The organism is Agrobacterium vitis, assembly GCF_037039395.1.
In the GTDB taxonomy this organism is placed as follows: domain Bacteria; phylum Pseudomonadota; class Alphaproteobacteria; order Rhizobiales; family Rhizobiaceae; genus Allorhizobium; species Allorhizobium vitis_E.
In genome coordinates, this window is the sequence record NZ_CP146244.1 from 979867 (window position 1) to 1037258 (window position 57392).

The 57392-nt window shown below is 58.2% G+C and carries 52 protein-coding genes, 1 pseudogene and 1 riboswitch (1 of these 54 running past the window's edge); of the genes and pseudogenes, 25 read left to right on the plus strand and 28 right to left on the minus strand.

Going from position 1 to position 57392, the window contains the following annotated elements:
* The 4 genes from V6582_RS25575 to V6582_RS25590 form a co-directional block, all read right to left on the minus strand.
* Window positions 1–188, minus strand: the 5' end (the start) of a protein-coding gene (locus V6582_RS25575; protein WP_156632450.1) for an ABC transporter substrate-binding protein. Its footprint begins 1426 nt before the window's first position; only the first 188 of its 1614 coding nucleotides appear in the window; it begins with the start codon at window positions 186–188; the stop codon falls past the left edge of the window.
* A 117-nt stretch (window positions 189–305) separates the two neighbouring features.
* Complete coding sequence (locus tag V6582_RS25580; RefSeq protein WP_156632449.1) at window positions 306–1022, minus strand: HAD-IA family hydrolase; 717 nt, start codon at window positions 1020–1022, stop codon at window positions 306–308.
* Window positions 1023–1269: 247 nt separating this feature from the next.
* Window positions 1270–2643, minus strand: a complete 1374-nt coding sequence (locus V6582_RS25585; RefSeq protein ID WP_156632448.1) for an aspartate aminotransferase family protein — start codon at window positions 2641–2643, stop codon at window positions 1270–1272.
* Window positions 2644–2659: 16 nt separating this feature from the next.
* Window positions 2660–3505: a GNAT family N-acetyltransferase gene (locus V6582_RS25590; protein WP_156632447.1), complete on the minus strand. Its 846-nt coding sequence runs from the start codon at window positions 3503–3505 to the stop codon at window positions 2660–2662.
* A gap of 315 nt (window positions 3506–3820) precedes the next feature.
* Between V6582_RS25590 and V6582_RS25595 the strand changes: the two genes are divergently transcribed.
* The 3 genes from V6582_RS25595 (at window position 3821) to V6582_RS25605 (ending at window position 6144) form a co-directional block, all read left to right on the plus strand.
* Complete coding sequence (locus tag V6582_RS25595) at window positions 3821–4489, plus strand: haloacid dehalogenase type II (protein WP_156632446.1); 669 nt, start codon at window positions 3821–3823, stop codon at window positions 4487–4489.
* 3 nt (window positions 4490–4492) lie between these two features.
* The gene (locus V6582_RS25600) at window positions 4493–5767 is read left to right on the plus strand and encodes an NAD(P)/FAD-dependent oxidoreductase (RefSeq protein WP_156632445.1); all 1275 of its coding nucleotides are present in this window, start codon (window positions 4493–4495) and stop codon (window positions 5765–5767) included.
* A gap of 185 nt (window positions 5768–5952) precedes the next feature.
* Window positions 5953–6144 carry a hypothetical protein gene (locus tag V6582_RS25605; RefSeq protein WP_156632444.1) on the plus strand — a complete coding sequence of 64 codons (192 nt, stop codon included), beginning with the start codon at window positions 5953–5955 and terminating at the stop codon, window positions 6142–6144.
* 102 nt (window positions 6145–6246) lie between these two features.
* Here V6582_RS25605 and V6582_RS25610 read toward each other — a convergent pair whose 3' ends face one another.
* The 4 genes from V6582_RS25610 to V6582_RS25625 all read right to left on the minus strand — a co-directional run bounded on the left by V6582_RS25610 (window position 6247) and on the right by V6582_RS25625 (window position 10091).
* Window positions 6247–7710 carry an aldehyde dehydrogenase family protein gene (locus V6582_RS25610; protein ID WP_156632443.1) on the minus strand — a complete coding sequence of 488 codons (1464 nt, stop codon included), beginning with the start codon at window positions 7708–7710 and terminating at the stop codon, window positions 6247–6249.
* Between the two features lie 24 nt (window positions 7711–7734).
* A complete protein-coding gene (locus tag V6582_RS25615) occupies window positions 7735–8091 on the minus strand; it encodes a cupin domain-containing protein (protein WP_012654000.1) in 357 nt (118 codons plus the stop codon).
* Window positions 8092–8106: 15 nt separating this feature from the next.
* Complete coding sequence (argE, locus tag V6582_RS25620; RefSeq protein ID WP_156632442.1) at window positions 8107–9237, minus strand: acetylornithine deacetylase; 1131 nt, start codon at window positions 9235–9237, stop codon at window positions 8107–8109.
* 197 nt (window positions 9238–9434) lie between these two features.
* The gene (locus V6582_RS25625) at window positions 9435–10091 is read right to left on the minus strand and encodes a TetR family transcriptional regulator (protein ID WP_156632441.1); all 657 of its coding nucleotides are present in this window, start codon (window positions 10089–10091) and stop codon (window positions 9435–9437) included.
* A gap of 140 nt (window positions 10092–10231) precedes the next feature.
* Between V6582_RS25625 and V6582_RS25630 the strand changes: the two genes are divergently transcribed.
* From V6582_RS25630 to V6582_RS25655, 6 genes are all read left to right on the plus strand, one after another.
* The gene (locus tag V6582_RS25630) at window positions 10232–11389 is read left to right on the plus strand and encodes an efflux RND transporter periplasmic adaptor subunit (RefSeq protein WP_070147589.1); all 1158 of its coding nucleotides are present in this window, start codon (window positions 10232–10234) and stop codon (window positions 11387–11389) included.
* 3 nt (window positions 11390–11392) lie between these two features.
* Window positions 11393–14548, plus strand: a complete 3156-nt coding sequence (locus V6582_RS25635) for an efflux RND transporter permease subunit (RefSeq protein ID WP_156632440.1) — start codon at window positions 11393–11395, stop codon at window positions 14546–14548.
* Window positions 14549–14802: 254 nt separating this feature from the next.
* A complete protein-coding gene (locus V6582_RS25640; RefSeq protein ID WP_156632439.1) occupies window positions 14803–16335 on the plus strand; it encodes an acyl-CoA carboxylase subunit beta in 1533 nt (510 codons plus the stop codon).
* A gap of 79 nt (window positions 16336–16414) precedes the next feature.
* Window positions 16415–16792 (plus strand): hypothetical protein, encoded by a 378-nt coding sequence (locus tag V6582_RS25645; RefSeq protein ID WP_070147586.1) that lies wholly within the window; start codon window positions 16415–16417, stop codon window positions 16790–16792.
* 39 nt (window positions 16793–16831) lie between these two features.
* Window positions 16832–17206 carry a hypothetical protein gene (locus tag V6582_RS25650; protein WP_197434407.1) on the plus strand — a complete coding sequence of 125 codons (375 nt, stop codon included), beginning with the start codon at window positions 16832–16834 and terminating at the stop codon, window positions 17204–17206.
* 2 nt (window positions 17207–17208) lie between these two features.
* A complete protein-coding gene (locus tag V6582_RS25655) occupies window positions 17209–19209 on the plus strand; it encodes an acetyl-CoA carboxylase biotin carboxylase subunit (RefSeq protein ID WP_156632438.1) in 2001 nt (666 codons plus the stop codon).
* Between the two features lie 26 nt (window positions 19210–19235).
* On the opposite strand, the gene V6582_RS25660 is transcribed toward V6582_RS25655, so the two are convergent.
* Together V6582_RS25660 and V6582_RS25665 are read right to left on the minus strand one after the other, a co-directional pair.
* A complete protein-coding gene (locus V6582_RS25660) occupies window positions 19236–19598 on the minus strand; it encodes a type II toxin-antitoxin system RelE/ParE family toxin (protein WP_197434403.1) in 363 nt (120 codons plus the stop codon).
* Window positions 19588–19857 carry a type II toxin-antitoxin system ParD family antitoxin gene (locus tag V6582_RS25665; protein WP_087730169.1) on the minus strand — a complete coding sequence of 90 codons (270 nt, stop codon included), beginning with the start codon at window positions 19855–19857 and terminating at the stop codon, window positions 19588–19590. Before V6582_RS25665 ends, V6582_RS25660 begins: the two co-directional genes overlap by 11 nt.
* A 118-nt stretch (window positions 19858–19975) precedes the next feature.
* Between V6582_RS25665 and scpA the strand changes: the two genes are divergently transcribed.
* The 5 genes from scpA (at window position 19976) to V6582_RS25690 (ending at window position 25853) form a co-directional block, all read left to right on the plus strand.
* Complete coding sequence (gene scpA / locus V6582_RS25670) at window positions 19976–22126, plus strand: methylmalonyl-CoA mutase (protein WP_156632437.1); 2151 nt, start codon at window positions 19976–19978, stop codon at window positions 22124–22126.
* 103 nt (window positions 22127–22229) lie between these two features.
* Window positions 22230–22694 (plus strand): MarR family winged helix-turn-helix transcriptional regulator, encoded by a 465-nt coding sequence (locus V6582_RS25675; RefSeq protein ID WP_156632436.1) that lies wholly within the window; start codon window positions 22230–22232, stop codon window positions 22692–22694.
* Window positions 22695–22699: 5 nt separating this feature from the next.
* Window positions 22700–24760: an FUSC family protein gene (locus V6582_RS25680; RefSeq protein WP_156632435.1), complete on the plus strand. Its 2061-nt coding sequence runs from the start codon at window positions 22700–22702 to the stop codon at window positions 24758–24760.
* Window positions 24761–24765: 5 nt separating this feature from the next.
* Entirely contained in the window at window positions 24766–24975 is a 210-nt protein-coding gene (locus V6582_RS25685; RefSeq protein WP_070147578.1) for a DUF1656 domain-containing protein, read from the plus strand.
* Window positions 24972–25853, plus strand: coding sequence for an efflux RND transporter periplasmic adaptor subunit (locus tag V6582_RS25690; RefSeq protein ID WP_156632434.1), 882 nt, complete (start codon window positions 24972–24974; stop codon window positions 25851–25853). Before V6582_RS25685 ends, V6582_RS25690 begins: the two co-directional genes overlap by 4 nt.
* 163 nt (window positions 25854–26016) lie before the next feature.
* On the opposite strand, the gene V6582_RS25695 is transcribed toward V6582_RS25690, so the two are convergent.
* The 10 genes from V6582_RS25695 to kdgD form a co-directional block, all read right to left on the minus strand.
* Window positions 26017–26859, minus strand: a complete 843-nt coding sequence (locus V6582_RS25695; protein WP_156632433.1) for a fumarylacetoacetate hydrolase family protein — start codon at window positions 26857–26859, stop codon at window positions 26017–26019.
* A gap of 53 nt (window positions 26860–26912) precedes the next feature.
* Window positions 26913–27647 (minus strand): SDR family oxidoreductase, encoded by a 735-nt coding sequence (locus tag V6582_RS25700; RefSeq protein ID WP_156632432.1) that lies wholly within the window; start codon window positions 27645–27647, stop codon window positions 26913–26915.
* Window positions 27648–27860: 213 nt separating this feature from the next.
* Entirely contained in the window at window positions 27861–28997 is a 1137-nt protein-coding gene (locus tag V6582_RS25705; RefSeq protein ID WP_156632431.1) for an alpha/beta fold hydrolase, read from the minus strand.
* Between the two features lie 201 nt (window positions 28998–29198).
* Window positions 29199–29963 (minus strand): NAD-dependent epimerase/dehydratase family protein, encoded by a 765-nt coding sequence (locus V6582_RS25710; RefSeq protein WP_156632430.1) that lies wholly within the window; start codon window positions 29961–29963, stop codon window positions 29199–29201.
* Between the two features lie 33 nt (window positions 29964–29996).
* Entirely contained in the window at window positions 29997–30872 is an 876-nt protein-coding gene (locus tag V6582_RS25715; protein WP_156632429.1) for an SMP-30/gluconolactonase/LRE family protein, read from the minus strand.
* Window positions 30869–32575 carry an ABC transporter ATP-binding protein gene (locus tag V6582_RS25720; protein ID WP_156632428.1) on the minus strand — a complete coding sequence of 569 codons (1707 nt, stop codon included), beginning with the start codon at window positions 32573–32575 and terminating at the stop codon, window positions 30869–30871. The genes V6582_RS25715 and V6582_RS25720 overlap by 4 nt, the downstream gene beginning before the upstream one ends.
* 9 nt (window positions 32576–32584) lie before the next feature.
* The gene (locus V6582_RS25725; protein ID WP_156632427.1) at window positions 32585–33748 is read right to left on the minus strand and encodes an ABC transporter permease; all 1164 of its coding nucleotides are present in this window, start codon (window positions 33746–33748) and stop codon (window positions 32585–32587) included.
* Window positions 33745–34728 (minus strand): ABC transporter permease, encoded by a 984-nt coding sequence (locus V6582_RS25730; RefSeq protein WP_012654022.1) that lies wholly within the window; start codon window positions 34726–34728, stop codon window positions 33745–33747. Before V6582_RS25730 ends, V6582_RS25725 begins: the two co-directional genes overlap by 4 nt.
* 154 nt (window positions 34729–34882) lie before the next feature.
* A complete protein-coding gene (locus V6582_RS25735) occupies window positions 34883–36799 on the minus strand; it encodes an ABC transporter substrate-binding protein (RefSeq protein WP_156632426.1) in 1917 nt (638 codons plus the stop codon).
* 113 nt (window positions 36800–36912) lie between these two features.
* Window positions 36913–37818 carry a 5-dehydro-4-deoxyglucarate dehydratase gene (gene kdgD, locus V6582_RS25740; RefSeq protein ID WP_156632425.1) on the minus strand — a complete coding sequence of 302 codons (906 nt, stop codon included), beginning with the start codon at window positions 37816–37818 and terminating at the stop codon, window positions 36913–36915.
* Between the two features lie 210 nt (window positions 37819–38028).
* Here kdgD and V6582_RS25745 point away from each other — a divergent pair, with 210 nt between their 5' ends.
* The 8 genes and pseudogenes from V6582_RS25745 to V6582_RS25780 all read left to right on the plus strand — a co-directional run bounded on the left by V6582_RS25745 (window position 38029) and on the right by V6582_RS25780 (window position 47417).
* Complete coding sequence (locus V6582_RS25745) at window positions 38029–38769, plus strand: FadR/GntR family transcriptional regulator (RefSeq protein ID WP_156632424.1); 741 nt, start codon at window positions 38029–38031, stop codon at window positions 38767–38769.
* Between the two features lie 82 nt (window positions 38770–38851).
* A pseudogene (locus V6582_RS25750) lies at window positions 38852–40232 on the plus strand (M20 family metallopeptidase).
* Between the two features lie 79 nt (window positions 40233–40311).
* Entirely contained in the window at window positions 40312–41238 is a 927-nt protein-coding gene (locus V6582_RS25755) for an ArsR/SmtB family transcription factor (protein WP_156632422.1), read from the plus strand.
* 209 nt (window positions 41239–41447) lie between these two features.
* Window positions 41448–42959, plus strand: coding sequence for an alpha-N-arabinofuranosidase (locus tag V6582_RS25760; protein WP_156632421.1), 1512 nt, complete (start codon window positions 41448–41450; stop codon window positions 42957–42959).
* Between the two features lie 99 nt (window positions 42960–43058).
* Window positions 43059–44159, plus strand: coding sequence for an ABC transporter ATP-binding protein (locus V6582_RS25765; protein ID WP_156632420.1), 1101 nt, complete (start codon window positions 43059–43061; stop codon window positions 44157–44159).
* Entirely contained in the window at window positions 44152–45087 is a 936-nt protein-coding gene (locus tag V6582_RS25770) for a carbohydrate ABC transporter permease (RefSeq protein WP_156632419.1), read from the plus strand. The genes V6582_RS25765 and V6582_RS25770 overlap by 8 nt, the downstream gene beginning before the upstream one ends.
* On the plus strand, window positions 45084–45926 hold the full coding sequence (locus V6582_RS25775) for a carbohydrate ABC transporter permease (RefSeq protein ID WP_156632418.1): 843 nt from the start codon (window positions 45084–45086) through the stop codon (window positions 45924–45926). Before V6582_RS25770 ends, V6582_RS25775 begins: the two co-directional genes overlap by 4 nt.
* Window positions 45927–46070: 144 nt before the next feature.
* Complete coding sequence (locus V6582_RS25780; protein WP_156632417.1) at window positions 46071–47417, plus strand: extracellular solute-binding protein; 1347 nt, start codon at window positions 46071–46073, stop codon at window positions 47415–47417.
* Between the two features lie 51 nt (window positions 47418–47468).
* Here the strand turns inward: V6582_RS25780 and V6582_RS25785 are convergent, their stop codons facing one another.
* Entirely contained in the window at window positions 47469–47945 is a 477-nt protein-coding gene (locus V6582_RS25785) for a 6,7-dimethyl-8-ribityllumazine synthase (RefSeq protein WP_156632416.1), read from the minus strand.
* A gap of 126 nt (window positions 47946–48071) precedes the next feature.
* Window positions 48072–48217: riboswitch (FMN riboswitch) on the minus strand.
* A 58-nt stretch (window positions 48218–48275) separates the two neighbouring features.
* Entirely contained in the window at window positions 48276–49175 is a 900-nt protein-coding gene (locus V6582_RS25790; protein ID WP_071584416.1) for a LysR family transcriptional regulator, read from the minus strand.
* A gap of 216 nt (window positions 49176–49391) precedes the next feature.
* Between V6582_RS25790 and V6582_RS25795 the strand changes: the two genes are divergently transcribed.
* Both V6582_RS25795 and amaB read left to right on the plus strand, forming a co-directional pair.
* Complete coding sequence (locus V6582_RS25795) at window positions 49392–50675, plus strand: NAD(P)/FAD-dependent oxidoreductase (RefSeq protein WP_156632415.1); 1284 nt, start codon at window positions 49392–49394, stop codon at window positions 50673–50675.
* A gap of 59 nt (window positions 50676–50734) precedes the next feature.
* On the plus strand, window positions 50735–52270 hold the full coding sequence (amaB, locus tag V6582_RS25800) for an L-piperidine-6-carboxylate dehydrogenase (protein WP_156632414.1): 1536 nt from the start codon (window positions 50735–50737) through the stop codon (window positions 52268–52270).
* Between the two features lie 55 nt (window positions 52271–52325).
* On the opposite strand, the gene V6582_RS25805 is transcribed toward amaB, so the two are convergent.
* On the minus strand, window positions 52326–53192 hold the full coding sequence (locus tag V6582_RS25805; RefSeq protein ID WP_156632413.1) for an NAD(P)-dependent oxidoreductase: 867 nt from the start codon (window positions 53190–53192) through the stop codon (window positions 52326–52328).
* Window positions 53189–53611, minus strand: a complete 423-nt coding sequence (locus V6582_RS25810; protein ID WP_156632412.1) for a GlcG/HbpS family heme-binding protein — start codon at window positions 53609–53611, stop codon at window positions 53189–53191. Before V6582_RS25810 ends, V6582_RS25805 begins: the two co-directional genes overlap by 4 nt.
* 163 nt (window positions 53612–53774) lie before the next feature.
* On the opposite strand from V6582_RS25810, the gene V6582_RS25815 reads away from it, so the two are divergent.
* The gene (locus tag V6582_RS25815) at window positions 53775–54665 is read left to right on the plus strand and encodes an SMP-30/gluconolactonase/LRE family protein (protein ID WP_156632411.1); all 891 of its coding nucleotides are present in this window, start codon (window positions 53775–53777) and stop codon (window positions 54663–54665) included.
* A gap of 165 nt (window positions 54666–54830) precedes the next feature.
* Here the strand turns inward: V6582_RS25815 and V6582_RS25820 are convergent, their stop codons facing one another.
* From V6582_RS25820 to V6582_RS25835, 4 genes are all read right to left on the minus strand, one after another.
* Window positions 54831–55253 (minus strand): glycosyltransferase, encoded by a 423-nt coding sequence (locus V6582_RS25820; RefSeq protein ID WP_349508987.1) that lies wholly within the window; start codon window positions 55251–55253, stop codon window positions 54831–54833.
* Window positions 55210–56109 carry a glycosyltransferase gene (locus V6582_RS25825; RefSeq protein WP_349508988.1) on the minus strand — a complete coding sequence of 300 codons (900 nt, stop codon included), beginning with the start codon at window positions 56107–56109 and terminating at the stop codon, window positions 55210–55212. Before V6582_RS25825 ends, V6582_RS25820 begins: the two co-directional genes overlap by 44 nt.
* Before the next feature lie 242 nt (window positions 56110–56351).
* Window positions 56352–56930, minus strand: coding sequence for a helix-turn-helix transcriptional regulator (locus V6582_RS25830; protein ID WP_349508989.1), 579 nt, complete (start codon window positions 56928–56930; stop codon window positions 56352–56354).
* Window positions 56857–57174 carry an autoinducer binding domain-containing protein gene (locus tag V6582_RS25835; protein ID WP_349508990.1) on the minus strand — a complete coding sequence of 106 codons (318 nt, stop codon included), beginning with the start codon at window positions 57172–57174 and terminating at the stop codon, window positions 56857–56859. Before V6582_RS25835 ends, V6582_RS25830 begins: the two co-directional genes overlap by 74 nt.
* Window positions 57175–57392 lie beyond the last annotated feature (218 nt).

The following is a 57392-nucleotide window of genomic DNA, read 5'->3' on the forward strand; positions in this document are numbered from 1 at the left end:
CCGCCCTTGACCGGCGTTGCGGCGAGCGCGCTTGAGGCGCGACCCATGATGGAGCCGGCGGCGGTGAGGGCAACGCCACCTGCCAGCATCATCTGCATCAGTTCGCGGCGGGTGGCGCCACGGCGAATGGCATTTTCCACCATGGCATCATCAGCGCCGGTCCAGTTTGTTGTCTGCTTGTCTGTCATGACATTCCCCTTATTGTTGTTGACTGTGTTGCGTGCTTTTTTGTTTTCGTATGTCAGGGAAAACCGGGTTCCCCTTTTCCCTGACAAACGTGAGTGGCACGTCATTACGTATTTCCTTCAGGCCGCGCGGTTCTGCTCGACAGCGTCGGCAAGAGCGGCCATGGAGGTGAAGTGAAAATCGGGTTTCACAAAGGCTTCAGGCTCGATCGTGCCGCCATAGCCTTTTTGGGCATGGCGCCGCTCGATCCAGCAATTGGTCAAGCCAAGCTGCCGTGAAATGCCGATGTCGTGATACTGGCTTTGCGCCACATGCAGAATATCCGCCCGGCTGCTGCCTTCCGATTCCACGAACGCGAAAACCGTTTCGAAAAACGCTGGATCGGGCTTTTCGGTGCTGGTGTCGTCGGTGGTGAAGGCTGCATGAAAGGGCTGGCCCAAAGCCTCATCGAAATATGTAAAGGCCCAGCGCTGCGCATTGGTCATGGCGATCAGCCGGTAGCGGGTTTTCAACTGTGCCAGCGCTGCGACGCTATCAGCAAAGGGCTTCCAATCGGTGACGGAGCCGCGCAGGCGCTCACCGAGGGCCGTCTCTACCGGCAGGCCCAGTTCGGGAGCGATTTTCAAATAGACCCGGGCGAGATCATCGGGAAAAAGCAGGGCCGCATCGTCATAGCGGGCGGCACGGTAGAGCGACAGGGCCTGTTCGCCATCCACGGTCACGCCAACATCTGCGGCAATCTCAGTGAGGCAATCGGTAATGCCGCGCTCAAAGTCAATCAGCGTGCCGACCACGTCAAAGGTGAGATATTTCAAATCCGTGAAGGCTTTTGCCATCATTGCATCCTCTGGCTTGCACATCTTCATGCATCAGGCCCGGCAAATGCCGTTCCTGTCACTCACGATCCCTTGGTTCCTCGCTTAGCTTTTGTTTTTATCTTGAATGCGCCCTGGCATCTTCTACTGGGGCGCATTCGAAGTATTGCAGGAGATATGGGCTGTTTCTTCCCGAATGCCGATCTTTAGACGGCAGAAAATTCTGAATCTGATCGTTCGGCAGTATTTCGCCCGACCCGCTCCTGTCTCATGCCATGGCGGCGCGAACGTCCGGGTCGGCCAGGGTCTGATCCAGCGTCTTTCTGGTCCGCTCAACAATGGCGTCGATTTCGCTTTCCGTGCAGCACAGCGGCGGCGCATAGCCCAGAATGCCATTGGCAAAGGCGCGGATGACAAGGCCATTGTCCCAGGCGCGCTCAAACACTCTTGTGGCAGGTGCGGCAGCGGCGGGCAGCGGCGTTTTCTTATCCTTGTCCACCACCATTTCAATGGCGGCCAGCATGCCGCGACCACGCACATCGCCCACCAGCGGATGGTCCTTCAGGCTTTCCAAGCCGGCAATCAGGCGCGCACCCATTTTGCGACCGTTTTCCAGCAAGCCGTCTTCGTAAAGCTTCAAAACAGCCAGACCAACAGCGGCACTGACCGGATGGGCCGAATAGGTATAGCCATGACCAATGGCGGCCGATCCAGCACCATCGGCAATGGTGTTGTAGATTTTATCAGACAGGAACACCGCGCCCATCGGCACATAGCCAGAGGTGAGGCCTTTGGCGGTGGTCATCAGATCCGGCACCACGCCGTCGTCGGCACAGGCAAACAACGGACCGGTGCGGCCAAAGCCGGTGATGACTTCATCGGCCACAAACAGAATATCCAACTCAGAGCAGACATCGCGCATGGCTTTCAGCCAGCCATCGGGCGGAACAATTACGCCGCCGGAACCTTGAATCGGCTCCACATAAAACGCGGCCACACGCTCAGAACCCAGTTCCTCAACCTTTGCCCGCAAGGCGGCAACGGAGGAAGCAATAATGGCTGCCGGATCATTGCCCACCGGGTTGCGATAGGCATAGTGCGACGGAATTTTATGCTGCCAATCGAATGGCAGGCCGAATCCGGCGTGGAACAGTGGCAGGGCGGTCAGGCCAGCGCCGACCGTGGACGAGCCATGATAGCCCTGTTCCACCGAGATAAACTGGTCCTTCTGCGGTGTGCCTTTGCAATGGTAATAATAGCGGATGAAGCGGATGGTACTATCGATGGCATCCGAGCCGCCAAGGGTGAAATAAACGTGGTTGAGATCGCCCGGTGCGCGGTCTGCCAGTTCGGCTGCCAGCCGGATGGCGGGTTCTGAGCCGAGGCTGAAATAGCCGGTGGCGTAAGGCAGTTCACGCAATTGCTTGGTGGCGGCTTCAATAATGCTTTCCTGACCATAGCCAGCATTGACGCACCACAGACCGGCAAAACCATCCAGCAATTGATGGCCGTTGGCGTCAGTCACGGTGGCACCCTTTGCGGATTTCAACACGCGCACGCCAGCTTTTTCATGGCCGCGATAGGAGGCAACCGGATGCACCAGATGGGCGCGGTCCAGTTCAATCAGGGAATTGCTCAACATTGTTTGATCTCCAAATTCAGCCCAGCGCTTGGCTGGCGAGTGCATGGGTTTTTACAGAAGCGGATTCATACGGACCTGTCTGTGCCGCATTGCGTCGCATGGTCACGCCGCCACCAACGTGAAGCAGGCCGTGGTCTGTCAGCCACGGTGCAAGGCCGGTTGCGACGGTCGTATCGACGCGCAGAAATGATCCTGCTCTTGCCGCAAACACAAAGGACAACAGCGCTTTTGCATCGTCCTCATTGGTGGCCACCACAGGCCCCGCCACTTCGCCGCGACCAAAGGGGCGCAGGGCGATATAGCCGGAGATGCGACCAGCATTTTGAAGAACAGCGAATTTGCCCGTTTCCGCGAGTGTGCAAAGGAGGTTTCGCCGATCTGCGCCAAAGGCTGCCGCATCAAGGGCCGCCAATTCCTGCACCACGTCTTGATCAGCCCAAGAGACAGGAGAATTGACAACCGCCCCAGCTTGGGCGAGGCCCTGATGCTGGATAATCTCACCGGAGGCAACAAAGCCAAGCTTTTCATACAGCGGCAGGCCATCTTGTGTTGCCACCAGACGGCATTCGCGGCCTTCCGCAGCCTGTAAGGCCATATCCATCAGTTTACGGCCAAGTCCGCGACCGCGCATGGAGGCATCGACAATGACCATGTTGATGGTGGCGCAGGTGTCTCCATACAGCGTCGCCAAGGCGGTTCCCACCACGCGATCCCCTTCGAGCGCCACAAAGCCCTTGCTCAAGGACAGCACAAAGGCCCAATCTTCCCGGCGGTGCGGCCACTCAGCCTGCTGGGACAGCAAAAATGCACCGTCGATGTGTTCCGGACCAAAGGAAATAATGTCGATCTGGCTTGCCTGCATGCCGCGCTGTCCTGAAATCTGTTTTCTGCTTCTCAGTGATAAACCCGGGCGCAAAGAAGATCATCCTGACGATGGCGCGTCCTTGGTATGTTTGGCCGTTCCGACCGATCACCACCGCATCTTATGCCGTGAGCGTGCATGTCTGCCGGGTTTGAGGGCAGGGGCTATCGGGCTTTTGCAAAACTCTCTGCCAAATCCTCCACTGCATACGCAACATTGTGCTTTGATATGTGGCAATTGCGGTGAATGGCTGGGCTTGGCTCTGCCTATGATGGGAAAACCCGAACGATATGCTTTGCAAGGATCGAGAAACCCATGGCTCCCTTCCGCCCGAAATACATCACCTTCGATTGCTACGGCACGCTCATCAATTTCCAGATGGCGGAAGCAGCCCGCGATATTTACAGCGCCCAGCTGGATGCCGCCCATATGGACGAGTTTGTCAAAAACTTCTCGGCCTATCGTCTGGATGAAGTTCTGGGCGACTGGAAGCCCTATGCCGACGTGGTGCACAACGCCATTGAGCGCACCTGCAAGAGAAACGGCGTAACCTTCCGCGAGGAGAACGCCAAGATCGTGTATGAGCGTGTACCCACCTGGGGGCCACACGCGGATGTGCCTGCTGGCCTTGCCAAAGTGGCCAAGGAAATTCCGTTGGTTATTCTCTCCAACGCCATGAATTCGCAGATCATGTCGAATGTCGAAAAGCTTGGTGCGCCCTTCCATGCGGTCTATACGGCAGAGCAGGCGCAGTCCTACAAGCCGCGCATGAAGGGCTTTGAATATATGTTCGACATGCTCGGCTGCGGCCCTGATGACATTACCCATGTGTCCTCTTCCTTCCGCTATGATCTGATGACCGCCCATGATCTGGGCATCAAGAACAAGGTCTGGGTCAACCGTGGTCATGAGCCAGCCAATCCCTATTATGGCTATCAGGAAATCGCAGACATTTCCGGTCTGCCCGGTGTGTTTGGTCTTTAAGCGATGAAATATCTCTCCTATTGGCACGACACCGCCCCGCAATTTCCCGGTGGCATCACCGGCGCAATTGAAGGCGATTTTGATGTCGCCGTGATTGGCGGCGGCTTTACAGGCCTCGCTGCCGCCCGCCAACTGGCGCGCGCCGGGGCAAAGGTGATCGTGCTGGAGGGGCAGCGCATCGGCTGGGGCGCTTCTGGGCGCAATGGCGGGCACCTCAACAATGGCTTGGCCCACAGCTATCTGGGGGCCAAGGCTGAGCTTGGCAAAGAGCGGGCGATTGCGCTTTACCAGGCGCTCGACAGTTCCATCGACACCATCGAGGCGCTGATTGCCGAGGAAGGAATCGATTGCAATTTCCGCCGCGCGGGAAAGCTGAAACTGGCCTCCAAGCCCCAGCATTTCGAAGGGCTTGCCCGCAATTTCGAAGCCCTGCATGAAGAGGTCGATCCTGACACGGCCCTGTTGTCGGGATCGGATTTGAAAAGTGAGATCGGCTCACCTTTTTTTGGTGCCATGCTGTCCAAAAAGAGCGCGATGATGCATATGGGCCGCTATGTGGTGGGTCTTGCGAACGCCGCCCACCGCCACGGCGCAGTGGTTGCTGAGCAGGCCTTAGTCACCTCTGTTGAAAAGCACGGCGACCGTCACCGCCTGACCACTGCGCGCGGCCATGTGACGGCCAAGGATGTGCTGGTGGCCACCGGGGCCTATACCACGCCTAATTTCAACTTTTTCCGTCGCCGTATCATTCCGGTTGGCAGTTTTCTGATTGCCACACGTCCGTTATCAGAAACAGAAGTGGCTGCCGTGATGCCGGGCAACCGCACCTGCGTGAACACCATGAACATCGGCAATTATTGGCGACTGTCACCCGACAATCGCTTGATCTTCGGCGGTCGCGCCCGTTTCTCCGCCACATCGGATCAGCAATCGGACGCCAAAAGCGGCGAAATCCTGCGCCAGTCCCTTGCCGCGATTTTCCCACAGCTTGCCAAGGTCGAGATCGATTATTGCTGGGGCGGTCTGGTGGATATGACGAAGGACCGCTACCCCCGCGCAGGCTATCAGGACGGTGTGTGGTATGCCATGGGCTATTCCGGCCACGGTGCCCAACTTTCCACCCACCTCGGCATGATCATGGCCGATACCATCATGGGCAAGCCTGACGCCAATCCGCTGAAAGGTCTGGATTGGCCCGCCGTGCCGGGACATTTTGGCAAGCCATGGTTTCTGCCGTTGGTCGGGATGTATTATAAAATTCTCGATAGATTTCAGTGAGAAGGGCAGCCTGCAATCGTGCAGGATCATTGGATTTGCGGATGCATGAAAGCCTTGCGCGTCTGCTCGCCATGCTCTCCCAAGCCGTCGTCTGGCGTCGCGCTTGCGACAAAACGCACATGTCATGTGTGGCTGTATTATTCTATGGGAGACCGCATTGATGAATCTCTGAAAGGAAATGGCCAATGACGAGCGACTGGGTGGACTGGTTCCCTATCGTCTTCTTTCCGGCAAAGATTATCGTGTTGGGCACGGCCATGTTCTTCGCCATAAAATGGCATCACGATCAGGATAAAGCAGAGAAGAAGAAAGCCGAAACCAGCGAAGCGGACGCGCCCGCCGAAAAGACCGTTGACGCCTCAAATGAGAGCCTGTGAGGTTCAGATTGAACCGGACAGATTCTCGATTTTCTTGTTTTCGTTTGTCTTTTCTGGAAAACGAGCGTCCAATTTTCCCTGACGAAATTCTAGGTGGCAGGTCTAAAGACCGATCAACACACTCTTGCTTTTACGGTTGGCATGGTACGCTTCCCGGCCGAGATCCTTGCCGATGCCCGATTGTTTGTAGCCGCCGGTCGGCAGGATGTGGTCACGTGAGCGGCCATAGCGGTTCACCCAGACCGTGCCGGCCTGAAGTGCTCTGGTCAGCCGCAAGGCCCGCGACAGATCACGGGTGAAGAGACCTGCGCAAAGGCCATAGGTGGGGTGATCGGCCAGTGCGAGAGCCTCTTCCTCGGTATCGAAAGCCTGCATGGTCAGGACGGGGCCGAAAATCTCCTGCGTTACGGCGGGTGAGGTCTCATCGACATGGGCAAGCAGGGTCGGGGTGTAGAAATAGCCGGCACCCTTCATGACATCGCCGCCGGTCAGGCAGGCCGCACCTGCCGCGATGCTGGCCTTGACGATGCTGTCGATCCGGCCGCGCTGGCGTTCGGAAATGATCGGCGAATAATGGCTGGCCTCATCCCAGGTCGGGCCAACTTTCACGGCTTTCATTTTGGCGATGATCGTCTGCGCAAGCGGTTCCATCACGCTACGCTCGACAATCAGGCGTGAACCGGCGACACAGGCTTGGCCTGCGTTGGAGAGAATGCTTTGGGCAATGGCAGCGGCGGCCTTGTCCAGATCGGCATCGGCAAACACCAGCTGCGGGCTTTTGCCGCCCAGTTCCAGTGTCATGGGTTTCACCCCGGTGCGGGCAATATTGCCCATGATGGCCTGACCCGCTCCGGTAGAGCCGGTAAAGCTGACCTTGGCAGTATCCGGGTGGCCAGTGATGGCATTGCCGGTCACAGCGCCATCGCCCAGTACGATATTGATCAGCCCCGCCGGAATCCCGGCTTGAACTGCCAATTGCGCTAGATAAATGCTGGAAAACGGTGTCATTTCCGAGGGTTTCAGCACTACGGCATTGCCCGCAGCAAGCGCTGGCCCAAGCTTCCAGCCTGCCATTGAAACCGGGAAATTCCATGGCGTGATGGCTCCTACCACGCCATAAGGCTCGCTTATGATCATGCCGAGATTTTCACCATCCGTCGGCACCAGCGCATCGCCTTCCTTATCTGCCATTTCGGCAAAAAAGCGGATCTGCTCGGCGGTGACGGCAATGTCACCGGCAATCAGATGACCAACAGGGCGGGTGGAGGACAGAGCCTCCAGCTTTGCCAATGTTTCGGCCTCGCGCTCAATAAGGTCCGCCCAGCGTTGGAGCACAACGGTGCGTTCACGCGGACGCACGCTGCCCCATTTGCTGGTTTTCAGTGCTTGTTTTGCGGTTTGGACGGCCCGATCCACCATGTCCTCATTGGCAATCGGACACCCGGCATAGGCCTTGCCATCTGACGGGCGGTACATTTCGAGTGCGCCATTGGCAACCACCAACGTTTCGCCAATGAAATGGCCGATAGGCAGGGCGATGGTGTCTGGATCGAAGCTGAGGGTCATGGTGTTTCCTTGGGCAAGCTTGGCTTATGCCATGATGGTGACGTAGATTTTCTTCACCGTTTCAATGGTCTTCCACACCCCAACAAAGCCAGGCTTCATGATGAAATGATCGCCCGCCTTGTAAATCACCGGCTCGCCGCCTTCAGGGGTGATTTCGACTACGCCCGACAGGATGTGGCAGTATTCGAAGCTCTCGCCCTTGATGGATTTGGTCTCGCCGGGGGTGGCTTCCCACACGCCGGTGTGGATCATTTCGCCACGGCAGACATCCTGCGGCCAGGTCTTGAAGGCCGGATCACCAGAGATCAACCGTTCCGGCAGGGCCTTGGATTCCTTCGGCGTAAAGGTTGGGTTGGTATCGATGGTTTTCAAAAGAGACATGGATTAGTCCTCGGTTCACAGTTGGCAGCAGTGGTCTGCGAGAGCGGTGATCATGGTCTGGCAAGTGGCCAGTTCATCCATCAGGATATATTCGTTGGGCTTGTGGGCGCGGCTGATGTCGCCGGGGCCGCAGATGATGGCATCGACACCCGCTTGCTGGAAAAGCCCGGCTTCGGTGCCGTAGCTCACCGCAGCCAAAGGCTCGGTGCCTGTCAGTCGGTGCAGCAGCGCGGCAAGTTGTGCGTTTTGGGGGAGTGAAAGTGCTGGATAGGCACTCATCTCAGCCCATTCCACGCCAAAGCCTTTGTCCGTGAGTGCTTCCGCCGCCAGACGAACAGGCTGTAAAAGCGTTGTTGGATCAATGCCGGAGATGGCGCGGGCTTCAAACTCTGCCTCACAGGTATCAGGAATGATATTGACGGCTTGTCCACCACGCACGGTTCCCACTTGTAGCGAGGAATAGGGCGGCTCAAACACTGCTTCAAACGGGCCATTTGTCAAAGTTTCTGCGGCATCGCGGGCAGCAAGCAGAACCTCACTCATGGCATGAATGGCATTCAGCCCCAGATCGGGCCGCGATGAATGGCCGGAGCGCCCGGTAATAGTGACGCGGGCGGCAGCCTTGCCCTTATGGGCGCGGATGGCACGCATGCCGCTGGGCTCGCCTATGATGGCACCAAGCGGGCTTTCACAAAGGCTCGGCAGTTGCGTCAGCAGATGCGGCACGCCCCGGCACCCGGCTTCCTCATCATAGGAAAAAGCGAGGTGAATGGGACGGGCCAGCGGCATGGCGGCAAGAGTTGGAACGCAGGCCAAAGCGCAAGCCAGAAACCCCTTCATGTCGCTGGTGCCAAGGCCAAAAAGCCTGTCACCGTCGCGCCTCAACTGAAATGGATCGCTCACCCAGCCGCTTTCGCCTGCTGGCACAACATCCATATGGCCAGACAGAATATAGCCGGGCACATGCCGAGGGCCGATGGTGGCAAACAGATTGCTGCGGTCGCCCTCAGGTCCGGGAAGCACGCAGACCGCCGCGCCGTGGTTTTGCAGATAGTCACTGATGAAGCTGACAATCTCGCCATTGGCGGTGCCGACAACGGAAGGGAAGGCCACGAGGCGTTCGAGAATATCCAAGGGTCGCTCCATCGATCCGGTCTCGCAATGCGGTGCAATGCTGCTGCTAAGACGCAAAGCTCAATGCCTTTAAAAAGCCGAGTGCGTCGGATCTGGAATCTACAAGCCAAGCGGTATTTTTCCTGCTGAAAGCAGGGGTTATTTGGTGGAATCTTCGGTTCCGGACGCCGAGGGGAGCGGATTATACCGATGCCATTGAGGCTGGAGGATCAGGCCTTCCCTGTCTCTCTATGGCCAGGCTCTCTATGAATTTTAGAACAGTCCCGGCTTTGCATGCCGAAACCCACCAGCGCGATCCGGACGAATTGCTGCGCATACGGCACGAGTTGGAAATTATCCCGGCCAAAGGCCCATTCGCCGATCAGGCCGGATACGGTCGCGCTCAGGGTCATGGCGGCGGAGGCGGGGCTCCAGGGTGCGGTCAGTTGGCCCCTGTCGGCGGCAACCTGGAAAAGGGGCAGTAGCTTGCCCTTGAGCGTGCTCAGAATGCCATCCGAGTCGGTTTCCTTTATCGTAAGATCCAGATGCAGGCTGACCCGGATCACACCGCGGCGCCGCTCGTCGGCCTGAAGATGCGCCAGCATGTCGAACAATATCTGTTCAAGGGCGGCAAACACATCGACGGAACTGTCTGCCGGAAGCCGCGCCGCCAATTGCTCGAAAGGCTTGAACGCCTGGTTGCGCAGGGCTTCGAGAATGCCGCGCTTGTTCTTGAAATGCCAATGGACAGCGCCGCGCGTCACGCCCACCGCCTGGGCAATCTCGTCCAATGATGTCTCGTCAAAGCCTTTGGTGAGGAAAAGTTGCTCGGCAGCTTTCAGGAGCTGCATGTGGGTTTCCGCTGCTTCTTCCTTGGTTCTCCGCAATGGGTCCTCCTGGGCGAAATTGTTGGGCACGATACGTCGTTCTCTGATTCATCACATATTTACTCACTGCGATCAATCCTGTTTACAAACGGTATGTATGTATATATATCGGAGAGGCTACCGTTGGAGTGTTCCTAGCCATGCAAAAAACAAAGCGATTTCTTGTTGCGGGTTGCGCTATTGCAGCCCTTTCCTTTTCCACCCCATCATTTGCGCAGATGCCAAATGCTGGACCGCCGGCCGTCGGCGTAACGATTGCCAAACTGAAGCCGATCAATGACACGACCGAGGTCAATGGCCGGGTCGAGGCGAAGGATTCCGTCAATCTCGTCGCCCGTGTGACCGGCTTCCTGGAAGAACAGCTTTTCAAGGAAGGCTCTGAGGTCAAGAAGGGCCAGGTCCTGTTCCGCATCGAGCGGCAGTCCTATGAGGCCGATCTGGATTCCAAGAAGGCCACTCTGGCCGAAAACCAGGCCACCCTTGAAAATTCGAATATATCCCTTGCTCGTAACGAACAGCTTCGAGCAGGCGGCAGCGGCAGCCAGAGCAATCTGGACGACGCACGTGCCACGCAGCGGACTTCGATTGCCAAGGTCGCGGAATCGGAAGCCGATGTGCGCACCTCGCAGATCAATCTCGGCTATACCGATATCATCGCGCCTATCGATGGTCGTATCGGCCTTGCTTCGGTCACGGTCGGCAATGTCGTATCCTCTTCGTCGGGAACCTTGGCCACAGTGGTCAGTCAGGACCCGATGTATGTGAAATTCCCGATATCGGTGCGCCGTCTCATCGAATTGAGACAGCGGTTCGACAAGGATGGCGGTCTGGAAAAGAGCGTGAAGCTCAAGATCCGCTTGCCCGATGGCAGACTATACGCCCAGGAAGGCACGCTCGATTTCTACGACATCAGCGTTTCCGAAAATACCGATTCCATCACCCTGCGCGGCACGATCCCCAATCCGCTGCTGCCGACGGGACATCGGGAACTGGTGAATGACGAATTCGTCCGCGTGATCCTCGAAACCGTCGAGCCGACCGATTACCTCACCATTCCGCGTGCCTCGGTCATGGTCGATCAGCAGGGCTCCTACGTCTATGTGGTTGATGACAAGAGCATTGCGCAGGTGCGCCGTGTGACGCTTGGGCAATCCACGCCGGAAATGGCTGTTGTCACCAATGGCCTCAAGGAAGGCGACAAGGTGATTACAGACGGAATCCAGCGTGTTCGGCCAAATACACCGGTCAATGCACAGCCGGCCGACCAGGCTCCACCCGCCGCACCAAAGCAGGGCTAAGCGATGTTTTCCAATATTTTCATTGATCGTCCACGCATGGCAATCGTCATTGCCATCGTGCTGACGATTGCCGGTGGCCTGGCACTGACCAGAATACCGGTCTCACAACTTCCCGATATCGTGCCGCCACAGGTCCAGGTGACGGCCACCTATCCCGGCGCTTCCGCCGAAGTGCTGGAGCAGACCGTTGCGCAACCGCTCGAATCCAAGGTGATTGGGGTCGACAAAGCTCTCTACATGAAAAGCACCAGCGGTAATGATGGCAGCTACTCGCTGACCGTCAGTTTCGCACTGGGCAGCGATGCCGACATTAACACCGTTAACGTCAACAACCGCGTGCAGACGGCTCTGTCCTCGCTGCCCAGCGACGTTCAAAATCTTGGTGTCTCGGTCAGCAAGAAATCCTCGTCCATTCTGCAATTCATCATGGTGCAGAGCGAGAAGGGCAAGTTCGATCCGCTGTTCATGACCAACTATGCAACGATCAACGTCCTGGACGAGATCTCGCGTATTCCAGGTGTCGGTTCTGCATCGCTCTTCAGCAACATGAAGTATTCGATGAGGATCTGGTTCGACGTTGACCGCCTGTCCAGCCTTGGCCTGGTGCCTTCGGATGTGACAAGCGCGATTTCAGCACAGAACGTCCAGGCACCTGTTGGCCGTATCGGTGCACGTCCGGTGCCGGATGACCAGGCATTTCAATACAACGTCCAGACCCAGGGCCGTCTCGAAACGCCGGAGGAATTCGGCAATATCGTGCTGCGCGCCAATAAGGACGGCTCTGTCCTGAAAGTGAAGGATGTTGCCCGCGTCGAACTGGGCGCACAGAACGATGACACGGTCTCTCGCCGCGAAGGCGATCCGGGCGTTGCCATGGGCATTTATATGTCTCCCGGTGCCAACGCGCTGAACACGGCTGCGGCCGTCAGCGCCAAGATCGCACAATTGAACAGCCGGATGCCGGAAGGCATGCGCGCCAATGTCATGTACGACTCGACCACCTTCGTTGAAGACACGATTGAATCCGTCATTCATACGCTGATCGAAGCTTTCGTGCTGGTGGCTGTGGTTGTCTTCCTGTTTCTCGGCAACGTCCGGGCAACGGTCATTCCGATCATCGCGGTGCCGGTCAGCGTTATCGCCACATTCGCGGTGCTGCTGGCGCTTGGCTATTCCGCCAATACGGTCTCGCTTCTCGCCCTTGTCCTTGCCATCGGCATCGTCGTCGACGACGCGATTGTCGTCGTGGAAAATGTCGAGCGCGTGATGGAGGAGGAGCCGGAGCTGACACCGGTTGCCGCCACCAAGAAGGCCATGGGCCAGATCACCGGTCCGATTGTTGCGATCACCCTTGTCCTGCTCTCGGTTTTCGTTCCCATCGGCTTCATCTCCGGCATATCAGGCGAATTGTTCCGGCAGTTCTCGGTCACCATCAGCGTTGCCATGCTGATCTCGGCCATTAACGCGCTGACGCTGTCACCTGCTCTCTGCGCCGTCTTCCTGCGCCACACTGGCGAAAAACGCGGCATCATGGGCTGGATCAGCCGGCGTATCGACAATACCCGCGACGGCTATGCCTGGGCGGTTCAGAAAATGGTCCGCATGGCGGTCCTGTCCCTGTTGATCATCGGGGTCGGCGGTGCAGGCATCTATGGGCTGTCGAAGATTACCCCCAGTGGCTTCCTTCCGGAAGAAGACCAGGGCACGTTCTTCATCGCGGTGCAATTGCCCGATGGCGCTTCGGTGGCGCGGACAAGCGGTGCCGTTGCGCAGGTGGAAGATCTGCTGAAGGCTATTCCGCAAATCGAAAATGTCTCTTCGGTTATCGGTTATTCCTTCCTCGACAGCTATTCGGCCAGCAATTCCGCCTTCATGATCGTGAAGCTGAAACCCTTCGCGGATCGCCCGGCGGCCTTGGACAAGGTACAAGTGGTTATTGGCCGGACGTTCGGCATGGTCCAGCAGGTCAAGGCCGCGACTGTTCTGCCCTTCAACCTTCCGCCCGTTCTGGGTCTTTCCACCAGTGGCGGTTTTGAAGCGATGATCGAATCGCTTGAGGGTGCCGATCCGGCCACCATGGCCAATGTGGCCTATGGAGTGGTCGGTGCTGCCAATCAGAACCCGAAACTGGCACGTGTCTTCACCACCTATGGTGCCAATGCGCCGTCGATCTATCTCGATATCGATCGTGAAAAAGCACAGGCGCTCGGTATCAGCATCAGCGATATCTTCAACGCCCTGCAGGCAACGCTCGGTGGCTCCTATGTCAACGACTTCAACGAGTTCGGACGTACCTGGCAGGTCAAGGTCCAGGGCGATGCCGCCAATCGCCGCGATACATCGGCGCTTTGGAACATCTATGTCCGCAACTCCAATAGCGACATGGTGCCTCTCCAGTCGATTGCCGAGGTGAAGACAATCGTCGGCCCGCCTGTCATCACCCGCTATAATAACTATCGCGCCGTGACGATCAATGGCTCAGCTGCTCCCGGCACGTCTTCCGGGGACGCCATGGAGGCTTTCAAGCAGGTGGTCGCCAATACCCTGCCATCCGGCTTTGCGCTGGAATGGACGGGAACGGCCTATCAGGAACAGCAGGCCTCTGGCCAGACCGGTATCATCCTGGCACTGGCCCTGCTGTTTGCCTACCTGTTCCTGGTGGCGCTTTACGAAAGCTGGACCATTCCCGTACCGGTTCTGCTTTCCGTCATCGTGGGTGTATTCGGGGCCTTTGCCGGCATGGTGCTGATGCATATGACGATGGATCTCTACGCACAGATCGGTCTCGTGGTGCTGATCGCCCTTGCCGCCAAAAACGGCATCCTGATCGTCGAGTTCGCCAAGGAACACCGCGAACAGGGCATGCCGATTGCCGAAGCGGCGGTGCTGGGGGCAAAGCTGCGCTTCCGCGCCGTGATGATGACGTCGATTGCCTTCATCCTTGGCCTCGTGCCGCTGGTTTGGGCAAATGGCGCCTCGATGATGGCACGGCAGAATGTCAGTACGCCTGTCTTCATCGGCATGTTGACGGCCAGTACACTCGGTCTGTTCGTCATTCCGATGCTCTACATCACCTTCCAGACCGTGCGTGAAAAACTGAAGTCCTGGCTTGGCTTGGGTAAGCCACCCGAACATCATGCGCCGCATAGCGACCATTAAGTCGGGCGCCTAGGCGCATCGTCTGAAAAGACCGGATCGGAGATTGCATCGCAGTTTCCGATCCGGTCAATTTACGTGATATTCCGGCCATTTTTACACTTTAAAGCCGCAATTGCACTCGGTTGCCATTGCGGCTTTTCTCGTTGGGCATCACGGTCCCGCCCCATAAAATGTCTTTTCGATATGATACCTAAAGCCGATTCCGGTTTAAGCTTTTATGCTTTAAGGTCTGCGCGAAAGAGGATGAGGATCACATGCCGACAATATTGGATCAGCTGGAAAACCGCCGCGCCGAGGCCCGTCTTGGCGGTGGGGAAAAGCGGATTGACGCGCAGCACGCCAAGGGGAAGCTGACGGCGCGCGAACGGATCGAGATATTGCTGGATGAGGGGTCGTTTGAAGAATATGACATGTATGTCACCCACCGCTGCACGGATTTTGGGATGGACGGGCAGAAAGTGGCGGGTGATGGGGTCGTCACCGGTTGGGGCACGATCAATGGGCGGCAGGTCTATGTGTTTGCCCAGGATTTTACCGTGCTTGGCGGTTCGCTGTCGGAAACCCATGCGCAGAAGATTTGCAAGATCATGGATATGGCGGTCCGGGTTGGGGCGCCGGTGATCGGCATCAACGATTCGGGCGGGGCGCGGATCCAGGAAGGCGTGGCGTCGCTTGCCGGTTATGCGGAGGTGTTTCGCCGCAATGCCGAGGTGTCGGGGGTCATTCCGCAGATCTCGGTGATTATGGGGCCCTGCGCGGGCGGGGCGGTGTATTCGCCTGCCATGACCGACTTCATCTTCATGGTGCGTGACACGTCCTACATGTTCGTCACCGGCCCTGACGTGGTGAAGACGGTGACCAACGAAATCGTCACGGCGGAAGAGCTGGGCGGGGCAGGCACCCACACGAAGAAATCCTCGGTGGCTGACGGTGCTTTTGAGAACGATGTCGAGGCGCTGGAACAGGTACGGCTGCTGTTTGACTTTCTGCCGCTGAACAACCGAGAAAAGCCGCCGAGCAGGCCGTTTTATGACGATCCGGCCCGGCTTGAAATGCGGCTGGATACGCTGATCCCCGACAGTTCCGCCAAGCCTTACGACATGAAGGAACTGATCCATGCGCTGGCCGACGAAGGCGATTTCTTCGAGTTACAAGAAGCTTTTGCCAGGAACATCATCACCGGCTTCATCCGGCTGGAAGGCCAGACGGTTGGCGTTGTCGCCAACCAGCCGATGGTGCTGGCCGGCTGCCTGGATATTGATAGCTCGCGCAAGGCGGCCCGTTTCGTGCGGTTTTGCGATGCCTTTTCCATTCCGATCCTGACGCTGGTGGATGTGCCGGGCTTTCTGCCTGGCGTGGCGCAGGAATATGGCGGGGTCATCAAGCACGGCGCAAAACTGCTGTTTGCCTATTCTGAGGCGACCGTGCCGATGGTGACGCTGATCACCCGCAAGGCCTATGGCGGCGCCTATGACGTTATGGCCTCCAAGCATATTGGCGCTGACGTGAACTATGCCTGGCCGACGGCGGAAATCGCTGTCATGGGTGCCAAGGGTGCGACGGAAATTCTTTATCGTTCCGAACTGGGCGACCCCGAGAAGATCGCGGCGCGCACCAGGGAATATGAGGAGCGCTTCGCCAATCCGTTCGTGGCGGCCGAGCGCGGCTTTATCGATGAGGTGATCATGCCGCATTCGTCACGCAAACGCATCGCCCGGGCCTTTGCCTCGCTGCGGGGCAAGCAGATGACGACCCATTGGAAGAAACACGACACCATTCCGCTTTAAAAACTGGCCCACTTTGATAGCGGGTTCACTTCAACAACAAGATCGGACCTGTTCCGGCAGACAAGAAAGGGCGGCATGGATGTCCAAAGCCCCTGATATGACCAAGCACCGTGGATTTCCCTCCGGCATGCCCGGAACAGGTGTACAGTTCACCATTCGCCGGGCCAATCCCCGGGGCGTCACCCCCATCAAGGCCATGCCGCGCAAGGCCTATCCCGGCACCAAGGAACACCGCATCGATGCGGCTTTCCTGCACGCGCTCTGGCATCACTTCGGCGCGGAGCCTTTTGAGCGCGGCAATCTGGATGCGGCCCGGCTCAACCTGCTGTTTGGCCGCGAAGTGGTGGCGGTGGAAAAGGATTTCGATCCGCTGTCCTATGAAGCGCTGCTGCGCATCGATGAGCGCGTGGCGCGCCACAGCTTTCCGGAATCCTTCGACGATGTGTTTGAGGTGTGATGCGATGGTTCCTCTCCTGTTTCAACCGGATGTTGCATGATGGTCAAAGTGTCTGAGATGCCGAAGCATCGCGGCTTTCCGGCGGGCCTTCTTGGCACGCAATGGCAGTTCACGCTGCGGCGCGCCAATTCCAACGTGACAAAGCTCACCTCCACGCCGCGTCACCGCACCATGGACCAGACCGTGGCCTTGGCGGATATCGGTTTTGTGCGGGCGCTTTGGGAGTATTTTGGCGCAGAGCCTTTCGAGCGCGGCAATCTGGATGGCGAGCGGCTGTGCCGTCTGTTTGGCCGGGAGCTTCTGGCCGCGGAGCGGGGTTTTGACCCGGCCTCCTATACGGCCAAACTGAAACTCAACGAAAAGCTTGCCCGGAAGAATTTTCCGCAGGCCTTTGACGACACGGCAGGGGTGTAACCATGGCAATTTCCAAAATCCTGATCGCCAACCGTGGCGAAATCGCCTGCCGGGTGATCAAGACCGCCAAGCGGATGGGCATTGCCACTGTCGCTGTGTATTCCGATGCCGATGCCAATGCGCTGCATGTCAAGCTGGCGGATGAGGCGGTGCATATCGGCCCGTCGCCGTCCAACCAGTCCTATATTGTTATCGACAAGATCCTCGAGGCGATCAGGCAGACCGGCGCGGATGCGGTGCATCCGGGTTATGGGTTCTTGTCGGAAAATGCCGCCTTTGCCGAGGCGCTGGACAAGGCGGGCGTTGCCTTCATCGGCCCGCCGGTCGGCGCCATTCAGGCGATGGGCGATAAGATCACCTCTAAAAAACTGGCGGCAGAGGCTGACGTGTCCACCGTGCCCGGCCATATGGGGCTGATTGCCGATGCCGAGGAAGCGGTCAAAATCGCCGCTCAGATCGGCTATCCCGTGATGATCAAGGCATCTGCCGGTGGCGGTGGCAAGGGCATGCGCATCGCCTGGAACGATGCCGAGGCGCGCGAGGGGTTCCAATCCTCCAAGAACGAGGCGATGAACTCGTTTGGCGATGACCGGATCTTTATCGAGAAATTCGTTGACCAACCGCGCCATATCGAAATCCAGGTGCTGGGCGACTCGCATGGCAATGTGCTCTATCTCGGCGAGCGCGAATGCTCGATCCAGCGGCGAAACCAGAAGGTGATCGAGGAAGCGCCATCGCCGTTTCTGGATGCGGAGACCCGCAAGGCGATGGGCGAACAGGCCGTGGCGCTGGCCAAGGCGGTTGGATATTATTCCGCTGGCACGGTGGAATTTATCGTCGATGGCAATCGCAATTTCTATTTCCTGGAAATGAACACGCGCTTGCAGGTGGAGCATCCGGTGACGGAACTGATCACCGGGCTTGATCTGGTCGAGCATATGATCCGGGTGGCGTCGGGCGAAACGCTGGCTTTTGCGCAAGGGGATGTGACGCTGACGGGCTGGGCGGTCGAAAGCCGGCTCTATGCCGAAGACCCCTATCGCAATTTCCTGCCGTCGATCGGCAGGCTGTCACGCTACCGCCCGCCCAGCGAAGGCCAGCAAGCCGATGGCACGGTGGTCCGCAACGATACCGGGGTGTTCGAGGGCGGGGAAATCTCGATGTATTACGACCCGATGGTTGCCAAGCTCTGTACATGGGGGCCTGACCGGATCACGGCCATCGACGCGATGAGTGCGGCGCTGGACCGGTTCGAAGTCGAGGGCATTGGCCATAATCTGCCGTTTCTGTCGGCGGTCATGCAGCATCCGCGCTTTCGCTCCGGCAAGATCACCACGGCCTTCATCGCCGAGGAGTTTCCAGAGGGCTTTTCCGGGGTCGAGCCGGATGAGGCATCGGGTCGGACGCTTGCCGCCATTGCAGCCCATATCCACCAGCGACGCGAGGCCCGTGCCGCGCAGGTCTCCGGCACCATGGGCAATCACGCCCGCAGCATCGGCCGTGACTGGGTCGTGGAACTGGCTGACCGGCGTTATCCGCTGACGCTTTCGGCTGATCCCGGCAGTCTGACATTTGCCGATGGCGGTGTGGTCGCGGTCGATGGTGTGTGGCAGCCTGGGCAGACGCTGGCAATCTTTACCGTCGATGGCCAAAACATCGGGCTTAAAATTGATCTCAAGGGGCCCGCCATCCGCCTGCGCTGGCGCGGCATGGATGTCGTGGCGCATGTTCGCACTCCGCGCGTCGCCGAGCTTGCCCGGCTTATGCCCCGGAAATTACCGCCCGACACGTCAAAAATGCTGCTCTGCCCGATGCCGGGCGTGGTGACCGGCATTGCGGTTGCCGAAGGCGACGCCGTGGAGGCCGGTCAGGCGCTGGCGACCGTGGAGGCGATGAAGATGGAAAACATCCTCAAGGCTGAGCGACGCGGCGTGGTCAAAAAACTGGTTGCGAAAGCGGGCCAAAGCCTCGCCGTGGACGAACTGATCATGGAATTCGAGTGATGGGCAAATGTGCTTTTGGCCAAAGATCAGACATCATCGCCCTGCCGCTCACCCAGTCGCGCCAGCATATGCCTCTGATGGTCCTGTCCGCCGAAAAAGATGGCCAGGATCTGGACTTGGTTTTTAACCTCATCGACTTTGAAATAAATGATGGCACGATTTTTAGTCACATGGCGCAAGTCCGGCCCGATGCTTGGCAACAGTGTTCCCTGAAAGGGCGCATGGTCCAGCGCCTTCAAATCATCGTCGATCGCTTGGAGGCGCGCCGAGGCGCGATCAAACGCTTCCTGTATCGCATCTCCGAAAGACAAATAGGCTTCGACAAGGTGATCAAAGATCAGGTCAAGATCTCGATTGCTGGCGGTAGACCGCACCAAATCAAAGGCCATAGAAAGACTTTTTCGCAGCGATCATCTGCTGGATTGTCCGGCTGCTTTCCTCGGCGTTCAGGAACGGACCTTTGCTGCGCTCATCAATCAGCGCGCGCAATGCCTGAACTTCGGCTTCCTTCATCTCTGTTTCTTCCCGCAGCAGCTCAAGACCTCGCTGCACCACGGCGCTCAGGCTTGAATACCGCCCATCTTCCACAAGCTTGCGGGCAAACTTGTCTTGCTGGTCGGAGATGGAAACCGAGGCTTTCACGGACATGGGGACAGGCTCCTCAGGAGTTAGCTGTCAAAAATACTACTCAGTCGCATTAAAATCAAGCTGAACGGACAGGCGCTTTTATGCCGTCTTTCGTCTGCAAGGGTGGAGGGATTAATCGATGTCGAAGAAGACGGTTGCAGATTGGCGGGCCTTGGCCGAAAAAGAGCTGAAAGCCAGTCCGGATAGCCTGACCTGGCAAACGCCGGAAGGCATTGCGGTCAAGCCGCTTTATACGGCAGACGATCTTGCCGGCATGGATCATCTCGATAGCTTGCCTGGCTTTGCGCCCTTCACCCGTGGGCCTCGCGCGACGATGTATGCCGGGCGGCCCTGGACGATCCGCCAATATGCCGGGTTTTCCACGGCGGAAGCCTCCAATGCTTTTTACAAGCGCAATCTGGCGGCTGGACAGAAGGGACTATCCGTCGCCTTCGATCTCGCCACCCATCGCGGTTATGACAGCGACCATCCGCGTGTCGAAGGCGATGTCGGCAAGGCGGGCGTGGCGATCGACAGTGTCGAGGATATGAAAATCCTGTTTGACGGCATTCCGCTCGATCAGATGTCGGTGTCGATGACGATGAATGGCGCGGTCATTCCGATCCTGGCGAGCTTCATTGTAGCGGGTGAAGAACAAGGCGTTTCGCGGGATAAATTGTCGGGCACCATTCAGAACGATATTCTGAAGGAGTTCATGGTCCGCAACACCTATATCTATCCGCCGGAACCTTCGATGCGGATTGTCGCTGATATTATCGACTATACCGCCCGGGAGATGCCGAAGTTCAACTCCATCTCGATCTCCGGCTATCATATGCAGGAGGCGGGCGCGACGCTGGTGCAGGAATTGGCCTTCACCCTTGCCGATGGCCGTGAATATGTGCGGGCAGCGCTGGCCAAGGGCCTGGATGTCGATGCATTCGCAGGCCGCCTGTCGTTCTTCTTTGCCATTGGCATGAATTTTTTTATGGAAGCGGCAAAACTGCGGGCCGCCCGGCTGCTGTGGACCCGGATCATGCAGGAGTTCAACCCCAAAAACCCGGGCTCGCTGATGTTGCGCACCCATTGTCAGACATCAGGTGTGTCGCTGGCCGAGCAGGACCCGTATAACAACATTGTCCGTACGGCGTTTGAGGCGATGTCGGCGGTGCTGGGTGGCACGCAATCGCTGCATACCAATTCCTTCGATGAAGCCATTGCGCTTCCCACCGAGTTCTCCGCGCGCATTGCCCGCAATACCCAGCTGATTTTGCAGCATGAAACCGGCGTGACCAAGGTGGTCGATCCCCTGGCTGGTTCTTACTATGTCGAAAGCCTGACCAAGGAACTGGCGGACGCGGCCTGGGCGCTGATCGAAGAGGTGGAAAGCCTGGGTGGCATGACCAAGGCAGTGGCTGACGGCCTGCCCAAACGCCTGATCGAGGAAGCCGCCACCCGTCGCCAGGCGGCTGTGGACCGCCGCGAGGAGGTGATCGTTGGCGTCAATAAATACCGGCTGGAAACCGAAGACGAGATCGACATTCTCGATATCGACAATGCCACTGTTCGCCTTGGCCAGATCAAGCGCCTTGAAGACACCAAGCGGCGTCGGGATGCAAAAGCGGTGGAGGCGAGCCTGTTGGAACTGACCCGCATTGCCAAAACCGGTGCCAAAACCGGAGAGGGCAATCTTTTGGCCGCCGCCGTCGATGCCGCCCGCGCCCGCGCCACCGTGGGGGAAATATCCGATGCCATGCGGTCGGTGTTTGGCGATCACACCGCCGTGCCTAAAGTGGTGTCCAAGGTCTACGGCGACCGCTATCACGACGATCCCGAATACCAGACGCTTGTCGGCCAGTTGTCGGACTTTGCCACGGTACTGGGGGGCAAGCCGAAGATCATGGTGGCCAAGCTTGGTCAGGATGGCCATGACCGGGGTGCCAAAGTCATTTCCTCGGCGTTTGGCGATATCGGCTTTGACGTCATCGCCGGTCCATTGTTCCAGACCCCGCAAGAGGCCGCCGATCTGGCCATCGGCCACAAGGTGCAGGTCGTCGGCATGTCGTCGCTGGCCGCCGGCCATAAAACGCTTGCGCCACAATTGGTGGACGCACTCAAGGCCAAAGGTGCAGAAAACATCATCGTCGTGGTGGGCGGCGTCATCCCAAGGCAGGATTATCAATTCCTCCTCGACCACGGCGTCTCAGCCGTCTTTGGCCCAGGAACAAACGTCCTAGAAGCCGCAAGAGCCGTCATTGACCTCATGCAGGGACGATTGCGAAACCAATAAGGCTCGCCTGACGGCTCGGAGTTTTTGGAAAGCATATTGGGTACAGATATTATTTTTATCAAAATAGTTTGAATACTAATTATATCTGTGCTACCTAGAGATCATGAACAATGATCTCGACACGCGCAGACGTTTGACCAGTCAGCTTTTTTCCGCCGCGCGCCTGTGGCGCCGGACGATCGATGTGGCTCTTGCCGAGCATGGAATTTCCGAGGCCTGTGCTTCGCCTCTGGTGTGGATCGGCCGGTTAGGGGGCGGTATTCGCCAGATCACTCTTGCCGAACATGTCGGCATCGAAGGGCCTTCGCTGGTGCGGCTGCTCGATCAGCTTGAAGCCTCGGGAATGGTCATACGCAAGGACGATCCCACCGACAGACGAGCCAAGGGCCTGTGGCTGACGCCGCAAGGCACGCGCATGGCGGCGCGGATAGAGGCTGTGCTGGACGACGAACGGGCAGGGGCCTTTGAGGGGATTTCCCAGGCGGATCTTGAAACGACCCTGCGCGTTTTAATGGAGTTTCAGCAACGCTGCGTCGATCTGCGGGCGAGCCGGGACAAGAAGGACTAGGGGCAATGGTCGCACCAACCTGGAGAGATTGGGTGTTTTCCGGCAAGGCTTTCGCGGCTGCCGTGCTGGCCCTTTATCTTGCTCTGATGTTTGATCTCTCGCGGCCCTATTGGGCTGTTTCGGCAGTCTATATCGTTTCCAATCCCTTTGCGGGCGCCACCAAATCCAAGGCGCTGTACCGTGTGCTTGGCACATTGCTGGGTGCAAGTGCTGCGGTTTTGTTTGTGCCGGTCTTCGTCAATGCGCCGGAGCTTTTATCCCTGGTCGTGGCGCTCTGGACCGGAACACTGTTGTTTTTGTCGATGCTGGACCGTTCGGCGCGTGCCTATGTTTTCATGCTGGCCGGTTACACGCTGCCGCTGATCGCTCTACCCAGTGTCAGTGACCCCGGTGGCGTCTTCGATATGGCGTTGGCGCGGTCGGAGGAAATCACGCTCGGCATTCTCTGCGCCACGCTCGTTAATCAGGTGGTGTTTCCCTCCAGTATCGGGCGACTGTTCAGTGATCGGATTAATGTCTGGCTGGCCGATGCTGGTGCCTGGGCAGAAGATATCTTGCGCGGCGAAGGTGCAATACCGTCCACCCCGCTGAAACGCCAGCAATTGGCCTCTGACGTGTCCAGTCTTGACCTGATGATCAGTCAGCTGAGTTACGATCCGGGAACCAAGGATGTGGTTGGTCAGGCGCGGGAGCTTCGCGGTCGGCTTTTGATGCTGCTGCCGGTGTTTTCGTCGCTGGCAGACCGGTTGCATGCTGTCAAACAGCAATCCGGTCTGGATGACACCCTCATCGCCCTTCTCAATGATATCGCCGATTGGTTCAAACTGGGTGGTGGCGTCGAGACGGAAAAGGCTGGCGCCAGCCTGCTGGCTCGGATCGATGCCCTGCAGAAGCAGGATAAGCCGCATGGCTGGGACGATCTCGTTCTGTCGAGCCTGCTGACCCGGCTGAAGGATGTCGTCGAACTCTGGCAGGATTGCCTGACGCTGCGTGATCACATCGCCAGCGGCGGCCATGCGGCGGAGACTTTGCCGCTCCTGCACACCAGACGTATCCTGACAGGCTCCCGGCATTTCGACCATGCACTGCTGGCCATGAAAGTGGCCGTCGTGGTGGTGGGCATTCTGTTGGCCTGCGCATTCTGGATTGCCAGCGGCTGGAGCCAGGGCGCGAGTTTCGTTTCCATGGTCGCGGTGTCCTGTTCGTTTTTTGCCGCCCAGGACCGGCCAGCGCCGATGATCCGCAAAATGCTGATCTGGACGGCGCTGTCGATTGTCGTGGCTTTCGTCTATCTCTTTGCCATTCTCCCGGCTGTGACCTCTTTTGAAATGCTGGTGCTGTCGCTGGCACCGATGTTCCTGTTCATCGGCTTGAAGATGAGCAACCCGCAAATGGGCATGTTTTTCATGCTGCTGGCGGTCAACAGCGCCACGCTGATCGCCATTCAGGATCAGTATTCCGCCGATCTGACCAGCTTTGCCAATGGCGGACTGGCAACCCTGCTCGGCATCGGTTTTGCCCAACTCTGGGTCACCGTCGCCCAGCCTTTCGGGGCTGAACTGGCGGCCCGGCGGTTGATGAAGTCGGGATGGCGGGATCTTGCCGATACGGCTTCCGGATCGCGATCGGGAGATGTCGACCGCCTTTCCAGCCGCAGTCTCGACCGGCTTGGGCAGCTTGTCCCCCGGTTGGCGGCGTTGAATGTGCGCGATCTCGGTGATGTCGATGGCTTTGCCGATGTCCGGCTTGGCTTCAATGTCGTGACGCTACAACAGCAGCGGCCATCGCTTGGGCGTGAAAGCGGCAGGCTCATCTCGGATGTGCTGGCTGGCATTGCAGACCACTACCGGCGTCGGCTGAAGCGGGGTGGTTCAGGGCCGGCGCAGCCACAATTGCAGGACACTATCGACCGGGCGCTCGAGACGGTCATGCGCAACGAGGGTGATGGCGGGCGTCGGGTCACCGACGCGCTGGTTGGCCTCAGGCGCGTGCTGTTTGGTCAATCGCCACCGCCAGGCCTGTCCACACCGTCCGAGCCCCGCCAACTTTCTTTCGCAGCAGAGTAACGTCAATGCCGACTGAATTCGATATTTATGGCGTCTATATCCCGCGCCTTTTCGTGGTGATGCTGATCGCCTTGCTGATCAGCATGGTGATCCGCAAGCTGCTGGCCTGGATGGGTGCCTATGGGCTCATCTGGCATCGTGGCCTTTTCGATGTTGCGCTCTTTGTCCTGCTGACGGCAGGTCTTTCCTTTCTAACACGCTGGTTTGTCTCATGACGATGTTGAAGTCTCTTGGTAGGGTCACTGTCACCCTGGTTGTCGTTGTTGCCGCGCTTTTTGCCGGCTATCACCTTTGGGTCTATTATATGGAAGAGCCATGGACGCGCGACGGGCGGGTTCGGGCCGATGTCGCCCAGATTGCCCCTGATGTCACCGGCCCCGTCAGCGACGTGCTGGCGAAGGACAACCAAACAGTCCGTAAGGGTGATGTTCTGTTCCGGGTCGATGCGAAACGGTTCGAACTGGCGCTGGAGCAGGCCCAGGCCGATCTCGATCAGGCGAAATCCTCGCTGGATGAGGCTGTCCGCGAAAGCCAACGTGAAGAGCGGCTTGGCGATTCCGCTTCGGCCCAGGCGCGCGACAAGGCGGTGTCTGCTCAGGAGCAGGCCCAGGCTTCCTATAACAAAGCCCTTGCCAGCCGCGACGTTGCCAAGCTGGATCTGGATCGCACTGAAGTCAAATCCACGGTGAACGGCACGGTGAGCAATTTCTCTCTTCAGGTCGGCGATTTCGTCAATAGGGGCACGGCCACGGTGGCTGTCGTCAACACCGATACCTTGCGGGTCGAGGCCTATTTCGAGGAAAGCAAATTGCAGCGCATTCATGAAGGCGACCGGGCGTCGGTGCGGATCATGGGACAGAAAACCGTGCTGACTGGCCGGGTAGAAAGCATGGCGACCGGCATCCAGGATCGCGAGCGCGATTCAAGCTCCGGCCTTCTGGTCAATATCACCCCGACATTCAACTGGGTCCGGCTGGCGCAGCGCGTGCCGGTGCGCATTCATCTCGAAAATGTCCCTGATGGTACAAGGCTGATCTCGGGCCTGACGGCGACAGTGGACATCCAACCGGAAGCGCAGGCTGAACGGAAGTAAAGATCCTGCATAATTCCTTCAACCGATTCCGGTTTACGTAAGTATGCAGTAAGCCACAGCGATCCCTGATATCTCAGGCCCCGGCATGTATTGCCGGGGCTGATATGCTAATGACGGCAAGCCTGATGCTTGCCTGTCGTGATGCTAACTGAACCACAAAACCTTAGATATCGGCGATGAATGCCTGTTTCTGGGTGCCGAGACCTTCAATGCCCAGTTCAACCACATCGCCAGCTTTCAGGAAGCGTGGTGGTTTCATGCCCAGGCCGACGCCCGGTGGCGTGCCGGTGGAAATCACATCGCCGGGATGCAGGCTCATGAATTGGCTGAGATAGGACACGAGAAAGGCGACGCCGTAGACCATGGTCTTGGAGGAGCCGTCCTGCATGGTCTCACCATTGACGGTCAGCCACATTTTCAGGTTCTGCGGATCGGCGATCTCGTCCTTGGTGACCAGCCAAGGACCGATCGGGCCGAATGTGTCGCAGGATTTGCCCTTGGTCCATTGACCGGCTCGTTCGGTCTGGAAGGCGCGCTCTGAGACGTCATGGGAAACGCAGTAACCAGCGACATAGTCCATGGCCTCTGCCTCGGACACATATTTTGCCGTCTTGCCGATGACGACGCCAAGTTCGACTTCCCAATCGGTTTTTTCCGAGCCGCGCGGGATCAATACCTCGTCATTGGGACCGCAAATCGCTGAGGTCGCCTTCATGAAGATGACCGGTTCGGGCGGGACGGTTGCCCCGGTTTCTGCGGCATGGTCGGAATAGTTGAGGCCAATGCAGATGAACTTGCCAGTGCCGGAGACGCAGGCGCCGATCCGGCTGGGCGCAAGTTCCGGCAGCGTCGCGGGATTAAGCGCTGCCAGTTGCGACAGTCCTTCCGGCGAAATCGCCGCACCGCCGATATCGGTTACATGGGCGGAGAGATCGCGGATCTTGCCATTGCTATCGAGAAGGGCTGGCTTTTCCTGGCCAATCGGGCCAACGCGCATCAGTTTCATCGGGTATTTCCTTTCATATTTCTAGGCACTTAGGCTGAAATTTAAGGCAAACTCTAAATCGACCAGCCGCCATCGATGGCATAGGCCTGTCCAGTCGTATAAGTGGCGCCGGCCAGATAGACGGCAAGATCGGCGATCTCTTCCGGGGTGCCGATCCGTCCGATGGGCTGGCGGGCGATGAAGGCGGCGCGGGCCGCTTCATAATCGCCTTGCGCCTTCAGCCTGTCCTGAAGCGAAGGGCTTTCCACCGTGCCGGGGCAAATCGCATTGCAGCGGATGCCCTGGGCGACATATTCGGCGGAGACGGATTTGGTCAGGCCGATCACGGCGGCCTTGGTGATGGAATAGGCGCAGCGGTTGGCGACACCTTTCACGCTGGAGGCGACCGAAGACATGTTGATGATCGCGCCATCGCCTTTTTCGATCATCGCAGGCAGCACGGCGCGGATGGTGCGCACCATCGCATGCACATTGAGGTCGAAGGCAAAGTCCAGTTCCTCGTCCTTCATATCGAGGACCGAGCCGGCATGGACGAAACCGGCGCAGTTGAACAGCACGTCGAAGGAGCCGGTTTCGGCAATCACCGCCTTGACCTCGTCGTCCTTCAACACGTTCAACCGGCGTGTAGTGATGCCGGCCTCCGCTTCCAGGCTGGCCAGCGCCTGCTCATTGATGTCAGTGGCGACGACCGTGGCGCCAGCGCGGGCAAAGGCCAGCGCGCTGGCCCTGCCTATGCCCTGGCCAGCGGCTGTTATCAGCACTTTTTTATGAGCAAGAGACGACGACATTGGGTTTTCCTCCTGATTTGGGCAGCCGTTCTGCAGCCGACGCGATGGGGATTTTGACGGGTGAATCGCTCGTCTTCCTCTCGACGCCGCTGGATTATTACACAATTTCCGTCCTGGACCTCTTTTGTTTCAAGGAGAAATTGTGGTGTATATATAATGCATTACGGGGAGCGTGCGATGAACTATAGGTCGCTGGCCGGTGTACGGTCAAGCTTACTTGGTGAGCGGATCTGACGGACATCTGAGGCATTCGTTCAGCCGCTGATCCAGGTCGCGGGCGAGTGTTTCGGCGTTGCGGCCAATCACAATGCTCTGGTGATTGCCGCGCATGTCGATCCACTCCGCTCCCGGCAGAAAGGCCTCCCATATGCTCTTCGGATCGCAATCGATCGGTGATCCGCCAAGTGCCCGATAGAATGTCAAAGGCCCAGTATAAAGTTTTGGTCGGTAGAGTCCCTTCATTCTCAGAAGCTGACGAGCCATTCGATCATAGCCGGGAGGGTAATTGCCGATCCATTGCGGCGCCATTGTCGGATAGTCGGGGTCGCGGGGATCGTGGAAGCGAAACAGAAACGGGCGGAAATAGGTGGCGATGCCAGCGGCGCGGGCGGTCATTTCTCTCCACTGATTTCTGATGGAGAGACCTCCTTCATTTCCGGTTTGCCGGGGTGGCGGTATGGCGGTCGGGTCAAGCCGGGGCTTTGCGGTCTTCAGCCGCCGCGTCAAGCGTTTCAGCATGAATCGCAACCAGATGGATAGAGGCCAGTTATACTCACTTTGGGGTGTGTCGATCAGGCCCAGAAAGGCAACCTCCTCGCCAGTATTTTTTATGGCTCTCGCCAGTTCAAGCGCCAAAACCCCGCCGAAGGAATAGCCCATCAAGCAATAGGGACCGGGAATGCCAGCATCTTTCAGGGCGGTGAGACAGGTGCGAATTTCATCCTCGACCACAGCCGGGTCACGACTGCTATTATCGAAGGGCGTCAGGGACATGCCGAGAATTCGGCCCGGAAAGTGCAAGCGCTGAATGAAGTCCTGTATTTCCAGAAAACAGCTCAAGCCTCCAGCAAAGACGATCAATGTCTTGTCTGCGCAACCCTTCCTGATTTCGATGATTTTTGGCAGGCTCAAATAGGAGCCATTTTCGATGGCACGGGCAAGCGCCTGCGGGCTTGGCCAGAGATAGAAACTGTTGACATCCAGCTCTATCGAGGTCTCCCGCCAGAAACGGTCAATGATGCGCAAGGCCCTGTTGATGGTCAGACCGTCTTCCAGCAGATTGTCGTCGGGCGACACGGCACGTTTCAATTCCTGGCGACAGAGATCAACCAGCAATGCCGTGAGATTCATACGAACAGCCCGTTGCTGGCCCAAATCGTCTTCATTTACGATCCCCGCAGACATGATCTCCATATCCATCGCCCTTAGGTGGAGAGGATAGTGAGGACAATCACGACGAAGCCAAGAGGCCTCATCATGGTCTATCTACGACATTATGCCGTTAATGAGAACGGATTTCACCAAAAAAGTCAGGCGACGTGGTGTGGTGGTTTAATTTTGCGGCAGGGGGGCCTCGGCGAATGGTCCGCCCAGCAGTGGACCAATGATCTCGCTTTCGCGGCCCTGGTCCATTGGCGCGTCCTGTGAGCGGTCCTGTGCTTTCCAGCCGAGTTTGTCGGCATCGCTGCTCACCATGCAGCCGCGATCGTTATCGGAGACGCCGTAAACCATCAGACAGCCGAGCGTTTCGACCTTGAAGGCGCGGTCGACCAGACGGGTCAGATCATCGGCACTGATCCAAGTGGTGAGCATGCGGGGGCTGCGAACGGTGTCGAAGCAGGAGCCGATGCGCACTGAGACCGATTGAATGCCGCATTTGTCGTGATAGGTGCGGGCCAGCAGCTCACCATAGGCCTTGGACAGGCCGTAGAAACTGTCGGGCAGCATTGGCGCGGTCTCATCGATTGGCGCGCCGAACGGGTGCAAGCCGACGACATGGTAGGAACTGGCCAGCACCACGCGCGGGACGCCAAGGCGCCTTGCGGCTTCGAATATGTGATAGGTGCCGCGAATATTGGCATTGAGCACGGTTTCGAACGATGCCTCATTGGCCATGCCGCCGAGATGGATGACGCCATCAACACCTTGCATGACACCGCAGATCGCATCGAAATTGCCGAGATCGGCACCTTTGATGCCCCGGGCCGCATCGTCATGCAGGTCGCTCAACACCAGCTCATAGCCAAGTGCAGCAAGGCGGGGCGCAAGCGTGGTGCCGATATTGCCGGCGGCGCCGGTGATCAGAAGACGGGTCATAAAATACTCCTTGCCTAGAGCATGTCTCAGGCCTCAAGCGATATAGCGGTCCGGTTTGCGCCCGGCCACCGGCAGATCGACGGCAAAGATCCGGCCTGCGAACTCATTGCCCTTACCGCCCGGTTTCAGGCTGGTGATGAAAGCCGTCCTGAAATCTGGACCGCCAAAGGTGATGTTGGTGGGATTGGTGGTCGGCACATGGATGACCATATCGGGACGGCCTTTGGGATCGAGCCGCAAGACCCGGCCACTGTCGGAGGCGGCGATCCAGTAGCCGTCATCCTCATCCACCGTTGCACCGTCCGGGCGTCCCCCAAACTCGGAAAGATTGGCGAAAAGCTGCGGTTTTTCCATGGGCATGCCATCGGCGTCGAGCGTCATCGTCCAGACTTTGGCGACACTCGGATGGCTGTCGGAGACATAGAGTCGCCTGCCGTCAGATGAGAAAGCAAGGCCGTTCAGAGTACGAAAGCCGTCGCGCACCACCCGGATCTGGCCTTTGTCGAGGCAAAACAGCCTGCCAAGCTGCGGACTATTCGGCTCGATACTGCCGCACCAGAAACGGCCTGACGGATCGGCAATGCCATCATTCATACGAGTTCCGGGCATGTGTGTGCCGGGTGAGGCCGTGAAAGGGGCATGCAGCAAGTCCCGCTTCAGCCGGTCGCCATCCAGTGACAGATATTCGAACCCAAGCGAAGTTCCGGCAATGAAGCCGCTATCCGTTGGCGCGATGGAGGCGAGCGCGCCGTCCAGTGTCCAGCGTTTCAGGCTCGCATCTTGCGGATTAAAGCGCAGCAGGCCGCCGGCCTCGATATCGCAATACCAAAGCGCATCCTCATGCCATTGCGGGCTTTCCGCGACGGTAACGGCGGGAATTTCGAGCGGTTCAGCCGTAAATTCCTTCATTGCAACTCCAGCGCCTGCGGCATGATTAAAGGCTTGCGTCGTCTCGACATGTCGGGCTGCGGCACCGAGGCGATCAGCTTTTGGGTATAGGGATGCTGTGGCCGCAGGCAGATGTCATCGGCATCGCCCATTTCGACGATCTTGCCCTTTTGCATCACCGCCACCCGATCGCAGAAATATCGCACCACGGTAATGTCATGGCTGATGAAGATGAAGCTGATGCCAAGCTCGGCGCGCAATTCCGCCAGCAAATCAAGCACCTGATGGCGCAGCGATACATCCAGCGCCGAGGTCGGCTCATCGGCGATGATCAGCCGTGGATTGGGCGCGATGGCGCGGGCGATGGAAATGCGCTGACGCTGGCCACCGGAAAAGGCATGCGGATAGCGGTTGATGGCATTGGTTGGCAAGCCAACGCGGTCGAGCAGATATTCCACCCGCTCACGCATCTGGGTGGTGGTCAGGCCCATCATCCGCATCGGCTCGGCGATGGTTTCAAACACCGTCATGCGTGGATTGAGCGAAGAATGTGGGTCCTGAAACACCATGCGCATTTCCGTATAGAGATGACGCATGGTGTTGCGCGATGCTTTGGCGATGTCAACATCTTGACCCTTGGCATCGGCATAATGCACATGGCCAGCCGTGGGCTTGTAGATTTGCAGCATGGTGCGGCCAAGCGTGGTCTTGCCCGATCCGCTTTCCCCGACGATTCCAAGCGTTTCGCCGGGCGCCAGCGTCAGGCTGACCCCGTCGATGGCCTTGACGCCGAATGTCTGCTTCACCCCCCAGCGGCGGCGCGAGCCGAATTGCAGTTCGAGATCGGAAACCTCCATCAGTGGCTTGGCGGCGGCGGGAAGCGTGCGGCGCGGCAAAGGTGTTTCCAGCTTCAGCACGGCACCCAGAAGCGCTGCGGTATAGGCGGCGGCGGGACGGCGCAGAACCTGTTCGGCCAGGCCTTCCTCGACCTTTTCTCCCCGATACATCACCATCACCCGGTCAGCGATCTCAGCCACCACGCCGATGTCGTGGGTAATGAACAGCACGGCCATGCCGCGCTCGCGCTGAAGCGAGACGATCAGGTCGAGAATTTCGGCCTGGGTGGTAACGTCGAGCGCCGTTGTCGGCTCATCGGCAATCAACAGGCGCGGATTGCAGGACAGAGCCATGGCGATCATGGCGCGTTGGCGCATGCCGCCGGAATATTCGAAAGGATAGCGGTCGATGGCCGTTTCCGGATCGGGAATCCGCACCTGGCGCAACAGATCGATGGCACGGGCGCGCGCCTGCGCCTTGTCCATTTTTTCATGCAGCAGGATCGCTTCGATGATCTGCTCGCCAATCCGATGCACCGGTGACAGCGACGTCATCGGCTCCTGGAAGATCATCGCGATCTGGCCACCCCGGATCGATTGCATGTCCGGGCTGGAAGATTTGAGCTTGGCGATGTCGCGGTCGGCCTTGCCGTTTTCGCCCGCAAGCAGGATCTCACCGGATGTCAGCCGACCGGGATCGGCCAGCAGCTTCAGGATGGCGCGGGCTGTGACGCTTTTGCCCGAGCCGCTTTCGCCCAACACGCAAAGGGTTTCACCTTCATAGACATCGAAGGAAACATTGCGGACAGCCTGGATCACCTGGCGATGCACGGGAAATTCGACGCTGAGGTTCTTGACCTGCAAGAGGGGCTTTACGTTCGATGTCATGGAGTTACCTCACGCATAGGGATCGGCTGCATCGCGCAGGCCGTCGCCAAGGAAGTTCAGGCTGAGCACCGCGATCACCACAGCCACGCCGGGCGCGAGCAGCCAGGGGGCCTGGGTCAGCGCCCGCAGGTTCTGGGCATCCTGAAGCAGCACGCCCCAGCTGACGATGGGCGGTTGCAGGCCAAGGCCGAGGAAGCTCAGCGATGTCTCGGCAAGGATCATTGTCGGGATTGCCAGTGTGACGGCGGCGATAATGTGGCTGGTGAAGGAGGGCATCATATGACGTCCGATCACTCGCATTTCACTGGCACCATCCAGCCTTGCGGCGGTAACGAAATCCTCGGTGCGCAAGGACAGGAAGCGGCCACGCACCACACGGGCCATTTCGGTCCAGCCGATCAGCGAGAGAATGACCAGGATAACGAAATAGACCTTGAGCGACGACCAATCCTTCGGCATGGCGGCGGCAAGGCCTAGCCACAGCGGAATGGTCGGGATAGAGCGGATAAACTCGATGGTGCGCTGGATGACACTATCGATGATGCCGCCGAAATAGCCGGATATGCCGCCTAGGATCAGACCGATCACCAGGCTGAGAAACACACCGATCAGGCCGATCGACATGGAAATCCGCGTGCCATAAATGACGCGCGACAGGAGATCACGGCCAAGCCGGTCGGCACCCAGAATATAGAAAGGCTTGGTGTGATCGAGCGGGCCGATGAAGTGCAGATTGGTGGTGAACAGGCCCCACATGTCATAGCTTTCGCCGCGGGCAAAAAACTCGATGGGGATGATCGCATTGTCATCCACCTGGAAAACCCGGGTGAAGGATTTCGGATCGACGACATTCTTATAGCCCTTCACATGCGGCAGGAATTTGTCATCGTGAAACAGGCTGATCGGCTGTGGTGGTGCGAATGTATATTGCGGCTTGAAGGTCGTCGGCAGGGTTGGCGACAGGAATTCTGCAAAAATCGCCAGGAAATAGATTGCCGCCGTGGCGATCAGGCCTATCATCGCCAGCTTGTGGCGGCGGAACTTGAACCACATCAACGCCCATTGCGAGGAGACCACCATGCGGTCGCCGGTCGTCTGGTTGTCGAGCAGGGGTTCGTTCGGGGCGCCAGTCCCCGGTGCGGCGTGGGGCAGGGGAGAAGATGTCACGGTCATGTCAGACGAATCCTTGGATCGACGATGGCAAGCAGGATGTCGGACAGCAGCGTGCCGACCAGGACCAGGCCACCGGTCATCAGCAGGAAGGCACCAGCCAGGTACATGTCCTGGGATTTCAGCGCCTGCAAAAGAAGAGGTCCGGCGGTGGGCAGGTTCATCACGGTGGACACGATCAACTCGCCGGAAATCAGGGTCGGCAATACCCAGCCGACGGTGGAAATGAACGGATTGATGGCAACGCGCACCGGATACCGCAGGATCGCCCGCCGTTCCGGCAATCCCTTGGCAAGGGCCGCTTCCACATAGGGCTTGCGCAATTCGTCAAGCAGATTGGCGCGCATGACGCGGATCAGCGCAGCCGTGCCGCTGGCGCCCAGGATGATCACCGGAATCCAGACATGCTTGAGAAAATCCCCGATCCGGGCCAACGACCAGGGAGCATTGGCGAATTCCGGCGAGAACAGCCCGCCGACACTCTGGCCGAAGTGAATGGTCGCCACATACATCAAGAGGATGGCCAGCAGAAAATTCGGGATCGCCATGCCGATAAAGCCCAGCAGGGTGAAGAGGTAGTCGCCCGGAGAATATTTGCGCACGGCGGAATAGATGCCGATGGGCAGGGCCGTCAGCCAGACGAACATCAGGGTGATGAAAGCGACCAGCGCCGTCATCCCCATCCGCTGCATCACCAATTGGCTGACAGGCTGGTTCCACTCGAAGGAATAGCCGAAATCGCCATGCATCACGCCGCCGATCCAGTGGACATATTGCAGCACGACCGGCTCGCCGATGCCATAGCGCTGGCGCAGGGTCTCCAACTGGGCAGGAGACATGGTGTCGCCGGTCTCAGCCGCCTGCGCGGCCAGCGTCGAGACGAAATCGCCAGGCGGCAACTGGATCACCACGAAGGTCAGAAGCGAAATGGCAAACATCGCGGGGATCATACCCAGCACGCGCAATGTGATGAACCGTAACATCGACGATCCTTTCCGGGGTCTTAAATTCCTGTCCATGGACGTGGGCAGGGAGGATAAGGGGTGACCAAAAGCGGGGTCTTCGGGGCGCCGGACGAGGGACGCAAGGTTGGGCAAGCGCCACGCGGACGGCGCCCCGAAGTCGGGAGGAGCTCTCTTAGTTCTGGATGAACCATTGCTCGGTATTGCTGGGCGCCGGGCTTGGATAGACCCAGGAGGTCGGCGCATTGTTCATTACGTTGTGCAGGTTCTTGGCCTTGACGGCGAAGCCCGCCGGCGGTGTCGAAATTGCAATCGTGTAGAACTGGTCGGCGGCAATATCGAGAATCTGCTGGAACAGCGCCGTCTGCTTGGTCTGGTCGGTGGTGGACTTGATCTGGTTATAGAGATCCCACTGTTTCTTGACCGGCTCCGGTGGCTCTTCTCCGCCTTGCATCTTCAGATAAGCCTTGCCCCAGGCGACGGCATAGTTGGATTCAATCGAGACCGGCATATAGAGGCGCGGATCAAGCAGGGCATCGACGCCATATCCTTCGCCGGTCCACAGTGCCACGTCATGGTCGTTGTTGTTCTTGACCTCGTAGAACCGCGTGCGGTCCATCGACTGGAAGCGCGCATCGACGCCAACGGCCTGCCAGTAGCGAATAACCAGTTCGGCAACATCGCCCCAGTTGGACAGCGCCGCAGGCGTGATGACGGTAAAGGTCAGGCGCTTGCCGTCAGGACGAAGCCGGAAGCCATCGGCATCCTTCTTGTCGAGGCCAATACTGTCGAGCAGCTTGTTGGCCTTGTCAGGGTCGTAATCGAGATATTGATGCGCCAGCCGGTCATTGGCGTAGAGCGTGTTTTCGTTTGGCGCTACCTGTTTGGGCTGCGTCAGGCCCAGATAGATCGCATCGATGACCGATTTGCGGTCAATGGCGATGCTCATCGCCACCCGGAAATCCTTGTTGCCGAAGATCTTGCGCATCTCCGGGTCCTTGTGGGTCATGTTGAAGGCAAAGGAGGTATCCGCGCCCTGACCGGTAATCCGGTCGATCAACTCGTAACCACCCTTGTCCGCGCCTTCGTTCAACACCGGACGGTTCTGGTTCACGCCGATATGGCGTTCCTGATAGTTGATCTTGCCGGCAATCGCCGCCAGAAGCACGGTCTGCACATCCGAATTGACGCTGTAGCGGGCGCCATCGAGATAAGGCAGCTGATTGCCCGCAGGGTCGACCTTCCAGTAATAGGGATTGCGCTCAAACGTCACCTGGGTGGCACCGGACACATAGGGGTCCTTGATCTTCCAGGGGCCGAGCACGGGCATGTCAGGATTGCGCCAGCGCTGGACCTGCTCGATTTCCAATCCGCATTTGTTGGTCAGATGTTCGATCCAGCTGGCGTCGCCGGCATCCTTCGCCAGCTTTTCGGCATCTGGATTGAACTTCGGCATGAACTGGCCGCAATATTGCTTCGACATCAGCGTCAATTGCGTGCCGAACACGCCCGCGACATTCATGAGGAACAGGCCGTTCGGGCCGGAGAATTTGATGGTGACGCTGGTCGGGCTGTTGACGGTCGCTACCGGCAGTTTGCCACCCACCAGCATCCAGGCGGGTTTAGCCGGAAACAGCTTGTCGTCGGGAAGCACGTCATTGACCATGAAGGCGATGTCTTCAGCGGTGAAATCCATGCCGTTCGACCATTTCATGCCCTTGCGCAATTCGAAGGTGAAGGTCGTGGCATCATCGCTGGCTTTGTAGGAGGTCGCGACATTGGGAATGATTTTGCCTGACCATTCCCGGTCCCAGGCCATCAGCGGTTCGTAGCCGGTTAGCTTGGCCAGCGCGTTGCGGTCATTGCCGCCCACCAATCCGCCGGTCTGGTAGCCGCCATAGACGCCGACCCGGTCCACCATGTCCTCGACGCGCGGATTTTCCGGCAGGCGTTTTTCGACCGGTGGCAATTTGCCGTCCTTGACCAGCGCATCAAGCTGCGGCGCCTGATGGTAGTCCTGGGCAATCGCCATGACCGGCATGCCCACCAATGCGGCAAGCGCCACTGTGGCAAGCAGTTTTCTGGTCTTCATCGTGTTTTTCCTCCCGAAAAGATAGATTTTATGATGGGCAGAAGTCGCTTTGCTGCATTCGCCAGCCGAAAAGAACAGACGCTCCCGGGTCTATTCTTTTCGTCCGTTGTTTCTCACTGCTTCCAGGGCTCGATCAGCCCGGCCAGAATATCCACTTCTTGTGAGGTCAAATCCGTCAGGGGCGGGCGCACCGAACCGGCGGCAAAGCCCTGAAGGCGAACGCCAGCCTTGATGGCCGCGACCGCATAGCCCTTCTGGCGGCTGCGCAAGTCCATGAAGGGGAAGAAGAACCGATTGAGGATGCTTTCGCAGGTCGCCCGGTCGCCAGCGCGCAGTCCCTTATAAAAATCGCAGGCCAGTTGCGGCACAAAATTGAAGACGGCTGACGAATAGGTGGAGAAACCGGCGCCCAGATAGGCCTCGGCAAACAATTCCGCCGTTGGCATGCCGCCGATATAGGTGAGGCGGTCGCCCAGCGTCGCGGTTATGCGGCGCACCAGGCCGAGTTCCCCTGTGCCATCCTTGAAGCCGATCAGATTGGGGCAATCGTCGGCCAGGCGCTGGATGGTTTCAGTTTGAAGCACGCAATTGTCGCGGTTGTAGACGGTGACACCAAAGCCAACCGCATCGCAGACGGCCTTGACATGGGCATAGAGGCCTGCCTGCGGCGCATCGATCAGATATTGTGGCAGCAGAAGAATGCCATCGCCGCCGGCTTTTTCGATGCCCTTGGCAATTTCGACGGCAACCCTTGTGCCACCGCCGCAGCCGCCGACGATAGGCACGCCATTCGATGCCGCCTTGGCGGTGGCAACGATGCCAGGAATCTCATCCGGCGACAGCGAGAACATTTCGCCGGTGCCGCCAGCGGCAAACAGCACCGTCGCGTCATAGCCAGACAGCCAGTCGATATGCGCGCCATAGACATCCGGGTTGAACTCGCCCTTGTCATCGAAAGGGGTGACGGGAAAGGACAGCAAGCCTGCGCCCAGTGCACGTTTCAGTTCATTCGGTTCCATGGTCCGCCTCTCCTGCGTTCAACTGCTCCGTGCCACACGATCTTCTTCGCGAAAGACTTGAACGGGCACCTATCCTCGTGCTTTATAATGACTGCAACCGAGTCATATCATGATTTCCAGCGAAGTCATATTATGATTTAAAATACCTGTCCAGTCGAATTCCGTTCAATATCTGCCCAAAACCCGAATTGTCCCTTTATGGAGATTTCCATGGCCAAAGCCCCATCGCCGAGTGAAGCACAGCGCAAGCCAAGGCTGGCCGAAAGCGTCATCGAAGCCTTGCGTGCCGATATTGTTGGCGGACGGCTGGCGCTTGGCACGCAATTGCCGACCGAACCGGGGCTGATCGAGCGCTTCGGGGTCAGCCGCACGGTGATCCGCGAGGCCTTGGCCGAGCTTCGGGCTGCTGGCCTTGTCGATGCCCGCCAGGGCAAGGGCGTGTTTGTCGTCGATGACCTGCCAGGACAGGAAATGCGCCTCAGTACGGAGGAGCAGCGCAGCATTCCGAGAACCCTGGAAATGCTGGAATTCAGGGTGGCAATCGAGACGGAAGCCGCTGCGCTGGCCGCCGTGCGCCGCTCTTCGGCACAAGAATATGAGATCCGGGCGGCCAATGAGGTGATGGCGGATCTTGTCGCCGAAAAAGCGCCGACCTCCAAGGCGGATTTCGATTTTCATCTGGCCATCGCCCGGGCCACCAATAACAGCTATTATCTGAGCGCCATGCAAAGCTTTGGCCCGCAGGCCATTCCACGCTCCAACCTGCCCAACCTCGCATCTTCACGCAGCGAAACCTATCTTTCGCAAGTGGTGGAGGAACATGGCCGGATTGCCGACGCCATTTCCGGTCAGGACCCGCAGGGTGCGCGCGCCGCCATGCGCGAGCATATCGAGAAATCCCAGGAGCGGCATCGGGCGCTGGCCCGGAATCTGCGCAAGGAGGGTGGCTGAGGCGCATTGATGTTTGCGCTTCTCCTTTCCCATCCTCTATTGTCTTGGCATTGCGTCGCAAAATAATCAAAAGGCAGGTTTTATGACCAGAGAGATACTCATCCGCAATGCGTCCGATTATGCGCTTGGCGGCAAGCTGACGGATGATCTGGCCCGACTTATCGCGCGCCGCTCGGTCAGCCAGTCGGAAGGCAAGCCGGAGGATCTGCAAGCCTATCTGGTGGAGGATATTCAGCCGCTGCTGTCGTCCCTGGGCTTTGCCACGGAGATTTTCGCCAATCCGCGAGAGAATGGCGCACCGCTTTTGATCGCCAGCCTGATTGAGGACGCCAGCCTGCCGACCGTGCTGATTTATGGGCATGGCGATGTCTGTAATGGCGAGGCGCATCGCTGGCGCGACGGGCTCGAACCCTTCGTGCTGCATCAGGAGGGGGATAAGCTTTACGGGCGCGGCACGGCGGATAACAAGATCCAGCATCTCATCAATATCAAGGCGCTGGAACTGATTTTGAAAGAGAAGGGTAAGCTCGGCTTCAACGTCAAGATCATCCTGGAAATGGCCGAGGAAACCGGCTCCTACGGTTTGCGTGAGTTTTTCCAAGCCAAGCGCGAAGCGCTTGCCGCCGATGTGCTGATCGCATCCGATGGGCCGCGATTGGCTGCCGATACGCCGACCATGTTCATGGGTTCACGCGGCGGCTTTGCCTTCAACCTCAACGTTACCTTGCGCGACGGTGATCACCATTCCGGCAATTTCGGCGGCTTGCTGGCCGATCCGGCGATCATTCTGGCCCATGCCATTGCCACGATTGTCGATAGGCGCGGCCAGATCCAGATCCCGGAATGGCTGCCGACCAGCCTTACCCCGGAAATTCGCGCAGCTCTCAAGGACCTGCCGCCTCGCAAGCATGACGCGAACTGGGGCCAGGCGGATCTGACGCCGTCCGAGCGGGTCTTCGGCTGGAATTCCATGGCGGTTCTGGCCATATCCTCGGGCAATATCAACGCACCGCAAAATGCCATTGCCGGATCGGCACGTGCCACCTGCCAGTCTGCGTTTCGTGGTGGGAACGGATATGGAGGGCATTCTGCCCGCTTTACGACGACATCTCGATGCCCATGGGTTTCCCATGGTGGCCGTGGAGCCAGCCCGAGGCGAGGCTTTCCGCGCCACCCGGTTTTCCCCCGATCATCCTTGGGTGCGGTTTGTCGAGCAATCCATAGCCCGCACCAGCGGCAAGCCGGTGCATGTCCTGCCCAATCTGGCGGGCTCGCTGCCCAATGACGCCTTTACCGACATTCTCGGCCTGCCGACCATCTGGATTCCCCATTCCCATGCCGAATGCGGCCAGCACGGACCGAACGAGCACGCTCTTCTGTCGATTGCCGAAGAGGGCATGCGGGTGATGACCGGTCTATTTCTGGATATTGGCGAACAGGGTGCCTCGCTGAAAGCCATTTGAGACTTTGGCATCTGTTGATTGCATCAGGAATTCTGATATTCATTCGTGAAACACCTTGTTTTCGGATGAATATCAGCCAATGAGCAGAAATTTCCTTGTGATCGACCCCGAAGACGGCATGGCAGTTCTGAAAGGGCTGGCTTCGCCATTGCGGATCGGAATGCTCAAGCTGTTGCATGAAAAAGGCGCGATGAATGTCAATGACATCGCCGCCGAACTGTCACTGCCACAATCCACCGTCTCCACCAATCTTCAGGTTCTGGAGGATGCGGGGCTGATCCGCACGGAGAGCCAGAAGGCCCGCAAGGGCAGCCAGAAAATCTGTTATCCGACCGCCGAAGAGGTGCTGGTCGTCTTCAAGAGCGAGCGGCGCAAGATCGATGCCCATGCCATCGAAGTCGCGATGCCGATCGGGCTTTATACCAGCTATGAGGTGACGGCACCCTGCGGTCTCTGTTCGCCCGAAGGCATCATCGGCTTGCTTGATGTGCCCAATACCTTTCTTGATCCGGAACGGATGAAAGCCGGGCTGATCTGGTTCACCAGAGGCTATGTTGAATATCAATTCCCCAACAATGCCAAGCTATCCGGCAGCGCGATCCGCGAAATCGAGATTGCCATGGAGCTGAGCTCTGAAGTACCCGGAACCAGTGCCGATTGGCCATCCGACATCACCTTGTCGATCAATGGTACGGATGTCGGCACATGGACCTCTCCCGGCGATTTCGGTGACAAACGCGGTGTTTATACGCCCGACTGGTGGAAGCTGAAGGGCTCGCAATATGGCAAGCTGAAGAATTGGCGAATTTCGTCAGAGGGCACGTTCGTTGATGGTGTCAAGATTTCGGCCATCGATCTCAATGCTATCGATCTGCTGGCACACCACTCTATCCGGGTGCGGATCGGTGTGCGCGACGATGCGCGGCATCCCGGTGGGATCAACATTTTCGGACGCGGATTTGGCAATTACGATCAGGATATCGTGCTCCGTATCCGGACCGAATGAATATCAGCTTTGGTGATTGATAGGTTCCGGGCGCGACTGCCGTCCGTCATGCCCTTGTCACATTGTTGTCATTGAGGATTTGCTGTGTTGCAGCATTGATTTCCACGTCTATCGGGTCGTTTTTCAGCTTGACGCCTTCCTAAAATCGCTATTTTATATCCAACAAGATGGTGTAAATCATCATATTGGATATATATAGGGAGGATGACATGAAGGCGACCGTTCTGGCGCATGCCGATTATAGCATTGCGGAGATTGATCCACGGCTCTACGGCTCCTTCATAGAGCATCTGGGCCGGGCGGTTTACACCGGTATTTATGAGCCCGAGCACCCAAGCGCCGATGAAAACGGCATGCGCCGCGATGTCATCGATCTGGTGCGGGAGTTGAATGTACCGATCGTGCGCTATCCCGGCGGCAATTTCGTTTCCGCCTATAATTGGGAAGACGGCATTGGCCCTAGGGATCAGCGCCCGGTTCGCCTCGATCTCGCCTGGCACACGTCCGAAAGCAACGAGGTTGGTCTTCACGAGTTTGCCGATTGGTGCGACTCCGTCGGCACGGAGATGATGCTGGCCGTCAATCTCGGATCGCGCGGGCTGGATGAAGCGCGCAATTTCCTGGAATACGCCAATCATGCCGGCGGCAGCTATTGGAGCGATCTGCGTATCAGCAATGGCAGGCCGCAGCCTTTCGATGTGAAGCTCTGGTGCCTGGGCAATGAGATGGATGGGCCTTGGCAGATCGGCCACAAATCCGCAGATGAATATGGTCGCCTTGCCCATGAAACCGCCAAGGCCATGCGGGCTTTTGACAAATCGCTGGAACTGGTGGTCTGCGGCTCGTCCAATGCCAAAATGCCGACCTATCCGCAGTGGGAAGCAACCGTTCTCGATCATACCTATAATGAGGTCGATTACATTTCCTTGCATATGTATTTCGACAACAAGGCGGGCGATACGCCCAATTATCTGGCCCAGAACAAGAAGCTCGATGATTATATCGTCTCGGTGGCTGGGGTTATCGATTTCATAAAGGCCAAGAAACGGTCTTCCAAGGACGTCTATATTTCTTTCGATGAGTGGAATGTCTGGTATCATTCCAACGAGCAGGACAAGGCAATTCTCCAGGGTAATGACGGCTGGCCCTTTGCGCCGCCATTGCTGGAGGACATCTATAATTTCGAAGATGTGTTGCAGGTCGGGTTGATCATCAACACCTTCATCCGCCGCTCCAATGTGGTGCGCATCGCCTGCCTGGCGCAATTGGTCAATGTGATCGCGCCAATCATGACGGCGCCGGGCGGTCCGGCCTGGCGACAGACGATTTTCTATCCGTTCCTGTTCGCCTCGGTGCATGGCCGTGGCACGGCGCTGGATCTGCGGGTAAAAAGCCCGACCTATACGGCGTCTGCGGTTGGTGAGGTCGACAGTCTCGACATTGCCGCCGTGCATGACACGGCGGATGGCTCGATTGCTTTCTTCATCGTCAATCGCTCAGAGGCGGCCATCGAAACCACATTTGATTTGCAGGGGTTTGGCACGGCGCCGTCTATCGCCGATTATCAGGTGATGACCCATGCCGATTTGAAGGCGGTCAATACGCAGGAGCGGATGACGGAGGTGGTGCCACGTCCCGGCGAGGGGCTGGTTATCGATGGCACAAGCCTGACGGCGTCGTTTCCGGCGCTGTCCTACCAGATGATCCGGGTGAAGGTTTGAAGCATTTCCAGCCAAAGTCTATCGCGGCTTTGGCGGAGGGAAATGCTCTGGCGGAACGGAATAATTCCTGACCTTGCGACGCCTTGGAGGAGGATAGCGATGACGGCACAGATCGAAATCAGCAATGTCAGCAAGACCTACGGTGCCATGACCGTGCTGGATGGCTTGTCGCTGTCCATTCCGGCCCACGAATTCGTGGTCTTCCTTGGCCCGTCCGGCTGCGGAAAATCGACTTTGCTGCGGATGATCGCCGGGCTTGAAAGCGTTGATGAAGGCGAAATCAGCATCAATGGCGAGCGGATTGACGGACTGCCCCCCGGTCAACGTGACGTGGCCATGGTGTTTCAATCCTATGCGCTTTATCCGCACATGACCGTGCGCCAGAATATGGCCTTCGGGCTTGAGAATATTCAGGTCTCCAAGTCGGTCATCGATGCGCGCATTGCCGAAGCGGCGCGGATGCTGGAAATCGATCACCTGCTGGAGCGAAAGCCGGGGCAGCTTTCCGGCGGACAGCGCCAGCGCGTGGCGATTGGCCGGGCAGTGGTAAAGGAGCCCAAAGCCTTTCTATTCGATGAGCCACTGTCCAATCTGGATGCGGCGTTGCGCACCCGGACCCGTATCGAGTTGGCGCAATTGCATCAGCGGTTGCGCTCGACGATGATTTTCGTCACCCACGATCAGACCGAAGCCATGACGCTGGCCGACAGGATCGTGGTGATGAACAACCGCCGCATCGAGCAGATTGGCACGCCGATGCAGATCTATGAGCGCCCGGCAACCCGCTTTGTGGCGGGCTTCGTCGGAGCACCGGCGATGAATTTTCTCGATGTCACCGGTTTTGCTCCCGGCAGATCCGGGATGGTCGCCACCTGCGGCCAGAGCCTGCGCATCGAAACCCATATCGATCCGGCAAATGCCGCGTCGGCTGTGACGCTCGGTATTCGCGCCGAGGCGGTTCACGTTACGCCGCCTGAGGATGGCGATGTCGATGGCACTATCGATGTGCTGGAGCGTCTGGGTGATCGAACGCTGATCTATACACGATTGGCGGACGGGCAGAGTGTGGTGGCCGCAACGGCGGGTCAGACGCGCCTGAAAATCGGCGATCGCATTGGCCTTGGTTTTGACGGTGAAAAAGCCCATCTGTTCGATGCGGATGGCACCGCCCGGCATGCGGAGGCGCTCTCCGATGGCTGACCGCTCTTCTGTCCATCCGGGTGTGAGCCTGCGCCGCCGTTCGGCCCCTGCGTCGATGAGCATCCATGCTCCGCGCTGGAGCCATGCATTATTTGTGGCGCCTTACCTGGCATTTTTCACCACGCTTCTGGTTTTTCCGCTGCTCTGGGGCATTTGGCTGAGTTTTCATAAGGCCGATATGTTTTCGAGCGGGCGGTTTGTCGGCTTTGATAATTATCTGCGGCTGTTTCGCGATACCGTTTTCATCCAGTCGATCTGGAATACATTCTATTTCGTGGCATTGACGGTGCCGACGCTGGCGGTGCTCGGGCTTTTTCTAGCGCTCGCGCTCAACCGGCAGACGCGGACGGCGGCAGTTCTGCGAACCCTGTTCTTCGCGTCCTCGGTCTTGTCCGTCACCATCGTCACGCTGGTCTGGCGGATCGTGTTCATTCCGCAAGTCGGCTTGCTCGCCACCATTTTCAGTTGGTTTGGCGCAACGGCGCCCGCCGCCCTGTCCGATCCGGATCTGGCGATGATCGCGATTGCCATCGCCACCGTCTGGTGGTGCCTTGGCCTGCCGATGATGCTGTTTTTGTCGGCCTTGCAGCAGATCCCCGGCGATATCTATGAGGCGGCGGCGCTTGATAATGCCAGCCGTTGGCGGACGCTGACGGCCATTACCCTGCCATCCATCAAGCGCACCTTCCTTCTGGTGGTCGTCATTCAGATTGTCTTGCAATTCCAGCTGTTTGGTCAGGCGCTGTTGATGACGCGGGGCGGGCCGAACAATGCCACCAGACCCATCGTTCTCTATATCTATGAGGTCACTTTCCGCCGCTGGGATCTCGGTCTCGGGGCCGCAGCCTCCGAAATCCTCTTCATTCTGATCCTGCTGGCCGCCATGGCGCAATATCTGATCACCAGACGCAAGGGAGATGCGGCATGAGCGGCTTTTCCTCCTCTCACAACAGGCTTGGCGACCGGATCGTTCTTGGGCTGGTCGTGCTGTTATCGCTCGTGATGCTTTTGCCGATACTCTGGGTGATCGGATTGTCGCTGAAGGAAAACAGTGTGCTGATGGCCGACCCCAATTCGGTGTTTCATCCGCCCTATATCATCAGCAACTATCTCAATATAATCCAGACATCCTCGGTGTTTCGCTGGATTCTCAACAGCCTGATCGTCTCCATCAGCCTGACCATCGGTACGCTGATCCTGTCGTCGCTGGCTGGCTACGGCTTTGCCCGGCTGAATTTTCCGGGCCGAGACGTGCTGTTCGTGATCGTTCTGTTCGGGCTCGCGGTGCCGGAACAGGCGGTTCTGGTTGCCCGCCACCAGATTTTCAGCATGTTGAGCCTGCACAATACCTATCCGGGCCTTGTGCTACCCGGCCTATCCAGCGCTTTCGGCGTTTTTCTGATGACGCAATATTTCCGGGCCATCCCGCACGATCTGGATGAGGCGGCCCTGCTGGACAATGCTAGTCGCTTTCGGATCTTCTGGAAGGTGCTTTTGCCTCTGACACTGCCCGCCCAGGCGACGCTTGGCATTTTCACGTTCCTGGCGTCCTGGAACGACTATTTCTGGCCGCTGATTTCCGCCTCCAGGAAGGACATGTATACGCTGACGGTCGGCCTTGCCTCGACCCAGACCAATTTCGGCCAGTCCGAAGGTCTCGGCTTCCTGATGGCGCAGGCGGTGTTTGCTGGAGCGCCTATCCTTATCATCTATCTGTTTTTCCAGAAATATATCGTCACGGCGGTGTCGGGGGCAGCCGTTCGCTAGAGCATCGGACCGAAAAGTGGGAACCGGTTTTCGGAAAATTCCGATGCGAAAACAAAAACTGAGAGCATCGCGCCGATTCCTGTTTTCGGTCCGATGCTCTAGCCTTTGTCCGGACATTACAAGAAACACGTGGGAGGAGAGACCATGAAAGCCAAGCCAGTCAAATCGAGGATCATGAAACTGATGCGCACCGCCATTCCGGTGGTGGCATTGATGACTGCTCATGCCGCCTTTGCGGCGGAGCCGGTGGAACTGAACGTCCAAAGGTTCTTTGGCGCCTGCGATGCCGAATATGGCAGCAATACAGACGTCAGCAAGTCGGTCGGCGAATGTGGAATCATGACCTCGCTGATCAACAAGTTCAATGCCGACAACCCGGATATCCATGTCTCGGTGGCGACGGTGGAATGGCCGGGCTACGACCAGCTCAACGCACAATTTGCCTCCAATGATCCGCCTGACATCGTCACGATCCATGAATCGGCCCTGTCGGATTATCAGTCCAAAAACCTGATCATGCCGCTGGATGAGCTTTTGGCCACACAAGGCATCAAGCCTGAAACCTTTACCGAGGCGGCGCGGCAGGGGGCGACCAAGGACGGCAAGTTCTACGGATTGCCGATCGACAGCTGGACCATGCTCTACCATATCAATATGGATCTGTTTAAGCAGGCGGGTCTCGTCAATGCCGACGGCACGCCGATCCTGCCGAAATCCCCGGAAGAGCTTCTGGCCCAGGCCGAACAGTTCAAGCAGAAGACCGGCAAGCCTTATTTCGTGCAGAACCTTGCCAATGAGACGGCGCTCTATATGCGCAATCTCTATACTTATCTTTTCCAGCAAAACTCCGACTTCTTCGCCGATCCGACCCATATCAAGCTCGACACGCCTGAGGCCAAGCGGGTGGTGGAGATGTACAAGACCATCTTTGCCAAGGGCTATACCACCAAGGACATGGATTACGGCGCCTCGATCACCGCCTTTCTGGCCGGTGCGGGCGGTGTTCATCTGAACGGCACCTGGATGATTGGCGATTATAATGCCTCGGCTGCCAAGCCGGGCACGGCGCTGAACAAGGGCGGTTATGCCGTTTATCCCTATCCGCAGCTGTTTTCTGGCGACCACGCGCAGTTTGCCGATGGTCATACCTGGGCTGTTTCCGTCAAGGACCGCACGCCCGAGCAGACCAAGGCGGTGGCGCGGTTCCTGAAATTCTTCGTCGACAATGATTTCGATTGGTCGCGCACCGGCCACCTGCCATCTGTGCAGGCTGTGCTGAACTCGGATGCCTTCAAGGCCCTGCCACACCGCGATACCGTGTCTGATATCGCCCAGCTTGGCCGGCCGCTGCCGTCGCAAGTGCAACGCCAGTTCCCGATCCAGGATATTATTGGTGAAGAAATGAGCGCTGCCGTAACCGGTCAGAAGGATGTCGATGCGGCATTGAAGGATGCTCAAAGCCGGGTGAATGACCTGCTTGGCAATCTCTAATAAAATAGCAGGAGCCGCCCAAAGCCGTGACAGGTTTTGGGCGGCGATATTTTACAGCACCGTCATCAGCACTTCGGCGCGGGCCGCCAGAATGGCGTGGCAGGCGGAGGCGGCCTCTTTGCCCTTGAGGACGAAATGCTCACGGAAGAAGGCGATATGCGCTTCGCTTTCCTGGAAGTTATGCGGCGTCAGTACAGCCGAAAGCACCGGCACCTCTGTATCGAGCTGCACGCGCATCATGCCGTCCAGGACGGTGGCCGCCACGAAATCATGGCGGTAGATGCCGCCATCCACCACCAGCGCACAGCCGAGGATGGCGCGATATTTTCCGGTTTTGGCAAGCGTCTGGGCGTGAAGCGGAATTTCCAATGCGCCGGGAACATCGACAATGTCGATCTCGGCGGCGGTCCCGCCAAGCGCCTGCCATTCGGTGACGAAGGCGTTTACGCATTGATCAACGATCCCGGCATGCCAGCGGGCGCGGATGACGGCAATGCGGTTTGGTTCAAGTCTTGCTGCGATAGTCATGTCTCTGCCTTTCAAGGGTCAGCCAAACGGAGTTGGCTGGAACACCGCACGGAGGCGGCAAATTTTCCCTTGGGCGAACAGCAGTATAAACCCGTTGCGGAGACGGAGCTCCGCTGGGGTCTTTCTGCATGCTCTCTTCCATCCGGACTATACCGTCGGCTCCGGCATCTCACCGGATCTGCTGACCTCCCAGGTTGCCCTGAAAGCGCTCGCGGGCTCCGGGCAAGCCCGATACCGCCGGTGGGGAATTTCACCCCGCCCTGAGAACAGTTATAACATAGAAGTGAAGTTGCAGAAATTGCAAGGCCGTTTTTCTCATTATTCGGTAGGTTAACGTCTGTCGTCTGCGGTTTCTTCCAATATCCAGTCTCGAAAGGCCTGCAAAGGCGGGTGTGAACCACGCTCATTTGGCCAGACGAGGTAATAGGCCTCGGTGCTTTGCATCGGCCTATCAATAGCCTTGACCAGGCGACCGGAGGCCATTTCTTCTTCGATCAGGAATTCAGGCAGCAGCGCGACGCCAAGCCCTGCCATCGCGGCTTGAGCGGCTGTTGCAAACTGGTCAAACAACATGCCCCGCACCTGGTCGGATTGCACATCATTGCTGGCCAGCCAGCGTTCCCAGGCATCGGGGCGGGTGGTGAGGTGGAGAAGAGGGGCCTGGCGCAGATCCAGTGGGGTCTGAAACCGGTAGGTGTCGCGCAGCTCAGGGCTACAGGCTGGAATGACGGTTTCAGAGCGCAGCAGCGACATTTCCGCGCCCTGCCAATCGGCCAGGCCGAAGTGGATGGCGGCATCGACCGGCTCCAGCCGAAAATCGAAATAGGAAAGCTTGGTGACGAGATTGATGGTGATGCCGGGGTGACGGCTGAGAAATCCCGGCAGGCGCGGGGCCAGCCATCGGGTGCCGAAGGTTGGCAGGATGGCGAGATTGAGTGTTCCTCCGAACGGATTGGCCTTCAGTGTCAGGGACGCGGTGCTGATGATCCGCAGCGCATCGCGGATTTCACGGGCATAGATATTGCCGCCTGCCGTGAGCCGGATCGTCTGGCGTTCGCGGTGAAACAGCTCGACGCCAAGCTGCTCTTCCAGCGCCTTGATCTGCCGGCTGACCGCGCTTTGCGTCAGGCTCAATTCCCGCGCTGCCGCCGTGACGCTGCCGGTACGGGCCGCTGCCTCAAAAGCCGAAAGAAGATGCAGGGAGGGCAGGAAACGGCGAGGACTTTGCATGGAGGCTCCGGGCATAAATCGGATCTGGCGGGAAGGGCGAGATGGTTTTCTATAGGCGGTCTTATGCCTGAGGTCATTCCATTTGGGAAAGAACTCTTGCAGAAACATCGATAATTGCGCACTGGCGGACTGGTTCAGCACTTGCTAGTGTTTTGGCAGAATAATTGCTGCCGTTTTGCCCGGCTTCCGGTTCGGTCGCGATATAAGGGAACTGTCATGCAGGGGAATCCAAGATCGCACGGGCTATGGGAGCGAACCGCCCCATCGCCGCCGTCCACATCGGCACTTACCGAACACCTGATTGCCGATGTCGTCGTGGTCGGCGGCGGCTATACCGGCCTATCTGCCGCCTTGCATCTGGCCGAGGCCGGGGTTTCGGTCGTGTTGCTGGAAGCGGTCGAGATCGGCTTTGGCGGTGCGGGTCGCAATGTCGGGTTGATCAATGGCGGCATGTGGGTGATGCCGGATGACGTGCCCAAGGTGCTTGGTCCCGTGCATGGAGAGCGGGCGCTGAAGCAATTGGGCGAAGCGCCGCTCTTGGTGCGCGAGACAATCGAAAAACACGATATCGCTTGTGAGTTGGAAACCAATGGCACGCTGCATCTGGCCGTCGGCAGCACCGGGCTGGAGGAATTGCAGAACCGTCACCGGCAATGGGTGGCACGCGGTGCGCCGGTCGAGCTTCTGTCTGCCGAGGAAACGGCATTTCGCGTCGGAAGCACTGCCTATGCCGGTTCGCTGTTTGATCCCCGGGCGGGAACTCTGCAACCGCTTGCCTATGCGCGGGGGCTTGCTGCTGCGGCCATTCGCGCCGGTGTGCGGATTTTCACCGGCAGTCCGGTGGTGGAAACTGAGCGGGAAGGCGAGAGCTGGGTGGTCAAGACCGCGTCCGGCCATGTGTCCTGCCGCTGGATTATCGTGTCCACCGATGCCTATTCCACCGGTCCCTGGAAAAGTGTGCGGGAAGAGCAGATGCATCTTCCCTATTTCAACTTTGCCACTGTGCCGCTTGGCGAAAATCTGCGTCGCTCCTTGTTGGCGAACCGCGAGGGCTGTTGGGATACCAGGGAAATCCTCTCATCCTTCCGCATGGATCAGGCCGGTCGGCTGGTATTCGGCAGTGTCGGGGCGTTGCGCCATGGCGGGGCGGCAGTCCACCGGGCCTGGGCCAAGCGCAGCCTGAAGCGGCTGTTTCCGCAATTGGGCGATGTCGAGTTCGAGATGGAATGGTATGGCAAGATCGGCATGACAAGCGATGCCGTGCCGCGCTTCCACCGCTTTGCCAAGCGGGTTGTCGGCTTTAGCGGCTATAATGGCCGTGGCATTGCGCCCGGCACGACTTTCGGGCGGACATTGGCGCAATTGGTTCTGGGCGAGATCGGCGAGGCGGATCTGCCCTTGCCGCTATCCGAGCCGGAGACCATTGCGTTGCGCACGGTAAAGGAAATCTACTACGAGGCGGGCGCGCAAATCGCTCATTTGTCGGATAGCCGGTTCTGATCCGGCCGCCACCCAACACCATTCACATACAAACGACGTTTCAAGGAAAGATCATATCGATGTCGAAACTCAACCTGCCTGCCGATGTATCGCGCATTCTTGCAAATCTCGGTGTTTCCGCCGGGACTTTGTCGGGCGGTTCGCTGGCGGTCACGTCGCCTGTCGATGGCAGCACGCTCGCGACGCTTGCAACAGTGTCCAGCGATGAGGCAAGCAAGGCCATCGACAATGCACATGCCGCTTTCCTGGCGTGGCGCCTGGTGCCAGCCCCCAAGCGCGGCGAATTGGTGCGCTTGCTGGGCGAAGAATTGCGTGCGCATAAGGACGATCTCGGTCGTCTCGTGTCCATTGAGGTTGGCAAGATCACCTCCGAAGGGCTTGGCGAAGTGCAGGAAATGATCGACATCTGCGATTTCGCGGTCGGCCTGTCGCGTCAGCTTTACGGCCTGACCATCGCCACCGAACGCGGCGAACACAGGATGATGGAAACCTGGCATCCGCTCGGCGTCACCGGCATTATCTCGGCCTTCAATTTCCCGGTTGCCGTCTGGTGCTGGAATGCGGCGCTGGCGCTGGTTTGCGGCAATTCGACGGTCTGGAAGCCCTCGGAAAAGACGCCTATTACCGCCCTAGCCACCCAGGCGATTTTCGAAAAAGCCGTCCGCCGTTATGTGGCGGCTGGCGGCAGCGCGCCGGACGGGCTTTCGACCGTGCTGATCGGTGAGCGCGTCATTGGCGAAGTGCTGGTGGATCATCCGAAAGTGCCACTGGTTTCGGCCACCGGTTCGACAGCCATGGGCCGGGCGGTCGGTCCGCGTCTGGCGGCTCGCTTTGCCCGCTCGATCCTTGAACTGGGTGGCAATAACGCCGCCATTGTCGGCCCAACTGCCGATCTCGACCTGACCCTGCGCGGCGTCGCCTTTGCCGCCATGGGCACGGCTGGCCAGCGCTGCACGACGCTGCGTCGCCTGTTCGTGCATGACAGCGTTTACGACACGTTGGTGCCCCGGCTGATCAAGGCCTATGGCTCTGTCACCATCGGCAATCCGTTGGAGACCGGCACGCTGGTTGGACCGTTGATCGATGGCCGCGCCTTTGAAGCGATGCAAACGGCGCTGACCGCGGCAAAAGCTGCTGGCGGCGTGGTGCATGGCGGCATGCGGGTACGCGAAGAAGAGGCTGCTTCGGCCTATTACGTGCGCCCCGCCTTGGTGGAAATGCCTTCCCAGACCGGGCCTGTGAAGGATGAAACCTTTGCGCCAATCCTCTATGTGATCCGCTATAGCGATTTTGATGCCGCATTGGCGCTGAATAACGATGTGCTGCAGGGCCTGTCCTCCTCGATCTTCACCAATGACCTGCGCGAAGCCGAGGCTTTTCTATCGGATCGCGGCTCCGATTGCGGCATTGCCAATGTCAATATCGGCCCATCCGGTGCTGAAATCGGCGGCGCGTTCGGGGGCGAAAAGGAAACCGGCGGTGGGCGCGAATCCGGCTCGGATGCCTGGAAGGCCTATATGCGCCGTGCCACCAATACGGTGAATTTCGGACGCTCGCTGCCCTTGGCCCAGGGCGTGAAATTCGACGTCGAGTAATCAATCGTTACCATACTCCCGGCGATAACCGGGAGTATGGTTGAGCCCGTTATTCCTAAACAGGCTGGATTTGTTGCAGCCAGAGATAATAGGCCGAGTGGTCGAGATCGGCGCCGCCCTTGTTCTGCACCAGGTCTGTGAAGCCCGCCCGCACTGTTTCCGATAGCGGCAGTGTCAAATCGTGCTCGGCAGCAACCGAAAGCGCATTATTTAAGTCTTTCAACTGCGCGGCGGAACGTCCACCCGGTGTGAAATTGCCGGTCACCATCCGCTCGCCATGCAGGTCGAGAATCCGGCTATCGGCAAAGCCGCCCCGCAAGGCGCCGCGCAGCGTTGCCGGATCGCATCCCGCCGATTGTGCCAGCCGAAAGGCCTCCGCGACCGCGCCGATGGTGACGGCGACGATCAACTGATTGGCAAGTTTTGCCGTCTGGCCAGTGCCGACCGGCCCCATCAGTGTCGGTCGGCCCAGTTTTTCGAGAACCGGTACGGCTGCCGCGAAATCCTCCGGCGCGCCGCCGACGAAAATCGACAGCGACTTTGCCTTGGCCCCAGCCACGCCGCCGGAAACGGGGGCATCCAGGAAACGCTTGCCCATCTGCCGCGCCATCGCCGCAAGATCGAGGTCGCAGGCCGGTTCCACCGATCCCATGTCGATAATCAGCGCGCCATCGCCCGCCGCAGCCATTGCACCACTGTCCTCCAGTGTGGCGCGGGTGGCCGGACCATCGAGCAGCATGGAAATCACCACATCCGCACCTTTGGCTGCCTCTGCCGGGCTGGCAGCAATGCGGGCCACGTCGGACAAGGCCTGCGCCTTTTGTACGGAGCGATTCCAGACCACGACCTCGAAATCTGCCGCCAGGTGACGGGCCATCGGCTCTCCCATCAATCCGGTGCCGAGAAAGGCGATCCGCGTCATGGTAGCTCCGCCCCGATAGCAGCCAAAGCCGCACGCGCCACCTCTTCATCCTGCTCGCCCGAGCCTGAGCCAATGCCTATGCCGCCGAGCAACTCGCCACTGACTTTTATGGGCAAGCCGCCCCTCAATCCTGTCGCTTCGCCTTGGGTTGCAGCGGCCAACAACAGCTTGGCGTGGTCGGGAACACTATGGCTGGGGGCGGCAAGCGAGGCTGCGGTCCGTGCCTTTGCCCTCGCGCTTTTTAGGGAAAGATAGCAGCGCGAGCCGCGCATGCGAAACGAAGCCAGTTCTACGCCGCTGTGATCGACAATGATAATGCATTGCGGCTGACCCATCGCCGTTGCTGCATCAATTGCGGCGCGCAAAAGTGTGGCGACGCCTTCGTCGGTCAAGGCGCTTGAGGGTGTCGTAAAGCTCATGGCATGCTCTCCCTTGGCAGTTTCTACCGGTCATGTTATCGATACCATATTCGAACTGGTTCAGCTTGGCGAGTAGGAATGGGTATCTCATCAGTCACTGTCAGTTTGATTTTCGAACCCGAATACCAAGTTGAGACTATCAAGTGTTGGGAGGCGCGCCGTCATGTCGTTCTTTGAGATCTCCGACCCGGCCTTTGGCCGGTTTGTGATGGGCAATGCCCCGGTCAAGCAATTGGCAACCGGTTTCGATTGGGTGGAAGGACCGGTCTGGTTCGGTGATCTCGATTGCCTGTTGTTTTCCGACATCCCCAACAATCGTATTCTGCGCTGGATGCCGGACGGCAGTCTCAATACCTTTCGCGCTCCATCGAATTTTGCCAATGGCCATACCCGCGACAGGCAGGGGCGCTTGGTCAGTTGTGAGCACGGCACGCGGCGTGTGACCCGCACTGAATATGACGGCACGATCACGGTGATTGCCGACCGCTTTGAGGGCAAGCGTCTCAATTCACCCAATGATGTGGTGGTTGCCTCCGATGGGGCGATCTGGTTCAGTGATCCGCATTACGGCATCGCCACCGATTATGAAGGCACGAAAAGCGAGCAGGAACTACCCTGCAATGTCTACCGCGTCGATCCATCCGGGGCGATTTCTGCCGTTTTGACCGATTTCAACTGCCCGAACGGACTGGCCTTCAGCCCGGATGAAAAACGGCTTTACGTGGCCGATACCGGTCGTATGCATAGCAACGATCCGCAGCATATCCGCGTGTTCGATGTCGCTGACGGATGGAAGCTGACCGGCGGTAACGTGTTTCATGTGATCGACAAGGGCTGTGCCGACGGCATGCGCCTCGATACCGACGGCAATCTCTGGTCTTCTGCTGCCGATGGCGTCCACTGTATCGCCCCGGACGGGCATCTGATGGGCAAGATCCTGGTGCCGGAAACGGTCTCCAATCTCTGCTTCGGCGGGCGTGGCAAGCATCGATTGTTCATAACCGCAACAACCAGTCTCTATGCAATTTCCCTGAACCGGAACGGTGCAGCCTGACAGGATCTATACGAAGACTCATTGAAAATGGCTCTTCGTATTCCCCATGAAAATATCTCAAGCCTCTGATGCATTTGAGATATTTTCATTTTTTTAAGTCGAGGATGCGTCAGCATGTCAGAGACTTGGTATTGAGCATCTTCCAGCCTTGCTCTTACGCTAAGGTCAGGCCGACCATTTGCTTTTCACGCCAAGGCTTTCGATTGCAGCAATGGCCACGGCGATCCCGTCTTCTGCCCGCATGCGCTGGCCAAGGTCTGCCGCATGACGGCGCATGTCGTCGCAGTCGGCACAGATAATTGCCGAGGCCAGCGCATCTGCGGTCAAGGCAGCGCGATCCAGCGCTGGCGGAGCAACGCCGAGTTTTTCAAGGCGGTTGCCCCAGAATGGCTGATCGCCAAAGAATGGCACAACCACTGAGGCAATACCGGCACGTGCCGCAGCAGTCGTTGTGCCAGCGCCGCCGTGGTGAACCGCCAGTGCCATTTTCGGAAACAGCCAGTCATGCGGCGCACGGTCAATCCGGAAGATATTGCCGCTTGCCTCACTGTCCGCGCCATTGAGACCGCCCCAGCCACTGGCCAGCACGATGCGTTTGCCCGTCTTGCGCACCGCTTGCAAGACGATATCGGTGAAGCGACCTCCATCCGGCCCGACCATGCTGCCGAAGCCGACATAGACGGGCGGAGGCCCGTCCTTTAGAAAACTCGTCAGATTGTCCGGTGCGGCCCAGGTCGAACCTTCCTGCAACTGCCAGGGGCCGGTGACCCGCACATTGGAGGGAAGCGAGGCGGGCGGTCTCGACCAGCGTCGGGCTATAGGCAAACAGGCGCAGATGCGAACGGGGCTTATAAGTATAGGGGCCACGCCAGGGGTAAGGCGCCAGCCGCAGGGCCGGACGCACCACCTCATTATAGGCGGGGCGCAAAATATGCCAGATCAGCATCTGTGTGGCATGGCCAAGAGCCATATTGATTGGCCCCGGCAAGCTCCTCGCCCAATCCGGCAGCGGCAGAAGCGGCGGTTGCCGCGAGGGCAGGGTGGGGACCAATTGCGTTTCCGCGACAGGCAGGCCCAAATATTCGCCAAGCGCTGCGGCAAGATGGAAGACCATGCCGTTGCCAATCAGCAGATCGGCATCCTCCGTTGCCCTAAGGCCTTGAGCGGGCCAACTGGCGGCCATGGTTTTCAGCCTTCGCCGCGCCGCCTTGGCAATCGCAAGCGGTGAGAGGCCTTGGGACATCGCAGTCCGGTCATTGCGCATCCAGTCGAGGAAATCGCCACGCAAGGGGGCGAATTCCAAGCCGTGATTGGTGACGAGATCAGCGCATTGCGGATCGGTGGCAATTCTGACCTTGTGACCGGCCTGTTTCAGCCCAACGCCAAGAGCAACCAGCGGCCGCACATCGCCTTCGGTGCCAATCGTGAATATGACGATCTGCATGGTTTATTCATTCACCAGATAATGATGCCTGACATTGGCACCCGACATTGGACACATTCTAGAACGGCGATTTGGCTAGAACGGCGATTGGGCTAAAGCGGCTATTGGGCAAGTCAATGCCCCATGCAACTTTCGAGTTGCAATGTGCCAATGCTAGCGACTTGGCACCGCAACACGTCAAAATAGTTTAGCCCCATTCCTCCTATCAAGCCTAAGAGGACTTTAAGTCAGCAACGATGACATCAGGCTCGGCTGGGCATGGCCATTGTGGCTTTGCGCCCGTCGCCCGATTGAAAACGGTCGGTCTGGATCAGTCCAAGCATGATTGCCTTGACGACGGCCTGGGTGCGATTGACGGCTTCCAGCTTACGCTTGACCGACTCCATGTAAAATTCGACCGATTTTTCGGAAATGCCGAGGATCTTGGCAATTTCCCAGGAGGATTTGCCTTTGGACACCCAGATCACGGTTTCCTTTTCCCGTGCCGACAGGAAGGATCGACGGCGGCGATAGCTGCCGATCAGATGCTCTTCCATGACCACCGGCAGCGCACAGGAATGAAAGAATTGCGAGATAATGTGAATGAGATGAGCTTCCGGCAGATTGTCCTGGAATTTTTCGTCGGGGATAACAGTCATGATTGCCAATTCGCCATGGCGGGACATGAGAGGTACGGTCAGCCCGTTGGCAATGCCACGTTTTGCGGCATCTTCGATCACGCAACGCTCTTCTTCCGTCAGCTTGGCGCTATCGATCGCATCGCTCCACCGGAATGGGGTCTTGCGAGAGAGAAATCCCAATGATGGGATCGCAATAGACATACCGCTCCGATGCGTATCTCTCCACCCATTCCTCTGGATAGTTGCTGATGCCGAATGTATGGCGGGTCTCATTCGTAGCATTCAGCACTGGGGTTTGAACGATGTGATAGGAAAAATACTTGTAACCCAGTGATTTTATACTGGATTCCATCACTGCTTTCATCTCTGCGGCGGAGGCGGCGGCATTGAGGCGCATAATAAAGCGATCGAGAGGATCTACGGACTTATGTTTGATGTCATGCATGAAATAAAACTCCAAATCGTCACTTCGTGAAATTTCTGAGGCCGGGCATTCAGGGCCGGAAATTGGGAGGACTGGACTGCCCGCAAATATAAAATTCAGAAAATGCTGTTTTAATATTGGAAAATAAATGTAACTATTGGTGGTGCTTGAAAATCTGTTGTATTATGCGTCATGTTGCAGTGTAGCATTTACAAGCAAGGGGTCAATGTCAATTTGAA

Coding starts and splice junctions, on each gene's coding strand:
- V6582_RS25580 (WP_156632449.1), bottom strand. CDS start 1,022: ATGGCAAAAGCCTTCACGGATTTGAAATATCTCACCTTTGACGTGGTC.
- V6582_RS25585 (WP_156632448.1), bottom strand. CDS start 2,643: ATGTTGAGCAATTCCCTGATTGAACTGGACCGCGCCCATCTGGTGCAT.
- V6582_RS25590 (WP_156632447.1), bottom strand. CDS start 3,505: ATGCAGGCAAGCCAGATCGACATTATTTCCTTTGGTCCGGAACACATC.
- V6582_RS25595 (WP_156632446.1), top strand. CDS start 3,821: ATGGCTCCCTTCCGCCCGAAATACATCACCTTCGATTGCTACGGCACG.
- V6582_RS25600 (WP_156632445.1), top strand. CDS start 4,493: ATGAAATATCTCTCCTATTGGCACGACACCGCCCCGCAATTTCCCGGT.
- V6582_RS25605 (WP_156632444.1), top strand. CDS start 5,953: ATGACGAGCGACTGGGTGGACTGGTTCCCTATCGTCTTCTTTCCGGCA.
- V6582_RS25610 (WP_156632443.1), bottom strand. CDS start 7,710: ATGACCCTCAGCTTCGATCCAGACACCATCGCCCTGCCTATCGGCCAT.
- V6582_RS25615 (WP_012654000.1), bottom strand. CDS start 8,091: ATGTCTCTTTTGAAAACCATCGATACCAACCCAACCTTTACGCCGAAG.
- argE (WP_156632442.1), bottom strand. CDS start 9,237: ATGGAGCGACCCTTGGATATTCTCGAACGCCTCGTGGCCTTCCCTTCC.
- V6582_RS25630 (WP_070147589.1), top strand. CDS start 10,232: ATGCAAAAAACAAAGCGATTTCTTGTTGCGGGTTGCGCTATTGCAGCC.
- V6582_RS25635 (WP_156632440.1), top strand. CDS start 11,393: ATGTTTTCCAATATTTTCATTGATCGTCCACGCATGGCAATCGTCATT.
- V6582_RS25640 (WP_156632439.1), top strand. CDS start 14,803: ATGCCGACAATATTGGATCAGCTGGAAAACCGCCGCGCCGAGGCCCGT.
- V6582_RS25645 (WP_070147586.1), top strand. CDS start 16,415: ATGTCCAAAGCCCCTGATATGACCAAGCACCGTGGATTTCCCTCCGGC.
- V6582_RS25650 (WP_197434407.1), top strand. CDS start 16,832: ATGGTCAAAGTGTCTGAGATGCCGAAGCATCGCGGCTTTCCGGCGGGC.
- V6582_RS25655 (WP_156632438.1), top strand. CDS start 17,209: ATGGCAATTTCCAAAATCCTGATCGCCAACCGTGGCGAAATCGCCTGC.
- V6582_RS25660 (WP_197434403.1), bottom strand. CDS start 19,598: ATGGCCTTTGATTTGGTGCGGTCTACCGCCAGCAATCGAGATCTTGAC.
- V6582_RS25665 (WP_087730169.1), bottom strand. CDS start 19,857: ATGTCCGTGAAAGCCTCGGTTTCCATCTCCGACCAGCAAGACAAGTTT.
- scpA (WP_156632437.1), top strand. CDS start 19,976: ATGTCGAAGAAGACGGTTGCAGATTGGCGGGCCTTGGCCGAAAAAGAG.
- V6582_RS25675 (WP_156632436.1), top strand. CDS start 22,230: ATGAACAATGATCTCGACACGCGCAGACGTTTGACCAGTCAGCTTTTT.
- V6582_RS25680 (WP_156632435.1), top strand. CDS start 22,700: ATGGTCGCACCAACCTGGAGAGATTGGGTGTTTTCCGGCAAGGCTTTC.
- V6582_RS25685 (WP_070147578.1), top strand. CDS start 24,766: ATGCCGACTGAATTCGATATTTATGGCGTCTATATCCCGCGCCTTTTC.
- V6582_RS25690 (WP_156632434.1), top strand. CDS start 24,972: ATGACGATGTTGAAGTCTCTTGGTAGGGTCACTGTCACCCTGGTTGTC.
- V6582_RS25695 (WP_156632433.1), bottom strand. CDS start 26,859: ATGAAACTGATGCGCGTTGGCCCGATTGGCCAGGAAAAGCCAGCCCTT.
- V6582_RS25700 (WP_156632432.1), bottom strand. CDS start 27,647: ATGTCGTCGTCTCTTGCTCATAAAAAAGTGCTGATAACAGCCGCTGGC.
- V6582_RS25705 (WP_156632431.1), bottom strand. CDS start 28,997: ATGAATCTCACGGCATTGCTGGTTGATCTCTGTCGCCAGGAATTGAAA.
- V6582_RS25710 (WP_156632430.1), bottom strand. CDS start 29,963: ATGACCCGTCTTCTGATCACCGGCGCCGCCGGCAATATCGGCACCACG.
- V6582_RS25715 (WP_156632429.1), bottom strand. CDS start 30,872: ATGAAGGAATTTACGGCTGAACCGCTCGAAATTCCCGCCGTTACCGTC.
- V6582_RS25720 (WP_156632428.1), bottom strand. CDS start 32,575: ATGACATCGAACGTAAAGCCCCTCTTGCAGGTCAAGAACCTCAGCGTC.
- V6582_RS25725 (WP_156632427.1), bottom strand. CDS start 33,748: ATGACCGTGACATCTTCTCCCCTGCCCCACGCCGCACCGGGGACTGGC.
- V6582_RS25730 (WP_012654022.1), bottom strand. CDS start 34,728: ATGTTACGGTTCATCACATTGCGCGTGCTGGGTATGATCCCCGCGATG.
- V6582_RS25735 (WP_156632426.1), bottom strand. CDS start 36,799: ATGAAGACCAGAAAACTGCTTGCCACAGTGGCGCTTGCCGCATTGGTG.
- kdgD (WP_156632425.1), bottom strand. CDS start 37,818: ATGGAACCGAATGAACTGAAACGTGCACTGGGCGCAGGCTTGCTGTCC.
- V6582_RS25745 (WP_156632424.1), top strand. CDS start 38,029: ATGGCCAAAGCCCCATCGCCGAGTGAAGCACAGCGCAAGCCAAGGCTG.
- V6582_RS25755 (WP_156632422.1), top strand. CDS start 40,312: ATGAGCAGAAATTTCCTTGTGATCGACCCCGAAGACGGCATGGCAGTT.
- V6582_RS25760 (WP_156632421.1), top strand. CDS start 41,448: ATGAAGGCGACCGTTCTGGCGCATGCCGATTATAGCATTGCGGAGATT.
- V6582_RS25765 (WP_156632420.1), top strand. CDS start 43,059: ATGACGGCACAGATCGAAATCAGCAATGTCAGCAAGACCTACGGTGCC.
- V6582_RS25770 (WP_156632419.1), top strand. CDS start 44,152: ATGGCTGACCGCTCTTCTGTCCATCCGGGTGTGAGCCTGCGCCGCCGT.
- V6582_RS25775 (WP_156632418.1), top strand. CDS start 45,084: ATGAGCGGCTTTTCCTCCTCTCACAACAGGCTTGGCGACCGGATCGTT.
- V6582_RS25780 (WP_156632417.1), top strand. CDS start 46,071: ATGAAAGCCAAGCCAGTCAAATCGAGGATCATGAAACTGATGCGCACC.
- V6582_RS25785 (WP_156632416.1), bottom strand. CDS start 47,945: ATGACTATCGCAGCAAGACTTGAACCAAACCGCATTGCCGTCATCCGC.
- V6582_RS25790 (WP_071584416.1), bottom strand. CDS start 49,175: ATGCAAAGTCCTCGCCGTTTCCTGCCCTCCCTGCATCTTCTTTCGGCT.
- V6582_RS25795 (WP_156632415.1), top strand. CDS start 49,392: ATGCAGGGGAATCCAAGATCGCACGGGCTATGGGAGCGAACCGCCCCA.
- amaB (WP_156632414.1), top strand. CDS start 50,735: ATGTCGAAACTCAACCTGCCTGCCGATGTATCGCGCATTCTTGCAAAT.
- V6582_RS25805 (WP_156632413.1), bottom strand. CDS start 53,192: ATGACGCGGATCGCCTTTCTCGGCACCGGATTGATGGGAGAGCCGATG.
- V6582_RS25810 (WP_156632412.1), bottom strand. CDS start 53,611: ATGAGCTTTACGACACCCTCAAGCGCCTTGACCGACGAAGGCGTCGCC.
- V6582_RS25815 (WP_156632411.1), top strand. CDS start 53,775: ATGTCGTTCTTTGAGATCTCCGACCCGGCCTTTGGCCGGTTTGTGATG.
- V6582_RS25825 (WP_349508988.1), bottom strand. CDS start 56,109: ATGCAGATCGTCATATTCACGATTGGCACCGAAGGCGATGTGCGGCCG.
- V6582_RS25830 (WP_349508989.1), bottom strand. CDS start 56,930: ATGTCTATTGCGATCCCATCATTGGGATTTCTCTCTCGCAAGACCCCA.
- V6582_RS25835 (WP_349508990.1), bottom strand. CDS start 57,174: ATGCATGACATCAAACATAAGTCCGTAGATCCTCTCGATCGCTTTATT.